This is a genomic window from Aquabacter cavernae, from assembly GCF_003993795.1.
GTDB lineage: Bacteria > Pseudomonadota > Alphaproteobacteria > Rhizobiales > Xanthobacteraceae > Aquabacter > Aquabacter cavernae.
Genome location: NZ_RWKV01000015.1, coordinates 461,374 through 518,158, shown reverse-complemented (window position 1 = coordinate 518,158; position 56,785 = coordinate 461,374). Strand labels below are relative to the sequence as shown.

Below are 56,785 nucleotides of genomic sequence, written 5' to 3'. Positions count from 1 at the left end.
ACTTCTCCTTGTCGGCAGGCCGACCGGGCCTCATCAGCGCCCGTGAAAAGACCCCGCGAGCCCCTCCCGCGGTGATCTGCCGGCCCCCTTTGAATTGGGGTACGCCGCTCAACGCGACGTTCGTGGCGGATATAGGGGGGGTGCTTTGCCGCCGCAAGGCGTGCAGGATGCTCCCGCGCCTGTTTTTCAAACCTTCGCGAGGTCTTGGCGGTGCCCTTCTCCCGGCCTTTCTCCCCGCGTGTGGGGGCGGATCCCGGCACGGCTCTCGTGATCGTCGATCTGCAAGCGGACTTCCTCCCCGGCGGGCGCCTCGCCGTGCCGGACGGGCACGCCATCGTGCCCCTGGCCAACCGTCTCGCGGCATCCTTCCGCAACGTCATCCTCTCCCAGGACTGGCATCCGCCCGGCCATGTCTCCTTCGCCTCCTCCCATGCGGGCCGTGCGCCGTTCGACAGGATCGAGCTGGCCTACGGGCCGCAGGTGCTCTGGCCGGACCATTGCGTGCAGGGGAGCGCGGGCGCCGATTTCGCGCCGGGACTCCATGTGCCGCACGCCCAGTTGATCGTGCGCAAGGGCATCCATGCGGGGCTCGACAGCTATTCCACCTTCTATGAAGCGGACCGGGTGACGCCCACGGGCCTTACCGGCTTCCTGCGGGACCGGGGCATCGGCACGGTCTATCTGCTGGGGCTGGCCACGGATTTCTGCGTCGCCTGGTCGGCGGTGGACGCCGCCGGGCACGGTTTCGCGACCCATGTGATTGATGATGCTTGCCGGGCCATCGATGTGGGCGGCTCCCTGGCCGCCGCCCGCGCGGACATGGCGAACGCGGGTGTGCGGTTCGTGTCCAGTGGGGATATCGCGGAAGACTGAGGGAGAGGCTTGGGGGGAGGCTTGGCCTCGCCCCTGCCGGTGTCGTGCCGGGTGCCGTCAGCACCTGGAGTGAAGATTACCGGATGATCTGGATCACCCGCCGCGAGCCGGGCTCCACCAGCACCGTTCCATAATCGGGCGTCACCACATAGCGGTAGGACGGGGCATCGAAGCCGCCATAGTCGGCGGCGGTGCCGAAGGTGTTCAGCTCCACCGTGCCCGGAACCACGGAGCCCACGGTGGGCGCGTAGCCGGAGGGCAGCGTCACGGTGGTGGTGGTGGGCTGGCCCACCACATAGCGTTGCACCAGCACTTCCTGCTCGGGATTGACCAGCACATAGCCGGAAGGCTTGGCCACGATCACGGAGGTGGTCTGGGCGGCCGCCACGGTGGCGGCGAGGGTGAGGGCGATGGCGCCGAGGGCGCCGGTTCTGATAACCGTCATTGTCTGGTCTCCGTCCCCGTCCCATCCGGCAAAAAAACGCCAGCGCCCCCGCTTGCGTTCCCATTTGCCGCGCCGGGCATTTCGGACATGCTGGGCACGGGCGAATCCGGCGCGGAGACAGGCATGCAGAGGGTGGAGCTGGCTCCCGGTCTCATCTGGTGGCCCGGCTATCTGGACCGGGCGGCCCAGGAGGCGCTGCTGGCCGAAATTGAGGCCGCATTGGCGCTCGCGCCTTTGTTCACGCCCCGCATGCCGCGCACCGGCCAGCCCTTTTCCGTGCGCATGAGCAATTTCGGGCCTTTGGGCTGGGTCTCCGACGCGGCCGGCTATCGCTACCAGGGCTTCCACCCGGAGACCCGCGCGCCCTGGCCGCCTTTGCCGGCCAGCCTCGCTGCCGCCTGGCGCGCCTTGTCCGGACAGGAGGCATTGCCCGAAGCGGGGCTGATCAACTGGTATGCCCCCGACGCCCATATGGGGCTCCACCAGGACCGGGACGAGCAGGATTTCACGGCGCCCGTTCTCTCGCTCTCTTTGGGCGACACCGCCCTGTTCCGCTATGGCGGGACGGAGCGGCGCGCGCCCACCCGCTCCATCCGCCTCGCCTCGGGCGATGCGCTCCTCCTTTCGGGGGAAAGCCGCCTCGCCTTTCACGGCGTGGACCGCATCCTGCCGGGCACATCCACCCTGCTTTCAGAGCCGGGACGCTTCAATCTTACGCTGCGACGGGTGACGCCCCCGTGAGAACGGACGTTACGTCACGCTTCCGCCCCAATGCCCCGCAAGAGCGGTTCCATACGATCCAGGAGATGTTCATGCGCCTCGCGCTCGTTCTTGCCGCCGTGCTGCTGTCAACGGGCCTAGCCCGGGCCGCCGACGACGCCGTCTTCCCGCGCGGCGCGTCCGTGGGGCTGGTTCCGCCCGACGGCATGACCGAGAGCACCGCCTTCTCCGGCTTCGCGGATGCGGCCAAGGGCTCCGCCATCCTCATCGTGGAAATGCCGCCCCAGGCCTATGACCAGGTGGTGGCGGGCTTCACCGACGCGGCGCTGGCCACCAAGGGCATCCTGGTGGAGGAGCGCACCAGCCTGCCGCTGGGCGATGTGAAGAACACGCTTGTCACCGGCCGCCAGCATGCGGGCACCGTGGTGGCGCGCAAGTGGATCCTGGTGGCGGGCGCGCCCACCGCCACCGCGCTCGTGACCGTGCAGGAGCCTTCGGACGGCAGCGCCCCCATGTCCGACGAGGCGGTGCGCAAGACGCTGGAGACGCTCACCTTCCGCCAGCCGCCCTCGCCGGACGAGCAGGCGGGCAACCTGCCCTTCAAGCTGGAGAACCGGGCGGGCTTCCGGCTGGTGAAGGTGGTGGGCAACACCGCCGCCATCCTCACGGACGGCCCGAAGGACATGATCGAGGGCGCCGAGCAGGCGGTGTTCGTGGTGGGCGTCGGCCCGGGCGCCCCGCGCGAGGACGAGCGCCAGCAATTCGCCCTGCGGGCCTTCTCCTCGGTTCCGGGCGTGAAGGACGTGCGCATCGAGCGGGCGGAGCCGCTGCGCATCGGCGGCCAGCCGGGCTTCGAGATCCTGGCCAACGGCAAGGACATCGCCACCGGCGGTGACGTGAAGGTGGTGCAGTGGATCCGCTTCGGCCAGACCGCCTATATCCGCATGCTGGGCGTGGTGAAGAGCGCCGGCTTCCCGGATTATTATCCCCGCTTCCGCTCCATCCGCGACGGCGTGGCGGGCCATTGAGCGTGGCTTCCGGCGGGGCCGCCTTGGTTCCGCCGGACTGGCGCGGCATGTCCGGGAGCGTTCAACGGTGAAATCCATGGCGTCACGATTCGCTGCCCGCCTGCTGCTCGCATTTCTCGCCTGGGGCGCCGCCGCCGGGGTGGCCATGGCCCATCCCCATGTGTGGGTCACCATGAAGACGCAGGTGCTTTACGGCCCGGACGGCATGGTGACCGGCCTGAAGCAGGACTGGACCTTCGACGACGCCTTCACCGCCTTCGCCCTGCAAGGCCTGGAGCGCAACAAGGACGGCTCCTATCCCGACTCCGTGCTGAAGCCGCTCGCGGAGGTGAACGTCACCTCCCTGAAGGAGTACGATTATTTCGTGCGCGCCAAGACCGCGAAGTCGCAGGTGAAATTCAAGGATCCCACCGACTATTCGCTGACCTTCGAGAATGACGCGCTGACCCTGCATTTCGTGCTGCCGCTCGAAAAGCCGGTTCCCGCCAAGGGGCTGATGACCTTCGAGATCTTCGACCCCACCATGTTCGTCTCCTTCTCCTTCGCCGAGAAGGAGCCGGTGAGCCTCGGGGGCACGCCGGGCGCGTGCAGCTTCCAGGTGCTCGCCGCCAAGGGACCGGAAGCGGGGACGCTCACGGAGGACTTCTTCTCCAGCCTCACCTCCTCGTCCTCCTACGGCGCCCAGTTCGCCGACCGTATCCAGGTGAAGTGTCCTTGAGGCGCGGCGCCTGGGTCGGCCTTGCGCTGGGCCTGCTGGTCGCCGTCGCCTGCGCGGATGGCGCGCTGGCCCAGATGGCGGGGCAGGCGGGCGCCAAGACCACGCCCTTCGGCATGGGGGCGCCCGGCGCGGCCAGCGGCGGCTTCGTGGGCTTCATCCTCGCCAAGCAGAGCGAATTCTACCGCGCCCTCATCCAGGCGGTGCGCGCCGCCAAGACGGACGGGGCGGCGCTGCCGCTGCTGGCCGGGCTCTCCTTCGCCTATGGGGTGTTCCATGCGGCGGGGCCGGGCCACGGCAAGGCGGTCATCTCCTCCTACCTGCTGGCGGACGGGGGCACGCTGAAGCGCGGCATCGGCCTCGCCTTCGCCTCAGCTCTCGTCCAGGCGCTGGCGGCGATCCTGTTCGTGGGGCTCCTGGCTCTGGTTCTGGGCGCCACGGCCCGCACCATGGCGGATGCCATGAACATGGTGGAACTGGCCGCCTACGGCACAATCGCTTTGTTCGGCGCGTGGCTGGCCTTCCGGAAGGCGCGCAGTTTCCTCGCGGTGCTCATGGGATGGCCGGTGCCCGGCGGCCATGTGCACGGGCCGGATTGCGGCTGCATCGACAAGCACGCCCCCAACCCGCATCTGCTGGACGGGCCGGGCGGCTGGCGCCGGGCGACGGTGGCGGTGGTCTCGGCCGGTGCGCGGCCCTGCTCGGGCGCCATCCTGGTGCTCACCTTCGCCTTGTCCCAGGGCGTCTTGTGGAGCGGCGTGGCGTCCACCTTCGCCATGGCGGGGGGCACGGCGCTCACCGTCTCGGCCATCGCCATCCTGGCGGTCTACGGCAAGAGGCTGGCGGTGCGGCTGGCGGCGGCGGCCTCCGGTCGCGGGACGCTGCTGGTGCTCGGCCTGGAATTCCTGGCCGCCCTTCTGGTGCTGGGCTTCGGCCTCGCCTTGCTCACCGGCTACATGGCCAGCGAGCGTCTTCTGCCGGGTTAGGGCGCGTGCATCGCGGAAGGATTTCGGGTGCGTTGCACCAAAATTCGTCATGCCTCCTTTGCCGGCAATTTCCTTTCAGAAACCTTCGAAACAACGAAATTGCCGGGTGCCTCCGGTCATGTCAGGCTGTCTGGAATTGATGTAAGCGCAAAGCGCAATCCGGGAGGCGTCCATGGGACTGAAACCGGTCTCCCTCGACGACAAATACGACCTCGGCACCGAGCAGGTCTTCGTGTCGGGCACGCAGGCCCTTGTCCGCCTCGCCTTGATGCAGAAGGAGCGCGACCGTCGCGCCGGCCTCAACACGGCGGGCTATGTGACGGGCTATCGCGGCTCGCCGCTGGGTGGGCTCGACCAGCAATTCCTGCGGGCCGAAACGACGCTGAAGGCCAACGACGTCCTGTTCCAGAGCGGCCTCAACGAGGATCTCGCCGCCACCGCTTTGTGGGGTTCCCAGCAGGCGGAACTGCGGGGCGAGGGCCGGTTCGACGGCGTGTTCGGCCTCTGGTACGGCAAGGGGCCGGGCGTGGACCGCTCCGGCGACGTGTTCCGCCACGCCAACAATGCGGGCACTTCGAAACATGGCGGCGTCATCGCCCTCATGGGCGACGACCATACCTGCGAAAGCTCCACCACCGCCCACCAGAGCGAGTTCCATTTCGTCGATGTGATGATCCCCGTGCTGAACCCCGCCGGGGTGCAGGAGATCATCGATTACGGCCTCCATGCCTGGGCCCTCTCGCGCTTTTCGGGCGCCTGGGTGGGCCTGAAGGCGGTGAAGGACACCATCGAATCCACCGGCATCATCGATGGACGGCTGGACCGGGTGTCCATCGTCCTGCCGGATGATTTCACCATGCCCCCGGACGGGCTGAACATCCGCCTCGGCGACACGCCGCTCGCCCAGGAGGAACGGCTCCAGGAATATAAGCGCGACGCCATCCTGGCCTATCTGCGGGCCAACCGGCTGAACCGCATCATCACCTCCGGCGGCACCCGCCCGCGCATCGGCATCGCCACCGTGGGCAAGAGCTATCTGGACGTGCGCCTTGCCTTGGACGAACTGGGCATCGACGAGGTGCGCGCCAATGACCTGGGCATCCGCCTGTGGAAGGTGGCGTGCCCCTGGCCGCTGGACACGCAGGGACTGAAGGCGTTCGCCGAGGGCCTCGACCTGATCATGGTGGTGGAGGAGAAGCGCTCCCTCATCGAGGTGCAGGTGCGCGAGGAGCTGTACGGCACCGCCAACCAGCCGGTCTGCATCGGCAAGAAGGACGAAGAGGGCCGCTGGCTGTTCCCCGTGAAGGGCGCGCTGGACCCCAACGACATCGCCATCGCGCTGGGCAAGCGCCTGCTCGCTTATGGCGACCAGCCGGACATCGCCGAGCGCGTGGCGCGGCTGGAGGAAGCCCAGCGCGTGCTGGCCGCCACCGGGGACGTGGCCACCCGCATTCCCTATTTCTGCTCCGGCTGCCCCCACAACACCTCCACCAAGGTGCCCGAGGGCATGCGCGCCTATGCGGGCATCGGCTGCCATTACATGGTCCAGTGGATGGATCGGCAGACCGTGGGCTTCACCCAGATGGGCGGCGAGGGCGCCAACTGGATCGGCGAGGCGCCGTTCTCCAAGCGCGGCCATGTCTTCCAGAATCTGGGCGACGGCACCTACAACCATTCCGGCTATCTCGCGCTGCGCGCGTCCGTCGCGGCCAAGGTGAACGTCACCTACAAGATCCTGTTCAATGACGCGGTGGCCATGACCGGCGGCCAGCGCCATGACGGCACCCTCACCGTCCCCGTCATCGCCCGTCAGGTGGCGGCCGAGGGCGTGGAGCGGGTGGTGGTGGTCACCGACGAGCCCGGCAAATATGCCGCGGACACCCTCTGGCCCCCCGGCCTCACCATCCATCACCGGGACGATCTCGACGCCGTGCAGCGGGAGCTTGCCACGGTCCCCCGCGTCACCGCGCTCATCTATGACCAGACCTGCGCCTCCGAGAAGCGCCGCCGCCGCAAGCGCGGCGCCTTCCCGGACCCGGACCAGCGCGTCATCATCAATGAGCGGGTGTGCGAGGGCTGCGGCGATTGCGGCGTGAAGTCCAATTGCGTGTCCGTCCAGCCGCTGGAGACCGAGTGGGGCCGCAAGCGGGAGATCGACCAGTCCTCCTGCAACAAGGATTTTTCCTGTGTGAACGGCTTCTGTCCGTCCTTCGTCACCGTGCATGGGGCGAAGCCGAGGAAGAGCGCCGGCGCGGCCAAGGGGGCCGATGACTGGGGCCATATCCCCGAGCCCGCTCTGCCCGGCATCGAGGGCACGTACGGCATCATCGCCACCGGGGTGGGCGGCACGGGCGTGGTCACCATCGGCGCCATCCTCGGCATGGCGGCCCATCTGGAGGGCAAGGCCTGCGGCATGATCGACATGGCCGGGCTCGCCCAGAAGGGCGGGGCGGTCTATTCGCACATCCGCATCGCCCAGACCCCCGAGGACATCACGGCCATCCGCATTCCCGCGCGCGGGGCGGACCTGATCCTGGGCGGCGACCTCGTGGTGGCGGGCACCAAGAAGGTGCTCACCGCCGTGAAGCCCGGCAAGAGCGTGTTCGTGGTGAACACCCACGAAGTGGCGCCGGGCGATTTCACCCGCAACGCGGACTATTCCCTGCCCGCCGCGCGGCTGAAGCGCGCCGTCATCGAGGCGGTGGGCGCCTCGAACGCCCATCTCATCGAGGCGAGCCGCCTTGCCACGGCTTTGTTCGGCAATTCGCTGGCGCAGAACATCTTCATGGTGGGCTATGCCTACCAGTTCGGCGCCCTGCCGCTCTCCGCCGAGGCCATCCTGAAGGCCATCGAGCTGAACGGCGAGGCGGTCGCCATGAACCAGGCCGCCTTCCTCTGGGGCCGCCGCGCCGCCCATGATCCGGCCCGCGTGGAAGCCCTGATCGGCCCCGCCACAGCGGCCACCGATGCTCGGCGCCTGTCGGAGGGCCTGGAGGAGATGATCGCCCGCCGCATCGCCTCCCTCACCGCCTATCAGAGCGCCCGCTATGCCCGGCGCTATGCGGTGCTCGTGGAGAAGGTGCGCGCCGCCGAGGCCGAGAAGGCCCCCGGCCGCACCGGCCTTACCGAGGCGGTGGCGCGCAATCTCTACAAGCTCATGGCCTATAAGGATGAGTATGAGGTGGCGCGGCTGTTCTCGGACGGCGAATTCCTGAAGCAGGTGGACGCCGCCTTCGAGGGCGATCTCTCCTTCGAGTTCCACCTCGCCCCGCCGTTTCTGGCGCGCGGCAAGGACGGGGCGGAGCCGAAGAAGCGCCGCTTCGGGCCGCGCATGATGAAGCTGTTCACCGCCCTTGCGAAGTTCAAGGCGCTGCGCGGCACCCCGCTGGACGTGTTCGGCTATACCGCCGAGCGGCGCACGGAGCGGGGGCTGATCACGGATTATGTGGCGCTGGTGAATGAGATAATCGGCGCGCTGACCCTCAGGAACCACGCCTATGGTGTCGCGCTCGCCTCCATCCCGGAGAAGATCCGCGGCTATGGCCCGGTGAAGGAGCGCCACCTGACGGCGGCCAAGGCGGAGGAGGCGGACCTCCTCGCCCGCTTCCGCAACCCGCCCACGGCTCCGGTGGAGGCGCAGGCGGCGGAATAAAGGGGGAGCAGGGCTCCCCCTCTGGCTCGGGATCGGCGCCTCAGCGCTCGGTCAGCTTCAGCTCGATGCGCCGGTTGCGGGAGAGGGCGTCTTCCGAGGTGCCCGTATCCATGGGCTGGTATTCGCCGAAGCCGGCGGCGATGAGGTGCTGGGGCTGGACGCCCTTGCTGATGAGATATTGCACCACGGCGATGGCGCGCGCGGCTGATAATTCCCAGTTGGAGGGGAATTGCGGCGTGGAGATGGGGCGCGAATCCGTGTGCCCGTCCACCCGGATGGCCCAGGAAATGTCCGGCGGAATCTGCTTCTCCAGCTCCAATATGGCGCTGGCGAGCTGGTCCAAAGCGGCCAGGGCCTCGGGGCGGGGGGTGGCCAAGCCCCGGTCGAAGAAGAGTTCCGACTGGAACACGAAGCGGTCGCCGACGATGCGGATGTCCGGCCGGTTGCCCAGGATATCGCGCAGGCGGCCGAAGAATTCGGAGCGGAAGCGGCTCAGTTCCTGAACCCGCTGAGCCAGCGCCACATTCAACCGCCGCCCGAGATCGGCGATCTTGGACTGGCTCTCCTGGTCGCGCTTTTCCGAGACGTTGAGCGCCTCCTCCAGCGCGGCCATCTGGCGCCGCAAGGCGAGGATCTGCTGGTTCAGGATCTCGATCTGGGCGATGGCGCGGGCGGCCGCGTCCTTCTGCATGTCCAGTTCGCGCGACAATCCCTGTTCGCGGGACGGATCCGGCGCTGCGGGCGCTGCGGCGCCCGCCTGCCCGCGCAGCCGGTCGCGCTCCACCTCCAGGGCCGCGAGCGAGGCGCGCAGCGCGCTCACCTCCCCTTCCGCATTCTGGCTGGAGGCGCGTTCTAGGGAGAGCAGCTCGGTCAATTGGCGGATCTGCGCCTGGAGACGCTGGAGCACATTGTCCTTGCCGGTCATTTCCTGCGTGAGGAAGAACTGCGTGATCATGAAGACCGACAGCAGGAAGATGAAGACCAGCAGCAGCGTGGAGAGCGCATCGACGAAGCCGGGCCAATAGTCGATGGTGCGTTCGCGCCCGCGCCGTCCCAGGGCCATGGGTCAGCTCCCGCGCGGGTCGGGGGCGCCGGTCTCCGCCTCCAGCCCGTCAATGCTGCGGTCGAGCCGGTCCACGATGCGGCGCAGCTCTTCCTGCTGGGCGGCCTGAACCTCCACCATCTGCTTCAAGAGCGCCTGCTCGGAGCGCATATGCGTGACGAGGCCCTGGAGGCTTTCGGCCAGATGCGCCATGGCGCTGGTGACGCGCTGGGTGCCCGCCTCCGCCATGGTCTTGTCCAGCCGGTTGATGGCCTCCACCAGGGGGCCGGTCTCCAGCGGGGGCGGCGGGGGCAAGGCGAGGGGGGCGGGAGCGGCTTCCACCGCGGCCACCGGCTCCGCATAGCGCATCTGCGGCGGGACGGGATGGGCGGTGTAGGTCTCGCCGATATCGCGCACGGTGGTGGAGAGCCAGTCCTCCAGGTCCGTATAGAAGCGGTTCTGCGCCTGCCCCGCCTGCAGGTCGAGGAAGCCCAGCACCAGCGAGCCGGCAAGGCCGAACAGCGAGGACGAGAACGAGATGCCCATGCCGCCCAGCGGCGCGGCGAGGCCCCTCTTGATCTCCTCGAACACCGAGCCGGAATCCGGCCGGATCTCCAGCGCGCCGATGACGTTGCCGATGGAGGAGACGGTCTCCAGAAGGCCCCAGAAGGTGCCGAGCAGGCCGAGGAAGACCAGCAGGCCCGTGAGATAGCGCGCCGTGTCGCGCGCCTCGTCCAGGCGCGTGCCGATGGAATCCAGGATGGACCGCATGGTCGTCTGGGAAATGGACATGCGCCCGGTCCGGTCGCCCAGCAGCGCCGCCATGGGCGCCAGCAAGGTGGGCGCCCGCGATACGGCGAGGCCCGGATCGGACAGGCGGAAGGAGTTCACCCATTCCACCTCGGGAAACAGCCGCGCCACCTGCCGCAGCGCCAGCACGATGCCAATGGCCAGCACGCCGAAGATCACGCCGTTGAGGCCGGGATTGTGCAGGAAGGCGTCCGCGATCTGTCGATAGAGCACCGAGGTGAGCGCGATGCACAGCCCCAGAAAGACGATCATCCGGACGAGAAAGATGCGCGGCGAGGAGACCTTGATGAATGGATCGACGATGCGCGCCATGTTCGCTCCCGCGGGTCCCTTCCCGGAGACGGACTATGGCATACACGCGGGCGAATGACACCCGCATGGGATCGGATGAGGCGGAACGCGCCGCCCCATCCCCTGGCTATCGCGTCTCTCAGGCGGTCACGCCGCTTCCATCTGCTCCAGTTCGGTGATCATGCTGTCGATGAGCGTGAGGCCGGTCTGCCAGAAGGCCGGGTCGCGGGCGTCGAGGCCGAAGGGGGCCAGAAGCTCCGCATGGTGCTTGGTGCCGCCCGCCGCCAGCATGTCCAGATAGCGCTCCGCGAACCCGTCCGACGCCTTCTGGTAGACCGCATAGAGCGAGTTCACGAGGCAGTCGCCGAAGGCATAGGCGTAGACATAGAAGGGCGAGTGGATGAAGTGGGGGATATAGGCCCAGAAGGTCTCATAGCCCGCGCTGAGATGGATGGCCGGTCCCAGGCTCTCGGTCTGCACCTGCATCCACAGGCCGTTCACCTGGTCGGCGGTCAGTTCGCCCTTGCGCCGCTCGGTGTGGACGAGGCGCTCGAAGGAATAGAAGGCGGTCTGGCGCACCACCGTGTTGATCATGTCCTCCACCTTCTGGGCGAGCATGATCTTGCGGGCCTGGGGCGTCTCGGCCTTGGCCAGCAGGCGGCGGAAGGTGAGCATTTCGCCGAACACGGAGGCGGTTTCCGCCAGCGTGAGCGGGGTCGGCGCCATGAGCGCGCCCTGGCGGCCGGCCAGCACCTGGTGCACGCCGTGGCCCAGTTCATGGGCCAGCGTCATCACGTCGCGCGGCTTGCCCTGGTAGTTCAGCAGCACATAAGGGTGCGCGGAGGGCACGGTGGGGTGCGCGAAGGCGCCGGGCGACTTGCCGGGGCGCACCGGCGCGTCGATCCAGTTCTTGTCGAAGAAGGTGCGGGCGATGTCCGCCATGCGGGGCGAGAAGGTGCCGTAGGCGCCGAGCACCGTGTCGCGCGCCTCGCCCCAGCCGATGTCGCGGCTTTCCACCTTGGGCAGCGGGGCGTTGCGGTCCCAGAATTCCAGCGCGTCCTTGCCGAACCAGCGGGCTTTCAGCGCGTAATAGCGGTGGGACAGGCGCGGGAAGGAGGCGCGGATGGCGCTCACCATGGCGTCCACCACTTCCGGCTCCACCCGGTTCGCCAGATGGCGCGAGGCGGCCACGTCCGTGAAGCCGCGCCAGCGGTCGGAGATTTCCTTGTCCTTCGCCAGCGTGTTGGTGATGAGGGTGAACAGGCGGATATTCTTGCCGAACACCTCCGCCAGCGCCTGCCCCGCCGCCTTGCGGACCTCTTCCTTGGGGTCCTGCATGAGGTTCAGGGTGGGCTCGATGGCCAGTTCCTGCCCGTTCACGGGGAAGCGCAGGCTCGACATGGTCTCGTCGAACAGGCGGCTCCAGGCCCCGCGCGAGGGGTTCGACTTCTCGTGGAACAGCTGCTCGATCTTGTCGTCCAACTGATAGGGCTTGTCCCTGCGCAGGTCTTCCACCCAGGGGCGGTAATGGCCGAGCGCGGGCGCCGCCAAGGCGGCTTCCAGCGCCGCATCGTCCAGCCGGTTCAGCTCCAGCGTGAAGAACAGGAGATGGGTGGAGACGTCGGTGAGGCGCTCCTGGATGTCGCCATAGAATTTGGCGCGGACCGGATCGGACGTGTCGCCCGCATAAACGAGGCTGCCATAGGAAGCGATGCGCCCCAGCAGGTCGTCGATCTCCTCATAGGCCCGCACGGCCACGCCCAGCGTCTCGCCCGCATCGGGGGCGGCCAGAAGCTCGGCGAGCTTGCCCTTATAGGTGTCCTCGAAGGACTTGCAGAGCGCGTCCGCCTTTTCGAGGTCGGCGGCGAGGGCGGGCGAATCCATCGCGGGATAGAGGTCCGCGAGATTCCATTCGGGCAGCAGGTCGGCCTTGGCGGGCGCGGTGGCAAGATCAGCTGCAAACGTCATGGAAACGGGCATGGGACCTCCGACGGGAGCGGTACGAACCGTATGGCTCCTTATCTAGAGTGCCGCAGGGCCGGAGGGAAGGCGCGCCGAGAGCGGGCCGCCCTCCCTCGGGACCATCAGGGGATAATCAGGAGGGTGCCGGTGACGCGCCGCTCCTCCGCCGCGCGGTGAACCTCCGCGATGTCGTCCAGCGCAAAGCGCGCGCCGATATCCACGCTCACATGCCCGCGCGCCACCGCGTCGAAGAGATCGGCCGCATTGGCGCGGAAGGTGGCGGGGTCGGCGTTGTGCGGGAAGACAGAGGGGCGGGTGAGGAACAGGCAGCCCTTCTTGTTCAACAGTTCGGGATCGATGGCGGGGGACTTGCCGGACGCCGCGCCATAGGAGACCACAAGGCCGAACGGGGCGGCGCAATCCAGCGAGCGTAGCAGCGTGTCCTTGCCCACCGCGTCATAGACCACCCGCGCCTTCTGCCCGGCCGCCGCGACGAAGTTTTCCGGCCAGGCCGGGTCGTTGAGGTCCAGCACCTCCCGGCAGCCCGTCGCCAAAGCGGCCGCGCGCTTTTCCGGCGAGCCGGTGGTGCCATAGACCTTCGCGCCGAGCGCGGTGGCCCAGCGGGAGAGAATCTGCCCGACGCCCCCCGCCGCCGAATGGACCAGCAGCACATCGCCCGGCACCACATGGTGGGTGCGGCGGACGAGATATTGCGCGGTCATGCCCTTGAACAGGAGGCTTGCCGCCATCTCGTCGCTGATGGCGTCGGGCAGCGTCACGAGCTTGTCGGCGGGCACGTTGCGGCGCTCCGCATAGGCGCCGACGCCCGCATGCATATAGGCGACGCGATCGCCCACCTTGGGCGACACGACGCTGGCGCCCACCGCCTCCACCACACCTGCCGCCTCGAAGCCGAGGCCGGTGGGCAAGGGCAGGGGATAGACCCCTTGTCGCTGGTAGATGTCGATGAAGTTGAAGCCGATGGCGGTCTGGCGCACCTGGGCCTTGCCGGGCCCGGGCGCCGGAACGTCCCGCGTCACCACCTTCAGAACCTCCGGGCCGCCGAAGCCCTCCAGCTCGACCACGCGGCTTGCCGTCATGCTGCTTCTCCCTTTATCGCTGGTGGAAGTGATAGTCAGGGAAAGGTACGATGTAAATCGTACCTAAGAGACAAGGCGTGACTGCAGAGCTGCCGCACCCCGAGATGGACACGCTGGAGATCGGCACTCTCTTTGCCGCTCTGGCCGATCCCACGCGGCTGCGGATCGTCCTGGCGCTCATGGCCGAGCGCAATTGCGTGCGCCTGTGCGGCACATTCGATCTGCCGGTGGCGAAGGCCACGCGCACCCATCATTTTCGCGTGCTGCGTGAGGCCGGGCTGATCCGGCAGGTGGATCTCGGCAACGGACGGACCAACGAATTGCGCTGGGACGATCTGGAGCGCCGTTTCCCCGATCTGGTGCGGCTGCTGGCTGCGGAAGCCGCGGCGCGCGCATAGAGCCTGATCCCCTCAGGGTGATCAACCCGAGGGGTGAATCAGCCTCCAACTCATCGGGGCGGGGCGATCACTCTTTAAGAAGCGGGAGGAACGAGGCTTTTGCCGGACCTCCTCAGACTCTCTTAACCATCACCGCACAAGCTTGGGGAATCAGCCGAGTGCGGAGTCCCATGAGCGCGCGTATTCTCGTTGTCGAAGACGATCCGCTGGAAGCGGACCGTCTCCTCTCCGCCCTGGCCTGCCTCGGCCATTCCTGCGTTTTGGCCGTGGATGGCGACGATGCCCTCCGGCGGCTGGAAGGCGAACCCTTCGACGCGGTTCTGCTGGACCTCGTCCTGCCGGGGCTCGACGGCATGGGCGTGCTGCGCGCCATGCAGGCGCGCGGCCTGTGCGTGCCGGTGGTGGCGGCCGTCACCCATTCCGGCGTGGACGCCGTCGATTCGGCGCTGAATGCCGGCGCGCGGGATTTCGTGGTGAAGCCCGCGGGCGCCCTGCGCCTGAAGGTCTCCATCGCCAATGCCCTCGCCTTCGGGCGCATCGCCCGCGAGGGCGTCGAGCCGTCCCGCGCGGACAATGTCATCGCCTTTCCCGCTGTGCCGGAACTGGCCCCCGAGCCGGAGGCGAACCTGCCTCTGCTCGACCGTAGCGGCCATGCCCGATCCCTGGCGCAGCTTGAGCGGGACGTGATCGCGGCGGCGGTCTCCCTTTATGGCGGGCGCATGAGCGAGGTGGCCCGGCGCCTGGGCATCGGCCGTTCCACTTTGTACCGCCGGCTCGGCGAACTCGGCCTGTCTTTCGGGGAACCTGTGGCTGAGCTTTCCGTTGCCGCAGAGTGACTGCGGCGAAAAAAGGCGTGCGCGCCTGCGCTTGTGAGTTGAAGCGTCCCGCCGCCGGTGCAAGCTCGGCCGGAAGGGGTGGGTGAGGAATCGGGCGGTGGACCCTGCAATCAGGGCGCCGCGGAGGGAGTGTCCATATGGCCGGTAATGGCAAGAAGGCTCTTTATGTCGTGGCCGCCCTCGCCTCCAGCGCCGTGCTGGCGGTGGCGCAGCCGAACACGGAGCCGGTGACCGGATATGCCGGTATGGGCACGGCCGATTCCGCTCAGCCCCGTGCGGGTGACAGTGCCCCGCGCCACCTGACCGGCGAAGCCCCGCACCCCGGCGACACGGCGGGCCAGCCGGGCGCATCCGGCGAGCGGGTCTCCAATAGCTCGGCGGAGCCTGCCGCCCCCACGTCCCAGGCCGCGCCTGTCGAAGCCGCCGCTCCGGCTACTGCCCCCGCTGCCGCCGCCGCTTCCGAGGCGGCCCCTGCCGCTCCGGTCACCGCCGAGCTTCCGCCCGAGCCCGCATCGCCCACCGGGCTAGATGCCGCGCCCGCGGCGCCCGTCGCCGTCACCGTGGAACTGCCGGCCGCTCCGGCTGCGCCCACGGGCCTCGATGCCGCGCCCAAGGTCGCCGAGCCCAAGCTCGCGGAACCCGCGCAGCCCAAGGCCGAGCCGTCCTCTGCGGCTGCTCCTGTTTCTCCCGCCCCCGCGCCGGTGCGCGCGGCGGAGCCGGCCGCTCCCGTCGCGCCCGCCGATCCGCTGGCGGGCATCTCCCAGGCGCTGGCGCGCCAGCTGGCGGTGCCCACCACCGGCAAGGACCAGGAGGCCATCGCCGCCTTCTACGGCGCCCGTGCCGATGCGCCCGTCTTCGTGGACCAGAAGGGCCTGACTGCGCGCGGCAAGGCGATCATCGCGCGCTTCTCGGCCGCCGGGGAGGACGGGCTCGAACCCTCCGACTACAAGCTGCCCAAGATCACCGGCACCGATCCCGACCAGCTCGCCCAGGCGGAGCTGCGGCTCGCCGCCAGCGCGCTGGTCTATGCCCGCCACGCCCAGGCGGGACGGTTCGATCCCTCGCGGGTCTCGTCCGGCGTGACGCCCACCCGCAGCTTCCCCGACCAGCTGAGCGTGCTGAACGCGCTGGCCACCGCGTCCGACGCCAGCGCCGCGCTCGCCGCCTACAATCCGCCCCATGCGGGCTATGCGGCGCTGAAGGCGAAGCTGGCGGAAGCGCAGACCCCGGCGAAGGCCGGCACCAAGCGCCTGCCCTTCATTCCCGACGGCATGCGCATCCGCCCCGGCGAGGTGGACGTGCGCGTGCCGCTGCTGCGCGAGCGCCTGGGCCTTGCGCCGAGCCAGGCCGAGAATGACCGCATCTATGACGCCCCGGTGGTGGAGGCGGTGCGCCTCTTCCAGATGACCGGCGGCCTGGAGGCGGACGGCGTGGTGGGCGCCGGCACGCTGGCCGCCCTCAACGCCATCGCCGCCCCGCGCGACCGCACGTCCCAGATCATCGCCAATATGGAGCGCTGGCGCTGGCTGCCGCGGGATCTCGGCCAGGCCCATGTGATGGTGAACATCCCCGAATACATGGTCCGCATCGTCGATAACGGCCGGGTCATCCATGACACGCGCGTGGTGGTGGGCAAGCCGGAGACGCCCACCCCGCTGCTCACCCACGACATGGAATATGTGGTGGTGAACCCCTCCTGGAACGTGCCGCCCAGCATCGCCCGCAAGGAGATGCTGCCGAACCTCCAGCGCGATCCCTATTATCTCGCCCGCCAGGGCATCACCATCGAGCGCGGCGGGCGCGCGGTGGATCCCGGCTCGGTGAACTGGGCGGCCGGGCTCGGCGGCTATTCCTTCCGCCAGCCGCCGGGCGAGCGCAACGCGCTCGGGCGCATCAAGTTCATGTTCCCGAACCAGCACTCGGTCTATCTGCACGACACGTCCTCGCGCAGCCTGTTCGCCAATGAGCGCCGCGCCTACAGCCATGGCTGCGTGCGCGTGCAGGACCCGCTGTCGTTCGGGGAGGTGGTGTTCTCCCTGGGCATGCCCAATGACGGTTGGACCGAGCAGAAGATCGGCGCCATGTTCGGCGGCAAGGAGCGCTACATCAACCTGAAGCGCCACATCCCGGTCCATCTGGTCTATTTCACCGCCTTCACGGACCCGACCGGCCGCTTCGTCAGCCGCCCGGACCTCTACGGCATCGACGCCAAGGTGGAGGAATTGCTGGGGCTCGACGGCCCGCAGCACGTCGCCTCCAGCAAGCCGCGCACCGCCACGCGCTGATCGCGGTTGGCGCGGCCGCGCCCGGTGAGGGGCGGCCGCGTGCCGCCTATTCCGCCCATTCCGGGTCGGCGGTGAAGGCGATGGTGAGCCAGCGGTCCGGCCCCTCATCGCCGATCTCGTCGCCGATCTGGTCCCGGAGGCGGTCCCAGAACTCCACGGGCTGCGCGGGCAGACCGGGCGGCACGATGAAATAGATCTCGATCTGCTTCGCCCGGCCCACCTTGGCGATATAGGTGCGGTAGGAGAGGAAGCCATGCCGCTTCACCGCCTCCGCCGCCACCGCCCGCACATGGTCGGTGAGATCGCGCGGGGCGATGAGCAGGATATCCGCCAGCGCCTGGCGCACCGTGCGGATGGGCAGCGGGATGATGACCAGCGAGACCAGCCCCAGCACCGCCGGGTCCAGATAGGGCCGGATCCAGGCGAACTGCGTGCCGTCCACCGCCGCGCCCAGGCTGAAGGCGATGAGCAGCGCCGCCGTGATGCCGCCCGACATCATCCAGGCCTTGGCGTCCAGCGCCAGGAAGTCCGAGCGCAGCGTGCGGTTGGCACGGGTGGCGTAGATGGCCATGGCGATGCAGGCGCAGAGCGTCACCACCGCATAGATGATGGCGAAGTCGAATTTCAGCTCGTGCCCGCCATGCATGATGGAGAGCGCCGCATTGATGAGGCCGTAGATGGACACCATCATCAGCAGCGTGCCGTTGAGCCCCAGCACGATGGGCTCCAGATGCCAGAAGCCGGTGGAGAAGCGCGCCCGCAGCCGCCCGCCAGCTTCCCGCGAATGGCCGTAGCCATCGATGAGCCGCGCCACGGTGAGCGCCAGGAGGCTCATGGAGGCATCCGCCAGCGCATAGACGCCGTCGAAGGTGATGGAGAAGGAGGAGGACAGGATTCCGAACCCGATGCCGAACATCGCGACGGCCACCGTCACCAGGATTGAGAGCCTCAGGACGCTCTGTTCCGTCATCTTCGCCTCGCCTCCTTGGTACGGCATGGGTCCGGTAGGTGGCCCATCCCCGCGTCGTCTCTGTGACATCCCGTCGCTTGTTATCGGGTTTTGCCGCCCGTGATTGTGGACAGCACGCGGCAAAACCCCGTCTGCCTGTTGGCAAGAGGCTGTGTTGCGTTCATGGTTAAGGCTCTGTTAAGGCTTGCCTGTGGCTTTCTTGACACGGTCGGTCAGCACGTTTTCGCCATACTCTGTTTCTAGTCACACAAGCGTGAGCGACGGACGGCCTCTTGGCCCGCCCGTTGGCGAAGGGGGAAGCAGGGCGTCAACACGCCCTTAACCGAACCCGGCAAGACTCTGTTGAGCTTCACGCCGCGCGCCGTCATCAGTGCGCGGCAGAATTAGACCTGAGCCCCGGGTTCGCGACATTGCCCCAGCTTCCCCGTGTACCCGCCTTCCTCCGCACGCTGGCCGCAAGCCGGCGGTGCCAGGCGGTTTTCGCAGCCCTTGCCGTGGTCCTCACCGGGACCTCCTCGCTTCAGAACGCGGTGGCCAACGGCGACACGCGCACCCTCACCATCGAATTCGTCCATACCGGCGAAAGCGGCTCCTTCACCTTCAAGCGTGACGGCCGCTACGACCAGGAGGTCATCAAGAAGCTGAGCTGGCTGCTGCGCGACTGGCGCAAGTCCGAGCCCACCGAGATGGCCCCCGAACTGTTCGATCTGGTTTGGGAGGTCTATCGCGACGTGGACGCGAAGGACGGCATCAAGGCGCTGTCCGGCTACCGCTCGCCCTCCACCAACGCCATGCTGAGGTCCCGGTCCAAGGCTGTGGCCGAGCAGAGCCAGCATACGCGCGGCCGGGCCATGGACTTCTACATGCCGGGCGTAAGCCTCTCCGCCGTCCGCGTGGCGGGCCTGCAGATGCAGCGCGGCGGCGTGGGTTTCTATCCGGGCAATAATTTCGTCCATCTGGACACCGGCTCCATCCGCCACTGGCCGCGCATGACCCACGACCAATTGGTCCGGGTCTTCCCCGACGAGAAGACCGTGCACGTTCCCTCCAACGGCAAGCCGCTGGCGCGCTATGAGGAGGCGCTGGCGGAGCTGGAAGGCAGCCGCCGCACCGTGGAGGTAGCGTCCAACGATGCGGGTGAAGGCATACGCAAGTTCTTCGCCAGCCTGTTCAGCTTCAAGAAGTCGGTGGACGAGGAAGAAGAGGGCGCGCCGGACGAGGAGGCCGCTCCCCAGGTGGCGTCCCGCTCCAAGCCTGCCACGGCCAAGCCCACCCAGGTTGCGGCGGCAGACATGCCGTCGTCCGCCTCCGTCCGTCAGGCATCCCTCGCGCCGTCCGTCACGAGCCTTGCCGCCGCGCCGCTGCCCACCGCCCGCCCGGCGGAGATCGCAGCGGCCATCGTGGCCACCCAGGCCGTGGTGGCGCCGCTCACCAACGTTCCGCTCCCGCTGCGCCGTCCGATGGACCCGGTGGTCACCGCCAGCCTCGGCCCCGTGCCGCTGCCCGCCGTCATCACCCGTGGCACCCAGGAACAGTCGCCCGAGGCGCTGCTCTCCTACGCTCCGGCGGTGGCGGATCTCGATCCCGGCCGCCCGCTCACCCAGTCCATGGTGGCCGCGCCCGCGCTCCAGCGCCAGAAGAGCAAGGACATTCCCTTCGGCCGCCTGTTCGTCGGTCCCGCTTTGGCGGGCGAGACCTTCATGCGCCTGCCGGAGCTTCGGGCCTTCGCCAGCTTCATGGCGCCGCCCAAGGTGGCGGTGGCCAACGGCTTCTCGGCGGATCCCACCGCCGGGCTCTCCACCACGCGCTTTTCCGGCGAGGCCATGGCCAATGTGCCGGTCTATGTGTTCGCCCCGTCCAATGTGCGGGTGACCCAGCGGGTGCGATAAAGGCGGCCGACGCACGCGGCTTTTGCGCCATCCCGCCCTTTTCTTCCCGGTTCTTCGGCCAAATTGACGGTTACGGCCATGGGCAGCCTGCGAGGCTGCCCATGGCCGTACGTGTCTTGATAACGGCCGTCCTTCGATCGGCGCCCGCAAGCCTGGGGTACCGGCGATCGGGGGGGCGGTCGGCGCTCAAGCAAAACCCACACATATCCTGCCCGTGCCGGGGGCAGGCGGGACGCTCTGCCTGCTCCTGTGCGGAATGTGGATTGGGCCGGGCCTGACCGCGTGCGGGGAGTAAGGAGGCGGCGCTGAATGTGCCGGGCCGCGGCCGGGCGCCCGCGCGCAACAAAAAAGGCCGCTGGGGGAGCGGCCTTGGAGGAAGTCTTCTGATGGTGCGTAGCAGTGGCCGGTTCGCTCATCACCCCGGGGGGCTGGGGGGCTGGGATAGACCGGAGCAAGTGCGAACCGGCCCTGCTACGGATATGAAGATGCCGCCGCCCATGGGCGAGGACTGGGCCGAAAAGCGACCATTCTGTGTTTTCCGTTGACGACCCCGTGAAGTCGCCCGAAGCCGGCTTTCCATTCCTCTTGCCAGAGGCATCCAGGGGGAGGATCATCGCCTTCGTGATTGCTTCGCTGGGAGGCCCGATGGGAGATATCGAACCCATAAGCCGTGGCGGATCGTGGGCGACGCCCGCGGCCCCGCAGGCTTCCGGCACTCCTTCACCTCCCTCCCGTGTGACGTTCGACCGGCGCGAATTGGACCGTATCCTCGACCTGTACGGGCGCATGGTCGCGGCAGGCGAATGGCGCGACTACGCCATCGACTTCCTGAAGGACAAGGCGGTCTTCTCCATCTTCCGCCGTGCCATGGATGTGCCGCTCTACCGGATCGAGAAGGATCCCCGCCTCGCCCGCAAGCAGGGCGCCTATTGCGTGGTGTCCCAGACCGGGCTCATCCTCAAGCGCGGCCACGAACTGCCCCGCGTGCTGGCGGTGCTGGAAAAGCCGCTGCGCACGGTTTGATCTCATTGGCGTTGTCCGCTCGCTTCCGGTGGCGGATGGGCGGGGGAGGGCGTCCGGGAGAGGGTTGTCCCGCAAGGTCCGCTCGGGCATCGTGCGCGCCGAAAAACGGGAACGTCCGATGTCCGCAGCCCCGCGCCCCATCCAGAAGGGAGACCATGTCTTCCTGGTGGATGGCTCTTCCTTCGTCTTCCGCGCCTATTTCCAGTCCATCAATCAGGACCGGAAATACAATTTCCGTTCGGACCGGCTGCCGACCGGGGCGGTGCGCCTGTTCTGCACCAAGCTGTTCCAGTTCATCCGCGACGGGGCCGTGGGCATCCGCCCCACCCATCTCGCCATCATCTTCGACAAGTCCGAGGATTCGTTCCGCAAGGAACTCTATCCCGAGTACAAGGCGAACCGATCCGCGCCGCCCGAGGAGCTGATCCCGCAATTCCCCCTCATGCGGGAGGCGGTGAAGGCGTTCGGCCTCATCCCCGTGGAGATGGCGCGCTACGAGGCGGACGACCTCATCGCCACCTATGCCCGCCAGGCCGCCGCCGCCGGTGCCGACGTGCTGGTGGTCTCCGCCGACAAGGATCTGATGCAGATCGTCGGCGATCGGGTGAGCATGTATGACCCGGCTTCCGGCGAGGCGGGCGGGCGCGGGGCGCGGCCGGAGCGGCGCATCGGCCTGCCCGAGGTGCTGGACTATTTCGGCGTGCCGCCGGAGCAGGTCACGGACGTGCAGGCGCTGGCCGGCGATTCCACCGACAATGTGCCCGGCGTGCCCGGCATCGGCATCAAGACCGCTTCCGCGCTCATCCAGGAATACGGCTCGCTGGAGGGCCTGCTGGCCCGCGCGTCCGAGATCAAGCAGCCCAAGCGCCGCGAGTCGCTGCTCGATCCGGAGAACCAGGAGAAGGCCCGCATCTCCAAGACGCTGGTGACACTGGTTGATGATGTCGCCGTGGAAGTGCCGCTGGAGGATCTCGTGCTGGAGGCGCCGGACGGGCGCCGCCTCGTGGCCTTCCTCAAGGCCATGGAATTCACCACCATCACCCGCCGCGCCGCCGAGGCGTTCAGCGTGGAGGCGGGCGAGATCGAGGCGGACCCCGCGCTTGCCCCAGGAGCACCGTCCAACTCGGCGCCCTCCGGCTTCGCGCCCGCTTTGGCGGAACCCGGCGACACGCCCGCGCCTGCCGCGCCCGCCGCTGTGCCCGGCCGCCCGGACGTGGCCGCGCCCGCGGACCTTGCCGCCAAGCGCCAGGAGGCGGCGCGCGCCGCCAAGGTGGACCGCAGCCTCTACCGCGCGGTGATGGACCTTGCCGAGCTGAAGCGCTGGTGCGCCAAGGCCGTGGACCAGGGCGTCGTCGCCTTCGACACCGAGACCACCGGGGTGGATGCCCAGCAGGCGGATCTGGTGGGCGTCTCCCTGGCGCTCGGGCCCAACGAGGCCTGCTACATCCCGCTCGCCCATGTGGGTGCGGGCGACGGCCTGTTCAGCGAGGGGCGGATCGAGGGCCAGATCCCGTTTGCCGAGGCCCTGGCCGCCCTGAAGGCGATGCTGGAGGACAAGGGCACGCTGAAGATCGGCCACAATGTGAAGTATGACGCGGCGATCCTCGCCCGCTACGGCATCACGGTCGCGCCCTTCGACTGCACCATGTGCATGTCCTATGCGCTCGATGCCGGGCGCGGGAACCACGGCATGGACGACCTCAGCGTGCGCCATCTCGGCCACCAGCCCATCGCCTTCACGGAAGTGGCGGGCAAGGGCAAGGCGCAGATCACCTTCGACAAGGTGGCGCTGGAGCCCGCCACCGCCTATGCGGCTGAGGATGCGGACGTGACGCTGCGCCTGTGGCAGGTGCTCAAGCCCCGCCTTCCGGCGGAGGCCATGACCACGGTCTATGAAACCCTGGAGCGCCCGCTCATCCCGGTGCTCGGCCGCATGGAGGCGCGGGGCGTCTCCATCGACCGCGCCATGCTCTCGCGCCTCTCGGTGGAGTTCGCGCAGGGGGCGGCCCGCATCGAGGACGAGATCGCGGAACTGGCGGGCGAGCGGCTCAATGTGGGTAGCCCCAAGCAGATCGGCGACATCCTGTTCGGCCGCATGGGCCTGCCCGGCGCCACCAAGACCCCCACGGGCGCCTGGTCCACCAAGGCCAACGTGCTGGAGGAACTGGCGGAGGCGGGCCATGAGCTGCCCCGCAAGATCCTGGACTGGCGCCAGCTTTCCAAACTGCGCTCCACCTATACGGACGCGCTGCCCTCTTACGTGAACCCGCGCACCAAGAGGGTGCACACGGCCTATGCACTGGCCGCCACCACCACGGGGCGGCTCTCCTCCTCCGAGCCGAACTTGCAGAACATCCCCATCCGCACCGAGGAGGGCCGCCGCATCCGCCGCGCCTTCGTGGCGGAGCCGGGCAATCTTCTGGTGTCCGCCGACTATTCGCAGATAGAGCTGCGGCTGCTGGCGGAGATCGCGGACATTCCGAGCCTCAAGCAGGCCTTCCAGGACGGGCTGGACATCCATGCCATGACCGCCTCGGAAATGTTCGGCGTGCCGGTGGAAGGCATGCCCAGCGAGGTGCGTCGGCGCGCCAAGGCTATCAATTTCGGCATCATCTACGGCATCTCCGCCTTCGGCCTCGCCAACCAGCTGGGCATTCCACGCGAAGAGGCCGGGCTCTATATCCGCCGCTATTTCGAGCGCTTCCCCGGCATCCGGGCCTATATGGACGAGACGAAAGCCTTCTGCCGGGAGCATGGCTATGTGACCACCCTGTTCGGGCGGCGCTGCCATTATCCCGACATCGCGGCCTCCAATCCCTCGGTGCGGGCCTTCAACGAGCGCGCGGCCATCAATGCCCGGCTGCAGGGCACGGCGGCGGATATCATCCGCCGCGCCATGATCCGCATGGAGCCGGCGCTGGAGAAGGCCAAGCTCTCCGCCCGCATGCTGCTGCAGGTGCATGACGAACTGGTGTTCGAGGTGCCCGAGGGCGAGGCGGAGGCGACATTGCCCGTGGTGCGCGCGGTGATGGAGGAGGCGAGCCTGCCCGCCGTCGCCCTCACCGTCCCGCTGAAGGTGGACGCGCGCGCGGCGGCCAACTGGGAAGAGGCGCACTGAGGGGCCGTCTTGCCGAAGCGGGCGCGTGCGCTCACAGTGAAGCTGAACAACCCGTCATGCCCGGATCGCGTCCGGGCATGACGGACTGACACTTACGGAACCGACCATGGCCCCTCCGGCCGACAAGCCGAACACCCCCCGCGCGCCGCGTGAGAAGCATGGCGGGCGCATGGAGCCGCTGGCGCGCCTGCCGGTCTTCTTCGCCCTCGCGGGCAAGAAGGTGGTGGTGGCGGGCGGCGATGCGCCTGCGGTCTGGAAGGCGGAGCTTCTTTCCGCCGCCGGCGCCCATGTGGATGTCCTCGCCGCCGCGCCCTGCGCCGAGATGACGGAGCTTGCGGCCGAGGCGCCCGGCGGGCCGGTGACACTGGTGCGGCGCGGCTGGGAGGCGGGCGACCTTGCGGGCGCAGCCCTCGCCATCTGCGACGCGCAGGATGACGCGGAGGCGGCGCGCTTTGCTGAGGCGGCCCGCGCGGCGGGCGTGCCGGTGAATGTGGTGGACCGACCCGCCTTCTGCGACTTCGCCTTCGGCGCCATCGTCAACCGCTCGCCCCTCGTGGTGGGCATCTCCACGGACGGGGCGGCGCCGGTCTTCGGGCAGGCCATCCGCGCCAAGATCGAGGCCATCCTGCCCAAGGGCTTCCGGCGCTGGGCGCAGGCGGCGCAGGACTGGCGCGCCTCCGTGACCGCCCTCGGCCTGTCCTTCCAGGCGCGGCGCGCCTTCTGGGAGGCGTTCGCCGTCCGCGCCATGGCCGAGCCGGAGCGGGAGCCGGGGGAAGGCGACCGCCGGGCCCTGTTCGATGCAATGGAGGCCGCCCGCGCCACGCCCGCCACGGGGTCCGTGGTGCTGGTGGGGGCCGGGCCGGGCGATCCCGAATTGCTGACGCTGAAGGCGGTGCGCGCGCTGCAATCGGCGGAAGTGGTGCTCTATGACGACCTCGTCTCCCCGCAGGTGCTGGACTTCGCCCGGCGCGAGGCGCGCAAGATGCTGGTGGGCAAGACCGGCTACGGCCCTTCCTGCAAGCAGGACGACATCAACGCGCTAATGGTCCGCTTCGCCAAGGAGGGCCGCCGCGTGGTGCGCCTGAAGGGCGGGGATCCCATGATCTTCGGCCGCGCGGGGGAAGAGATCACCGCCTGCCGGGCGGCGGGCATTCCGGTGGAGGTGGTGCCCGGCATCTCCTCGCCCCAGGGCGTCGCCGCCGGTCTCGTCACGTCGCTCACCCATCGCGACCATGCGCGGCGGCTGCAATTCGTCACCGCCCATGCGCGCGACGGCAAGCTGCCCAAGGACCTGGACTTCAAGGCGCTGGCGGACCCGGCGGCCACCACCGTGGTCTACATGCCCCGCCGCACGCTGGGGGAACTGGTGGGGCGGCTGGCGGGGGCAGGCATCGACCCGTCCGTGCCCGCGCTCGCGGTCTTCTCCGCCACGCGCCCCGATCAGGTGGTGGTGTCCGCCCCGCTGGGGCGGCTGGCGGAAGAGGTGGCGCGGGCCGTGGATGAGGGCGCCAAGGGGCCATGCCTCGTGCTCTATGGCCATGCTTTGTCGGAGGGCGCGGGCGCCATGGCCCTCGCTGAAGCGGTCAGCGCATCAGCAGGGTGACGGCGGACGAACCCAGGAGCGCGATGCCCGAGGCGGCCAGCAGGCCGAGGATGAGTTGGCGGAACCGCGCCTCGCTCATGACCGCATAGACCTTCGCGCCCACCAGCGTCGGCACCAGCAGCGCCGGGGCCACCACCGCGAAGAAGGGCAGCATCTCCGCCGTCACGATGCCCGCGACGAGATAGGAGATCATGGTCACCAGCAGCATGGACAGGTTGAAGCTCTGGATGATCGTGCGCTGGGTGTGCTTGGGATAGCCGCGCAGCGTGCACCACAAGGCGGGGACCACGCCGGTAAACCCGCCGAGCCCGCCCAGCACTCCGCCCGCCAGCCCCGTGAGGCCGTCGGCGATCCGCCCGCCCCCGGTGATGCGCGGAATGTGCCGCGCCAGCAGCATGGCGGGGCACCACACCGCCAGAAGGCCCCCCAGGAGCGCGCGGAACGTGACCATGTCCAGATGCGGCAGGGCCATGACGCCGAGCGGGACGCCCGCCAGTCCGCCCAGGAGATAGGGCGCCAGCAGCCGCGCGTCGAACCCGCGCCGCAGGGTGTGCGCGGTGAGGCATTGGCCGATCAGGGAGGCGAAGACGATGAGTGCGGCGGCCAGTTCCGGTTCGAGCATCCAGGCCCAGAGCGACATGGCCACGAGGCCGAAGCCGAAGCCCGACATGCCCTGGACGAACCCGGCCACCATGGCTCCGGCGGCCACCACCACGTAAAGGGAGAGCATGCCCGTCTCTTTGGCGTTTCTTGTTTATGGCCAGAGACATGCATCCGGCGTCGGGCAAACCTTAGCGCGCGCCGGATCGGATGGGCAATTCAATGTGCTGATGATCCCGCCAAGCAATGCTTATGAATGCGGGTAAGCCAGGAGGGCCGGAAGCGCGTGGCTTCCGGCCCCGCAGCGTTTGTCACTGGCAGGGATGGCGCAGGCCGTCATAGCCCAGATACGTGCCGGTGCGCGGGTCGAAGCTCCTATACTTCGCCGAGCAATAGGCGATCCAATTGGGATCGGCCGCCGGGCCCGGCGCGTAATAGACCGCCGGGGGCTGCTGGGCCTGCTGGGCGGCGCTCGCGGCGGCGGCGCCGAGGATCAGGCCACCCACGAGGCCGGCGGCGGCAGCCGCGCCCGCATTGTTGTTGTTGTTGCAGCCGCCCCAGCCGCAATTGTTGCGATAGTAGCCGGGCGGGGGGCCGTAGCCGGGGCCATAGCCCGGGCCCGGACCCCAGCCGGGTCGCCGGCCGGGTCCCCAGCCGGGGCCGGGGCCCCACTGGACCTGCGTGACGGAGCTGGCGCCGTCGAGGGCGGGCATGGCGGGCCGCAGGGCCTGCGCCTGGGCCGCCGGAGCGGCGACGCCCGCGAGCATCGCGGCGGCAGTGAGCAAGGACAGACTTCTGCGCATCAACCTTCTCCCAGAACCTTCTACCGAGTATCTTCCAAAACCGTCTTCGCGGCCCGCGTCGGAACATAAGCGGGCCATGACTGCAAATCTGAACCCCGCGCGCGGCGCCCGGTGGCTCTGCCTTCGTCCGGTGCCGGGGCCTCTTCCGAAGCCCCGAATCGGTCGGGCGATGTACCGGCCTGCGCGCCCAGGGGTGATATCACGTTCGGCTATCTGGCGGCGCCTTTGAGGGCACCGCTTCACATGCCGACCGGAAACCCGCCCGGGTCACGGGCAGGCATGACGGCGACCGTCATAGCCGAGATACGTGCCGGTGGCCGGGTTGTACGAGCGGAAGCGCTGCATGCAGTAGGCCACCGCGTTTCCGCCCGGCGGGCCGCCATAGATCATCACGGGCGGCGGCGCGGCAATGGCCGAGCCCACGATGACGCCGGTCGCGAACCCCGCGCCCGGACCCCATCCGCAGCCACCCCAGGCGCATCCGCCGCCACCCCAGCCCCAGCGCGGGCCACCACCCCAGCCACCGCCCCATCCGGGACCGGGTCCCCATCCTGAGCGCCAGCCCCAACCAGGGCCGGGACCACCCCAACCGGGGCCACCCCATCCCGGGCCTGGCCCCCATCCGCCCCGCCATCCGCCGCCCCACCCGGGCCCGCGCCATCCGCCGCCGCCCCAGCCGGGACCACCGCCCCAGCCACCACGCCACTGCACCTGTTCCACAGGGCCGGGGAGGGCCTTGGCGCTGTCGGCCATGGCGCCGAGGGGAAGGGCTGAGGCGGGCGTGGCGGCGGCGAGACCCGCCAAAAGGCCGCCAAGGAGCCCTGCCGCGAGGAAAGACGATGTTCTGCCCGATGTTGTACCCATGGGTCCGCTCCCGTCCCCGAATGAGATGCCCCCTGATACGACTCTGGGCCGGCGTTGGGGTTCCTTTGAGGAAGCCTGATCACAAGGGATTGAAGGGGCGGAGTTAAGGCATTGACGCGGCGTCAGCGTGGCCGCATCACGCCCCCTTCGCGCAGGGGCCGCGCGGGGCTCTTCCCGGCCGGGATGATCCCGGCCGCGCGGGTTTTCGCGCCCGCCCTTGCGTTTCGCGCCCGCCTCCTGTAACGAGTGCGGCCTCCGAACCAGCCGGCTCATAAGGGCTGCCGCGCCGGTTCATATCGCTCACAGCAACAAAGGCTGAGCAAGTCGCCCGCGCTTCGCGCGGGATGTCCTGCCGCCGTGGAGAGCCAAAATGCCCAAGATGAAGACGAAGTCGGGAGCGAAAAAGCGCTTCCGTCTGACGGGTACGGGAAAAGTCATCGCCGCCCAGGCCGGCAAGCGCCACGGCATGATCAAGCGGACCAACAACCAGATCCGTAATCTGCGCGGCACCACCATCCTGTGCGAGAGCGATGCGCGGATTATCCGCAAGTCGTTCCTGCCCAACGGCTGACGGCTAGCGAAGGAGATTTCCCATGTCCCGTGTCAAACGCGGCGTCACTTCGCACGCCAAGCATAAGAAGGTCTTCAAAGCCGCCAAGGGCTTTTACGGCCGTCGCAAGAACACCATCCGCGCTGCCAAGTCCGCCGTCGAGCGGTCGATGCAGTATGCGTACCGCGATCGCAAGGTGAAGAAGCGCAACTTCCGCGCTCTCTGGATCCAGCGTATCAATGCGGGCGTGCGCGAGCTGGACCTCGGCCTGACCTATTCGCGATTTATCGATGGTCTCGGCAAGGCCGGGATTGAGGTGGATCGCAAGGTGCTCTCGGATATCGCCATCCATGAGCCCGCGGCGTTCAAGGCCCTCGTGGAGAAGGCGCAGGCGGCTCTCGCCGCCTGATCTTTCCGCGTCCTTAGCCTTTCCGAGACCTGAAGAGCCCCGGCGGTGACCCGCACGGGGCTTTTCGTCTTGGTGCAGTCCGGTGTGGAAGGGCTTTCCGACCGGGCCGCGCGGTGGTTATAAGCGCCGCGAATTTCCCTTAAAGCAGCCGTCATGGCCGGGCTTGTCCCGGCCATCCACGGGGCTCCGCCAGGTGGGCGCTTAAGGGACGGCCGTGGATGCCCGGGACAAGCCCGGGCATGACGGTTTCTCTCGCGGCTAGAACCCAAGGGACCATTTCATGTCCGAACTCGTTCTGACCGACCATCCCGGCCTCGACGCGCTGGAGCGCGAGATCGCCACCGCCATCCTCGCGGCGGATGACGAGGCCGCGCTCGAACAGGTGCGCATCGGCGCGCTGGGCAAGAAGGGGTCCGTCTCCGAACTGCTGAAGTCTCTGGGCGGCATGAGCCCGGAGGAGCGCAAGACGCTCGGCCCCGCCATCAACGGCCTGCGCGACCGCGTCCAGGGCCTGCTGGGCGTCCGCAAGGAGACGCTGAAGGCGGCCGCCCTCACCGCGCGCCTCGCCAGCGAGCGCGTGGACGTGACCTTGCCGGTGCGCGAGGCGCCCGCCGAGATCGGCCGCATCCACCCCATCGCCCAGGTGACTGAAGAGCTGACCGCCATCTTCGCGGACATGGGCTTCTCGGTGGCGGAAGGGCCGGACATCGAGACCGACTTCCACAATTTCACCGCGCTGAATTTCCCGGAAGGCCATCCCGCCCGCGAGATGCACGACACCTTCTTCCTGCCGCCGGGTCCGGACGGGCAGCGCAAGGTGCTGCGCACCCACACCTCGCCGGTGCAGGTGCGCACCATGCTGGCTAACAAGCCGCCCATCCGCGTCATCTGCCCGGGCCGCACCTATCGCTGCGACAGCGACCAGACGCACACCCCCATGTTCCATCAGGTGGAAGGCCTCGTCATCGACAAGGGCTCCCATATGGGACACCTGAAATGGATCCTGGAGGAGTTCTGCAAGGCCTTCTTCGAGGTGGAGCGCGTGACCATGCGCTTCCGCCCGTCCTTCTTCCCCTTCACCGAGCCGAGCATGGAAGTGGACATCCAGTGCGACCGCTCGCGCCCCGGCGAGATCCGGTTCGGCGAGGGCAATGACTGGCTGGAGATCCTGGGCTGTGGGATGGTGCATCCCAACGTGCTGCGCAATTGCGGCATCGACCCGGACGTCTATCAGGGCTTCGCCTGGGGCATGGGGATCGACCGCATCGCCATGCTGAAATACGGCATGAACGACCTGCGCGCCTTCTTCGAGGCGGATGTGCGCTGGCTCTCGCACTACGGCTTCCGGCCGCTGGACTTCCCGACACTGGCGGGTGGCTTGAGCGCGTAAGGCGCGGCCCGAGCCCCCTCCCAACCCTCCCCCGCAAGCGGGAGAGGGCTTTTCCGTTGCGCCGCCCGCAAGCTCCCTCTCCCGCTTGCGGGGGAGGGTTGGGGAGGGGGAAGCCGGCGCCACGGGCGCGGCAGCAAAGATCACGGACGGCGACCCATGAAGTTCACCCTCTCCTGGCTGAAAGAGCACCTCGACACCCCCGCCTCGCTCGACGAGATCCTTGAGCGTCTCACCCTGGTCGGCCTGGAGGTCGAGGGTGTGGAGGACAAGGGCAAGGCGCTCGCCCCCTTCGTGGTGGGCGAGGTGCTGACCGCCGAAAAGCATCCCAATGCGGACAAGCTGCGGGTCTGCACCGTCTCCATCGGCGCGGGCGATCCCATCCAGGTGGTGTGCGGCGCCCCCAATGCGCGCGCGGGCCTGAAGACCGTGTTCGCCGCGCCGGGCACCGTCATTCCCGCCACCGGCACGGAACTGAAGATCGGCAAGATCCGCGACGTGGAAAGCCGGGGCATGCTGTGCTCCGCCCGCGAGATGGGCCTTTCCGAGGAGCATGACGGCATCCTGGAACTGCCCGCCGATGCCCCGGTGGGCGCGCCCTTCGCGGACGTGCTGGGCCTGGGCGATCCGGTGATCGAGATCGCCGTGACGCCGAACCGGGCCGATTGCCTGGGCATTTCCGGCATCGCGCGGGATCTCGCCGCCGCCGGTCTCGGCACGCTGAAGACGCGGGATGTGACGCCCGTCGCCGGGGTCTTCCCCGCGCCCCTCGGCGTGCGCCTCGACTTCGGCGACACGCCCTCTCTGTGCCCGGCCTTCGGGCTGCGGGTGGTGCGGGGCGTGAAGAACGGCCCCTCGCCGGACTGGCTCCAGGCGAAGCTGCGGGCGGTGGGCCTGCGGCCCATCAATGCCCTGGTGGATATCACCAATCTGCTGACCCTCGACCGGGACCGCCCGCTGCACGTCTTCGACCTGAAGAAGGTGTCGGGCGACCTCGTGGTGCGGCGGGCCAAGGCGGGCGAGAGCCTGCTGGCGCTGGACGGGCGCACCTACACGCTCGACGAGACCATGTGCGTCATCGCCGACGACAAGGGCGTCGAGAGCCTCGCGGGCATCATGGGCGGCGAGGAATCCGGCTGCGACGAGGCCACCACCGACGTGGTGATCGAATCCGCGCTCTGGGAGCCCATCAACATCGCTCAGACGGGCCGCAAGCTCTCCATCAATTCCGATGCCCGCTTCCGCTTCGAGCGCGGCATCGACCCCGCCTTCATGCTGCCGGGCCTGGAGCTGGCCACGCATCTGGTCATGGACCTGTGCGGAGGCGAGCCCTCCGAACTGGTGGTGGCGGGAAGCGTGCCGGACACGACCCGCACCATCGACTTCCCGTTCGCGGAGGTGAAGCGCCTCTCCGGCCTTGAGGCCAGCGAGGAGGAGATGCGCGGCGTGCTCACCCGCCTCGGCTTCGCGGTGAGCGGAGCCGCGCCGGTGGTGCAGGTGGTGCCGCCCTCCTGGCGTGGCGATGTGGACGGCAAGGCGGACCTCGTGGAAGAGGTGGTGCGCATCCTGGGCCTCGCCCGCGTGCCGCTCACCGAATTCCCCCGCGATGGCGGCGGCCGCAAGCCGGTGCTGACCGCGCTCCAACTGCGCACCCGCAAGGCGCGCCGGGCGTTGGCCGCGCGCGGCCTCGTGGAGGCGGTCACCTGGTCCTTCGTGCCGTCCGACGAGGCGAAGCTGTTCGGCGGCGGCGCGCCGGAACTGGCGCTGGCCAATCCCATCGCCGCTGACCTCTCCGACATGCGCCCGAGCCTGCTGCCGGGCCTGCTGCGCGCGGCGCAGGCCAATGCGGACAGGGGCTACGGGGACGCGGCCCTGTTCGAGGTGGGCCAGGTGTTCGCCGGCGACAAGCCGGAGGACCAGCGCATGGCCGCCTCGGGCGTGCGGCGCGGCACCGCCAAGCCGAACGGTTCCGGCCGGTTCTGGCAGGGCGCGGCGGGCGCGGTGGATGCGTTCGACGCCAAGGCGGACGCGCTGGCTCTGCTGGCGGCGGCGGGTGCGCCTGTGGCGAACCTGCAGGTCTCGGCGGATGCGCCCGGCTGGTATCATCCCGGCCGGTCCGGCTCCTTCCGCCTCGGTCCCAATGTGATCGGCGTGTTCGGCGAACTGCACCCCTCCGTGCTGGAGGCGCTGGACGTGTCCGGCCCGGTGGCGGCGTTCGAGATCATCCTCGACAAGGTGCCCGAGCCCAAGGCCAAGGCCACCAAGGTGAAGCCGCCTCTGGACCTGTCGCCGTTCCAGCCGGTGAAGCGCGACTTCGCCTTCGTGGTGGACCGCGCGGTTCCCGCCGCCGACATCCTGCGCACCGCTTTGGGCGTGGACAAGAAGCTGGTGACGGGCGCCTCGGTGTTCGACGTCTATCAGGGGCCGGGCATCGCCGACGACAAGAAGTCGGTGGCGGTGGAAGTGGTTCTCCAGCCGCGCGAGCGGACGCTGACAGATGCGGAGATCGAAGCGGTCGCCGGGCGCATCGTGGCGGATGTGGCGAAGAAGACGGGCGCGACCCTGCGCGGGTAAGCGCTTGGCGGCTTCGACGCGCGCGCCGCGCCGAAGCCGCTCGCCGGCCTGATTTCGTGAGCGGGAGGCACGAATGGATAATCTGATCTACATCAGTGTTGCGGGCGTTGCGGTAGTATGTTGTTCTGGTCTGATCTGGATCGCCTTTTTCGGGTGATGACTGGTTTCATTAAGTAAAAAATATTTCGCCAAGTGCGGATAGGGAGGAGCCCTGCGGGCGGTTTAGTCCTGGGTATTGCATATAAAGGATTGTGCAAATGCTGGTTTCTCAACTTGCAATTGTGCCTCTTGCAATTGTCCTGGCTCAGATCTCCGACGAGTCTCTCGCGGAACAAGTGATGCTGGCGCGGGTCCTGGCTTCTGCTTCGGAGGCCCAGGAGAGATGCAATCTCTCCGGCGAGGCGCAGGCCGCCTTCACCTATATGCGCGGCATCCAGCCGGCCTTCGACGTGGTCAGTGATCCCGACGATGCCAAGGCCGTGTTCACCGCTCTGGGCAATGTCCGCGCCATGATCCGCAAGATCGGCGGCAAGGCGTGGTGCGAACTCTATCTTCACGACCGCCCCGAACTCCCGCCCGCCAAGGAGCGTTCCGACTGTGCCGCCGAGCCGGGCGTCTGCGGCATGTCCATCGACCTGCAGGCCGGCCCTACCTCGCGGCCGCGTCCCTATTGGCTGTCCGTGACGCTCTGAAGCGGGGCGAGGGGTGCGTTATCGGCGGGGATGGGCCAATCTGATCCGATTTTGCTCCAGGCCCTGTCGGAATGCCGGGAGCGGGAACGTCCTTGAGGCATGGAGCGGTGCCGTCCCGGCAGCGTCTCCTCCCAACGGATCAAAGAGGAAGCCCATGCCCGGTACCGTTCAGCTGCATCGCGTCCTGGCCGCCAAGCCGGACAAGGTCTATCGCGCCTTCATCGAGGCGGACGCCCTCGCCAAATGGATCCCGCCGAACGGCTTCACCTGCACGGTCCACCATCTGGAGGCGACGGTGGGCGGCACGTTCCGCATGTCCTTCCGCAACTTCACCACGGGCGACAGCCACTCCTTCGGCGGTGAATATCTGGAACTCGTTCCCGGCGAGCGCCTGCGCTACACGGATCGCTTCGACGATCCGAACCTGCCCGGCGAGATCCAGGTGAGCGTGACGCTGAAGGCGGTGTCCGTGGGCACGGACGTCTCCATCGTCCAGTCCGGCATCCCGGACATGATCCCGACGGAAGCCTGCTATCTGGGCTGGCAGGAGAGCCTGGCCGGCCTCGCCCGGCTGGTGGAGCCCGAGATCCCCTAAGCGACCCGGTCCCCAGACATGAAAAAGGCCCCGTTCCGTCGCCGGAGCGGGGCCTTATTCTTTCGTGGGCGTCAGTGAGCGTCAGCCGCCTTGTGCGGGGCCGCCGCGGGCACGCCCGGTGCCACATGGGTGCCGTGCTGCACCAGCGGCCGGTTGCCGGAGAGCTGGCGCAGCAGCACGTAGAAGACCGGCGTCAGGAAGATGCCGAACACGGTCACGCCGATCATGCCCGCGAACACCGCCACGCCCATGGCATGGCGCATCTCCGCGCCCGCGCCTGCCGAGGTCACCAGGGGCACCACGCCCATGATGAAGGCCAGCGAGGTCATGAGGATGGGCCGCAGCCGCAGCCGGCTCGCCTCCACCGCTGCCTCGCGGGGCGTGCGCCCGGCGAATTCCAGCTCGCGGGCGAACTCCACGATGAGGATGGCGTTCTTCGCCGACAGGCCCACCAGAACCACGAGGCCGATCTGGGTGAAGACGTTGTTGTCCCCGTTGGAGAGCCACACGCCGGTCATGGCCGCCAGCAGGCCCATGGGCACGATCATGATGATGGAGAGCGGCAGGACGAGGCTCTCATACTGGGCCGCCAGCACCAGGAAGACGAGGAAGATGGCGAGCGGGAACACCCACATGGCCGAATTGCCCGCCAGGATGTCCTGATAGGTCAATTCGGTCCATTCGAAGCCGATGCCCTTGGGCAGCGTCTCCGCCGCCACCCGCTCCACCGCCTGCTGTGCCTCGCCGGAGGAGAAGCCGGGCGCGGCCCCGCCATTCACGTCGGCGGTGAGGAAGCCGTTATAGCGCATGGCCCGTTCCGGCCCCGCCACGGACTGCACCTTCAGCAGCGCGGAGAGCGGCACCATCTCGCCGTTCTTCGCGCGCACCTTCAGGTGCCCCACATCCTCGGCGCGGGCGCGATAGGGCGCGTCGGCCTGGACGCGCACCGTGTAGGTGCGGCCGAACTTGTTGAAGTCGTTCACATAGACCGACCCCAGATAGATCTGCATGGTGTCGAACACGTCGGTCACCGCCACGCCCAGCTGGCGCGCCTTGGTGCGGTCGATGTCTGCATAAAGCTGGGGCACGTTCACCTGATAGGAGGAGAACAGGCCCGCCAGTTCCGGCGCCTGCCGCGCCTTGGCGAGGAAGGCCTGGGTGGCCTCGTTCAGCGCCTCGTAGCCGAAGCCCGCGCGGTCCTCGATCTGCATCTTGAAGCCGCCGATGGTGCCCAGCCCCTGGACCGGGGGCGGCGGGAACATGGCCACCATGGCATCCTCAAGCCCCGCGAATTTCTGGTTCAGCGCCATGGCGATGGCGCCGCCCGAAAGGGCCGGGGACTTGCGCTCCTCGAACGGCTTCAGCCCGACGAAAACGATGCCCGCATTGGAGGAGTTGGTGAAGCCGTTGATGGACAGGCCCGGGAAGGCGATGGCGCTCGCCACGCCCTCCTGCTTCAGGGTGATGTCGCTCATCTTGCGGATCACCTCTTCCGTGCGGTCCAGGGTGGCGCCATCCGGCAATTGGGCGAAGCCCACCAGATATTGCTTGTCCTGGGCGGGCACGAAGCCCGGAGGCACGGTGCGGAACAGGAGCGCGGTGAGGCCCAGCAAGACCACATAGACGCCCATCATGAGCGCCTTGCGGCTGATCACCGCCTTTACGCCCACCCCATAGGCCGCCGAGCCCCGCCCGAAGGCGGTGTTGAAGCCACGGAACAGCCAGCCGAGCCCGGCATCCATGATGCGGGTGAGCCGGTCCTTGGGCGCGTCATGGCCCTTCAGCAGAAGGGCCGCGAGGGCCGGGGAGAGGGTGAGGGAGTTGATCGCCGAGATCACCGTGGAGATGGCGATGGTGAGCGCGAACTGCTTGTAGAACTGGCCGGTGAGGCCGGTGATGAAGGCCAGCGGCACGAACACCGCCACCAGCACGAGGGCGATGGCGATGATGGGGCCGGACACTTCCTGCATGGCCTTGTAGGTGGCCTCGCGGGCGGACAGCCCCTCCTCGATATTGCGCTCCACATTCTCCACCACCACGATGGCGTCATCCACCACGATGCCGATGGCGAGCACCAGGCCGAACAGGGTCAGGGCGTTGATGGAGAAGCCGAACACATACATGACGGCGAAGGTGCCGACGATGGAGACCGGCACCGCCAGAAGCGGGATGATGGAGGCGCGCCAGGTCTGGAGGAACAGGATGACCACCAGCACCACCAGGATGATGGCTTCCAGCAGGGTGTGGATCACCGCGTCAATGGAGGCGCGCACGAACTGGGTGGTGTCGTAGACGATCTCGTAGTCCACGCCCTCGGGCATGTTCAGCTTGATCTCCTCCATCACCGTGCGCACGTCGTCGGCGATGCGGATGGCGTTGGAGCCGGGTGCCTGGAACAGGGGCACCGCCACCGCCGACTTGTTGTTGAGCAGGGAACGCAGGGCATAGTCCGCCGCGCCCAGTTCGATGCGCGCCACATCCTTCAGCCGCACCACTTCGCCATTGGCGCCGCTCTTCACGACGATGTCGCCGAACTCCTCCTCGGTCTGGAGGCGGCCCTGGGCGTTGACGGACAATTGCAGGTCCACGCCCGGCAAACCGGGGGAGGCGCCCACCACGCCCGCCGCCGCCTGCACGTTCTGGGCGCGGATCTCGCTCACCACGTCGGCGGCGGAGAGGCCATGCTCGGCCACCTTCTGCGGGTCCAGCCACACGCGCATGGAGTAGTCGCCGGAGCCGAACAGCTGCACCTGCCCCACGCCGTCGATGCGCGCGAGGCGGTCCTTCACGTTCAGCACCGCGTAATTGCGCAGATAGGTCATGTCGTATCGCCCGTTGGGCGAAAGCAGATGCACCACCAGCGTCAGATCGGGGGAGGACTTCACCGTGGTGATGCCCAGTTGGCGCGTGGCCTCGGGCAGGCGGGGTTCTGCCTGGGAGACGCGGTTCTGCACCAGTTGCTGGGCCTTGTCCGGGTCGGTGCCCAAGCGGAAGGTCACGGTCAGCGTCATGACACCATCCGTGGTGGCCTGGCTGGACATGTAGAGCATGCCCTCGACGCCGTTGATCTGCTCCTCGATGGGCGTCGCCACGGTCTCGGCGATCACCTTGGGGTTGGCGCCGGGATATTGGGCGCGCACCACCACTTGGGGCGGCACCACTTCGGGATATTCCGAAATGGGCATGACCCGCATGGCGATGAGCCCCGCGAGGAAGATGAGGGTGGACAGGACGCCCGCGAAGATGGGGCGATCGATGAAGAACTTCGAAAGGTTCATGGCATCCTCCCCAGAGGGGGCGTTGCGTCGGCGGTTTCCGGTGCCCTTGCGGGCAATGAGGGACAAAGCGCCCCCGGCCCGGCGCGCGAACGCCAAGCTCCCTCTTCCGCGTGCGGGAGAGGGTCGGGGAGGGGGCAGCTACAACAGGGAACGCCGGGAGGGGGGACGCGGAACCTTTCCCCCTCCCGAGAGCGCTTCACTGCCTCATGCGCAGTGAAGTGCTCTATCTCTTTGTTTTTACGCGGCTCTTCTACGCAGGCTCGTCACGTTCCGTTCCGAGCCGTTTCGGGGATGGCGGCTTTACGTGCCATCCATCCGGCCAAGCTTTGTCGATGACCGGGACACGCCCGGCCGTGACGCCACAGGAGGGAGCCGGGGCCGATGCGTCCCGGTCCTCGCCCCATGCGGGAGAGGGACTGCGTCCTTCCCGACCTCAGCGCTGGGCGAGGTCGCCGGAACCGGCGGCCGTGCGGGTGGGCTCCATGGAGACCGCCTGCGGGGCCACGATGGCGCCGGGCTTGATGCGGTGGAGGCCGTTCACCACGATCTTCTCGCCCGCCGTGAGGCCGGACGTGACGATGCGCAGCCCGTTCACGGACGCGCCCAGGGACACTTCGCGATAGGCGACCTTGTTGTCTTCGCCCACCACCATCACGAACTTCTTGTCCTGGTCGGTGCCCACCGCCCGCTCGGTGATGAGCAGGGCCGTGCCGGTGTCCGGGCGGCCCATGCGCAGGCGCACGAACTGGCCGGGGATGAGGCGCCCGTCCACATTGTCGAACACCGCGCGCACCCGCACCGTGCCGGTGGCCGGGTCCACCTGATTGTCGATGAGCTGGAGGCGGCCCTGATAGGCCTTGCCTGCGCTGCGGTCCTCGTCGATGGCGGTGGTCATCTGCACGGGGATGCGCTCCACGGGAAGGGTCTTGCCGGGCTGGGCGGCGAGGCTGCGCAGCGCACGGGTCACCACCTGCTCGTCGGCACTGAAGGCGGCATAGACCGGATCCACCGACACGAGCGTGGTGAGCGGCAGGGAGGCGGGACCGGCCAGGATGAGGTTGCCGGTGGTGATTTCCAGCTTGCCCACCCGGCCCGCCACCGGGGCGCGCACCTGCGTATAGGACAGGTTCAGCTCTGCGGTCTGTAGGGCCGCCTGGGCGGCCTTGAGGTTGGCGAGCGTCTCCTTGGAGCCGTTCACCCGCTCGTCCAGATCCCGCTGGGAGACGGTGCGGCTGTCGAACAGGCGCTGGCCGCGTTCGAGGTCGGCCTTCGCAAGGGCGACGCGGGCTTCGGCGGCGGCCACCTGGGCCTGCGCTCGGTCCACCTCGGCCTGATAGGGCGCGGGGTCCACGGTGATCAGCAGTTCACCCGCCTGGACGAGGTCACCCTCGCGGAAATGGACCTTCTGGATGGCCCCGGCGACGCGGGAGCGCACCTGGACCCGCTCCACCGCTTCCAGGCGGCCGGAGAATTCATCGAAGACCGGCGCCTCGCGGGCTTCCACGGTCGCCACCGACACCGGCACAGCACCGGGGGCGGTGGCGCTGGCCGGGTCGGCGGCACGTGCGCCGGCAAGCGGCAACACGTAGGGGGTGGCCAACCCCGCCCCGAGAACCAGGGCGGCGAGGGCCGGAACGAGAAGACGCCGGTGCCTGCGGGGCGTCGCGGCGGCGGAGGTGGGGGTGTCGGAGCCGATGTCGGACATGGCGGTGGTCCTGGGATCAGGGATTGGGGGATTTGGCCTGGGGCCTTGTCTGGGATCTGGCCGGGCGCTTGGCGGGCCCGGCTCGTGTTTCGTCGAGAAAGGCGCGGATCACCGGCACCAGAGCGGTGACGCAGTCACACTGGCTGTCCCCGTCGATGGTGCAGGGCCAGCCGGTGGGGGCGGGCACCACATGGGTGCGCACGCTCACCCCCGCCTCGCCGAGGCGGCGGCCATAAGAGAGCGCCTCGTCGCGCAGCGGGTCGTCGTCCGCGGTGATGATCAGGGCCGGGGCGAGGCCGGCGAGCCGGGTCGCGGAGAGGGGGGCGGCATAGGGGTGGCCCGCCTTGTCGGCGGAGCCCAGATAGGCATGCCAGCCGTCCGCCCATTTGCAGCCCACGGGGCCGGCATCGGCCATGCGCAGGGAGCAGGTGGCGAGATTGGCATCCAGCATTGGCGAGATGAGAATTTGGCCGAACAAAGCGGGGAATTGCTGATCACGGGCCATCATGGCGAGAGCAGCAGCCAAGTTCCCCCCCGCTTCCGCGCCCGCCACATAGAGCTTCGCGGTCTTGCCCGAGAGCCGTGCCCTGGCCTCGTGGGTCCACACCATGGCCTCGTAGACCGCCTTCAGCGGATCGGGAAACGGATGGTCGGAGCCGACCGGATAATCGGCGGACACCACCACGGCGCCAGCCGCCGCAAGCATTTCCGCCACTTCCGCGCCGCTCTCCAGCGAGCCGCCGGTGAAGGCGCCGCCATGGAGCTGGAGCACGACCGGGGCCGAGCGGCCGGCGCTTGACGCGCCATAGACCCGCACCGGCATCGCGCCGGCGACTGTGGTCTCCACTCTCTCCTCGGTCCAGGCGGGGGTCATCGGACATCCTGTCGGCAACGGCCCGACCATCGGGCCTTGTGCGATGCGGGAAACCTATCTTCGTCGGGATGGCGCAAAAAGACGCCAAACGTGACTTCATTATTCACATATGGAAATAATCGACGATCAAATGGGGTGGAGAGGTGGCCGGACATGGACCAGCTTGCTGCAATGCGGGCTTTCGTGCGGGTGGTGGAGGCCGGAACCTTCACCCGCGCGGCGGACCTGCTGGGCATCCCCAAGCCGACATTAACCAAGCAGGTTCAGTCCCTTGAGGGCCACCTGCGCACCAAGCTCCTCAACCGCACCACCCGCCGGGTCACCGTAACCCCGGACGGCGCGGCCTATTATGAGCGGGCGCTGGCGCTGCTGAACGATTTGGAGGAGCTGGACGGCTCCATGACCCTCTCCCAGGCCACCCCGCGCGGTCGCCTGCGGGTGGACATCAGCGCCTCCCTGGCCTTGCTGGTGCTCATTCCCGCGTTGCCGGATTTCTTCGCCCGCTATCCGGACATCCAGGTGGATCTGGGCGTCACCGATCGCTCGGTGGATCTGGTGGGAGAGAATGTGGATTGCGTGGTGCGCGGCGGCGACCTCATGGACCCTTCGCTTATCGCGCGGCGCATCGGCGAGATCCAAATGACCACATGCGCCGCCCCCGCCTATCTCGCCCGTTACGGCGAGCCGTCCCATCCCTTTGATCTTGAGACGGATTTTCCGGCGGTTCGCTATTTCAACGCGGGCACAGGGCGGTTCCTGCCGCTGGAATTCATCCGCGACGGCGAGACCCTGGAGCCCGCCGCCCGCCATCTGATCGCGGTGAACGAGGGCAATTCCTATGTGGCGGCGGGGCTTGCCGGGCTCGGCATCCTCCAGGCGCCCAGCTTCATGGTGCAGGCGCACCTGGGCACGGGGGCATTGGTGCCGGTGCTCACCCGCTGGACCACGGACCCGTTTCCGGTCTTCGTGGTGTTTCCGCCCAACCGTCATCTCTCCGCGCGGCTGCGCGTGTTCGTGGACTGGGTGGCGGACCTGTTCGCCACCCATGATCTGATCCAGCGCCGCACCACCCTGTCGGGGCGGGGGTGACGCTCACGCCGCCGCGAACCAGGGCAGGAGGCCGGTGCTCGGGTGACAATTGGCATATTCGGAGAAAGTCCCCGGAAGGAGCGCGAACACCTCGTGCCAGGTGAAAACTTCCCGCTTTTCCTTGTGCAGCCGGTTCATGGCGATGGCGTGCCGGTAGATGTCCAGATGGGTCTCGTGGCGCTTGGACCATTCCTCCAGCAGCGTCATGGAGAGGAAATAGCCGTGCACCGAGGTCTCGGATCGCGGGCTGCCGTCCGGGTTCAGGTTGGTCATGACCCGGAGCGTGAGCGTGCCGGTCTCGTCCGGGTGGGTGGCGAGATGGGACATGCCGCGCATGAGCTTGGGCTGGAGATTGTCCAGATAGTCGGCGGTCTGCTCGTTGCCCGCTCCTTCCCAATACTGGCCGGACCGGATGGAGACCATGTTGAGGGGGGAAGCCACCTTCACGCGGCGGCCGAGGCTCGCCGGGATGCCCCGCGCGGGCATGGCGGCGAAGGGGCTGTCCAGGCTGTCGATGGCCGAGAGCGGGATCCGGTCGCGCATGGCGCCGAAATAGCCGTTGATGGTGATGGCGACGCGCTCGGAGCCGGGCGTGCGCGCGAGGCCGATGGGATAATTGGGCGTCGAATAGATGGTCTCGTGCCGGTCATAGGGCACATGCAGCGTCTCGCGCCACACGCCGCGCTCGCCGGAGAGCCGGGCATCGTCCCGGAACCAGTCCATGAAGGGTGAGGTGCGCTCCCAGCGGCCGTGGCGGGTGCCGTCCAGCCAATAGGCGACAAGCACCGCATTCTGCGCCCCGGCTTCGTCCGTGAAGCGCATGCGCTCGAAGGCGTCGGGCCCGCCCGTGCCGAAGCTGCTTTCCAGGCGCGCGAAGAAGTCCGCCTGCTCGTCCCACGTCAGGTCCTGGCCCTGCAGGGCGAAATAGTCGCTGATGAGGAGGCCCACCGGCTGCTTCCAGCGCAGGGAGAAGCGCGGCGCGGCGGGCTGGTGGCCGGGTGGGCGCCGTTCCGGAATGGTGCGCGGATATTCGATGTGAAAGACCATGGTCGTTCCCCGGAAGCGGGACCGGCACCCCTTCGGGAGGCGCCGGTCCGCTTATTGTTGCTATCAGTTCAGGGCGGTCAGTTCAGGGTCTTGCCGGCCCAGATGGCCGGGCCCTTGGCCGCATTCTTCGGGTAGACGGTGACGAGGTCGTCGCCGCGCCACTGGACGAAGATGGGATAGGCGGTGGAGGAGAGGCCGGTGGCGTCGAAGGCGGTGCAGCCGCCCGGGATGCCGGCGGCAAAGCCGGTTCCGCAGATCTTCAACGCCGCCACCGCATCGCGGATCTTCTCCGGATCGCGTGACTTGGCCTCTTCGATGGCCATGGCCAGATGGTGAAGCGCGGCGCCGTACATGATGACCTCGTGGGTCATGAAGCTTCCGTACTTGGCCTTGTACTGGGCCGCCATCTCCGGGATGAAATCGTAATTGGCCGGAGCAATGGAGAAGACCCCTTCGGCATAGGGGCCGAGGCCCTTCTTGAAGTCGGGGATGATGTAGCCCGCCGCCCCGCCGACGGTGGGGATGTCGATCTGCTGCTGGCGCATGGCGCGGATGATCTGCAGGGCGTCGTTGAAGTAGGAGACCGGGAAGACGATGTCCGACTTCGAGGCGCGCAGCTTGTTGATGAGCGGGGCGACGTCGGTGATGCCCAGCGGATAGGCCTCGTCGATGGCCGGGGTGATGGACTTGGCCTTCGCCGCTTCGCGCAGGCCCTTGCCCTGGGCGGTGCCATAGGCGGTGTCCTCGTAGAAGATGGCCACCGTCTCGGACGGCGCGCCCGCCTGCTTGGCGAGGTCGATGGCGTAGTCGAACTGCGCCTTGCCGTAAGTGGTGGCCTTTGCCGAGACCTGGAAGATGTATTTGTAGCCGCGCGACGTGATCTGGTCCGCGAAGGAGTGGGTGATCATGGGCACGCCGGCGCGCTCGGTGACTTCCGATGCGGCCAGCGTGATGGACGAGACGAAGGCGCCGACCACGCCCACCACCTGATCCTGGCTGATGAGGCGCTGGGTGGTGGAGGCGGCGGTGTTGGGGCTCGGTACGTCCGCCACCACCAGCTCGATCTTGGCTCCGCCCAGCGACTTGAGTCCGCCCGCCGCATTGATGGCGTCGGCCGCCATCTCGATGCCGGTGCGGCTGGCGATGCCGAACTGGGCATTGGGGCCGGAGAGCGGAAGGACGACGCCGATCTTCACCGGCGCCTGGGCCTGGGCGGCAGTGAGGGAGCCCAGCAGGGACGCGGTGAGGGCGGCGAGGGCCGTTCCCCTCAAGGCCGCCCGCTTCATGGTTTTTGTCATGCGCAAGTTCCCGTCATTTTTTTGGAAGGCGCTTAAGGATGGGAATGCGGATGGTTTCTTGTCAATCATCTTCGACATGCGAAATTCAGATTAAAGCCATTCATCTGATTGAGTCTTGCTGCGAAATCGGGGGTAAGACGCTGATTTATGTCGGAAAAAACCGACTAGAAACGTCTGAAACTATTCCTTCTCCGCGTCCCCGAGGCCATAGGGGTGAAGCTTGTCGATATTTTCGACACTGAAAATCGGCCGCTGGTTGAGGATTAAAATATCCGATATGAGCAAATTTTGAGCGATAAAAATCATTAAAAATCAATAGTTTGTTGTTTTTAATGCAGAGCATGGGTCGTTAAGATGAAAATTTGGATACGGCGCTTATTGACGAAAATATCCGACACGACCTAGCGTGTCCCCAGTCCAGCCGATCAGAAGGTGACCTCAATGACGTCAGCTCCTCTCGACCGGCGCCGGGCCGCGGGCGTTATGCTCGCGGCGGGCGCGGTCGCCTTTTCGCTTTTCGCCGAGCCCGTCCGGGCGGCCGAGGATGTCGTCGTCGGCGTCATCCAGCCTTTGTCCGGCCCGAATGCGCAGTTCGGCATCGGCGCGCAGCGCGGCACGGAGCTGGCCGCTGAGATGATCAATGCGGCGGGTGGTATCAAGTCGCTGGGCGGCGCCAAGATCAAGCTGGTGGCGGCCGACGTGCCCACGCCCAACACCGCCGCCTCCACCACCCAGCGCCTCATCTCCCAGAACGGGGTGAGCGCGGTGGTGGGTGCCTTCGTTTCCTCCACCACGCTGGCCGCCTCGGAAGTGACCGAGCGCGCGCAGATCCCGCTGGTGACCTTCGCCTTCGCCGACCAGATCACCGGGCGCGGCTACGACTACATCTTCCAGGTCTCGCCCAAGGGCACCGTGTTCGGCGAGGCGCAGTTCGACTATGCCACCGCCATCGCCAAGAAGGCGGGCGAGAAGATCGACAAGGTGGCCATCCTCTATGAGGACACCGCCTATGGCACCGCCCAGGCCAAGGGCCTGCGGGACGCGGCCAAGAAGGCCGGTGTCGAGGTGGTTCTGGACGAGGCCTATCCGCTGGGCATCACCGACGTGTCGCCCCTGGTGAACAAGCTGCGTGCCTCCGGCGCCCAGATCGCCTTCCCGGTCTCCTATCTCAATGACAGCCTGCTCATCATCCGGGCGCTGCGCCAGCAGCAGATCGACATTCCGGTGATCGGCGGCGCGGCGGGCTACATCATTCCCGACTTCAAGAAGGGCCTCGGCGACTATGCCGAAGGCGTGCTCTCGGTGGCCGCGGCCAGCGGCGACCTGATCCCGGAGCTGGCCGCCAAATACAAGGAGAAATACGGCTCCTTCATCACCCATGAGGCCATCATCCATGCGGCGGCGCTGGATGCGGTGGCCCAGGCCATGGAGAAGGCCAAGTCCTCCGACCCGCAGAAGGTGCGCGACGCCCTCGCGACCCTCGACACCTGCACGGGCCTTGCCAAGGGCGTGCCCGGCGGCTGCATCAAGTTCGACAAGACGGGCCTCAACACCTCCGCCTTCCCGGTCTTCGTGCAGTGGCGCGGCGAGGAGCCCGTCACCGTCTATCCCCCGCAGGCCGCCAAGGCCGATCCCATCTGGCGCGGCCAGACGGTGAAGTGACGGGCTACGCCCCGTGATCACAGGCGTTCCGCGGGTCCCCCTCTCTCCACGGAACGCCGCCCGCGGCCGGTCTCCGGCCGCGGACATCCCTCCACCCTCCACCCGTGCAGGACACCGATGCTCCAGGCCCTGATCGATGGAATACTTCTTGGCGGCGTCTATGGCGTCATCGCCACGGGCTTGTCGCTCGTCTTCGGCGTCCTCGGCGTCGTCAATTTCGCCCATGCCGAGTTCCTGATGCTGGGCATGTATGTGGCCTGGTTCGCCTGGCGCTGGCTGGGGCTCGATCCGCTGCTGGGATCGGTCCTGTCCTTCGTCATCGTGTTCGCGGTGGGCTATGTGGTCCAGCGCACGCTGATCGAACGGGTGCTGAAGGCGCCGCCCGCCGCCCAGGTCTTCCTCACCGTGGGCCTGCTCATCGCCATCGAGAATGCGGCGCTCATGGTGTTCGGGTCCGAGTTCAGGTCCGTGAGCGTGCCCTATCAGGTGCAGGGCTATCGCCTCGGCGACATCTTCATCGGCGCTCCCTATCTCTACGCCTTCGCCGCCGCCGTGATCCTGGCCGCCGCGCTCTGGCTGTTCCTGGAGCGCTCCTGGACCGGCCGTGCCATCCGCGCGGTGGCGCAGGATGCCATGGCCGCCACCCTCGTGGGCGTGGACACCAAGCGCACCTATGGCCTCGCCTTCGGCCTCGGCGTCGCGCTCACCGCCTTCGGCGGGGCGGTCATCCTGCCCTACATCACGGTGAGCCCCACGGTGGGCGGGCAGTTCGTCGTGCTCATGTTCACGGTGGTGGTGCTGGGCGGCCTCGGCTCGGTGGCCGGGGCGCTGGCGGGCGGAATCATGGTGGGGGTGGTGCAGTCCATGTCCACGCTCATCTTCCCCATCCAGCTCCAGAATCTCTGCCTGTTCGTGATCTTCATCGCCGTTCTCGCCCTGCGCCCGCAGGGCCTCATCAAGGGCGCCTGAGCCATGCGAACCCTCTTCACTCCGTCCCGCGCGGCGCTCCTCATCTTCTTCGTGGCGGCGGCCCTGCTGCCCTTCTTCGTGGACCCGCGCGGCCACCTGCTGCGCGTGGCCGCCATGGTGCTCCTGTTCGCCGCCATGGCGCAGTCGTGGAACATCGTCGGCGGCCTCGCGAACCAGATCTCGCTCGGCCATGCGGGGTTCTTCGGGCTGGGCGCCTATACCTCCACACTGTTGTTCCTGAAGCTCGGCATCTCGCCCTGGATCGGCATGTTCGCCGGCGCTGTGGTGGCGGGCGGGGCGGCGGTGCTCCTGTCCATCCCCACCTTCCGGCTGAAAGGGCACTATTTTGCCCTCGCCACGCTTGCCTTCGCCGAGGTGCTGCGGGTGATCGCCAATAGCTGGGCGGACTTCACCGGCGGCCCGGTGGGCCTCTCCATTCCCTTCATGGGCAGCCAGCCGGCCTATTTCGCCTTCCGGGCCGTGTCCTCCTATTACTGGGTCATCCTCGGCCTGCTGGCGGCGGTCTGTCTCGCCTTCCACCTGCTGGCTTCCGGGGCCCTGGGCTACCGGCTGCGGGCGGTGCGGGAAAACGAGAATGCGGCGGAGGTGGCGGGGGTCAATACGTTCCGCGTAAAGCTCATCGCCAGCGTCATCTCGGCGGCGCTCACCGCCATCTGCGGCACGGTGTTCGCCCAGTTCACCTTCTTCTTCGACCCGGATTCCATCTTTTCCCTGGCGGGCCTCTCGGTGCGCATGGCCATGATCGCCATTGTCGGCGGCCTGGGCACCCTGGGCGGGCCGATCCTGGGCGCGCTGTTCCTGATCCCGCTTGAGGAGACGGCCAACGCCTTCCTCTCTTCCAAGGCGGCGGGCCTCTCCCAGTTCGTGTTCGGCGTCATCCTCATCGCCGCCATCCTCATCCAGCCGCGCGGCCTCATGGCCTGGTGGCCGAAACCCCGGCGTCGGCGGGCCGAGGCCTCGCGCCCGGCCGTTGCCGCCCCTGCCGCGAAGGGAGCCTGACCATGACGGCGGTTCTTCAGGCCGAAGGCGTCAGCGTCACCTTCGGTGGTCTCAAGGCGGTGGACGGGGTGTCCTTCACCCTGAATGCCGGCGAGATCGTCGGCCTCATCGGCCCCAACGGGGCGGGCAAGACGACTTTGTTCAATGCCCTCGTGGGCCTCCAGCCTCTCACCTCCGGCGCCGTGCGCCTCGGCGGAGAGACCATTTCCGGCCTCAAGCCCCACAAGGTGGCGGCCAAGGGCATGACCAAGACCTTCCAGAATGCCGCGCTCTTCCCCGACATGAGCGTGCTGGAGAACGTCACCACCGCCGCCCTGTTGCGCCACGATCTGAAGGGCGCGCGCATCAAGGCGGAGCGGGTGCTGGACACGCTCGGCCTCGGCCCCATCGCAGATGCGGACGTGCAGGACCTGACCTTTCCCCAGAAGGCGCTGGTGGAGATGGCGCGCGCGCTCGCCACGGAGCCGCGCGTGCTGCTGCTCGACGAGGTGATGGCGGCCCTCACCCCCAGCGAGATGGACGAGGTGATGAAGGTGATCCGCACGCTGCGGGACGAGGGGCTCGCGCTTCTGGTGGTGGAGCATCACATGCGGGCCATCATGGCCCTGTGCGACCGGCTTCTGGCGGTGAATTTCGGTCGCCTGCTGGCGCAGGGCCGGCCGTCCGAGGTGGCCGCGGATCCGCAGGTCATCGAAGCCTATCTCGGCCATGGCGCCGCCGGACAGGAGGGTGCCCATGCCTGAGACCGCATTGTCTTCCGCGACCCCCGATGCCGCCGCGAGCGCGGTCCTGGAGGTCCGCGACCTCAGCGCCGCCTATGGCGGGCCGGACGTGCTCAGCGCCGTCACCCTGGGGGTGCGGACGGGTGAGACGGTTGCCGTGCTCGGCGCCAATACGGCGGGCAAGACGACCTTGCTGCGGGCCATATCGGGCCTCATCCCCAAGGCGCGCGGCCACATCGCCTTCGAGGGGCTGGCGCTGCTCGGGCGTCCCGCCCACACCATTCCCGGCCTCGGCATCGGCCATGTGCCGGAGGGCCGTCACGTCTTCCCGCGCATGACCACGCTGGACAACCTGATGATGGGCGCCTTCTTCCATCGCGGCGCCAAGGACATCGCCGAGCGGCTGGAGCGGGTCTTCACCCTGTTCCCGCGCCTGCAGGAGCGGCAGGCGCAGCTTGCGGGCTCCATGTCGGGCGGCGAGCAGCAGATGGTGTCCATCGGCCGCGCGCTCATGGGCAAGCCCAAGCTGCTTCTGCTGGACGAGCCGAGCCACGGCCTCGCGCCCATCGTGGTGGACGAGCTTCACGGGGCCATCGGCGCCATCAACCGGCAGGGCGTCTCGGTGCTGCTGGTGGAACAGAACGCCATGCTGGCCCTTTCCGTCGCCCATCGCGGCTACGTGCTGGAGGCGGGCCATGTGGTGCTTTCCGGCAGTTCCCAATCCCTTTCGGCCGATCCGGGCGTGCGCCGGGCCTATCTCGGCGTGTGAATTCCCACGGAGTGACAGCAATGAAGATCAAAGCCGGCGTCGCCCAGGTGGGCGCGGTTCCGTTCGATGTGGAGGCCTCCGTCGCCAAGGCGGAAGCCTGGATCGAGAAGGCGGGGGAGCAAGGGTGCCAGATCGTCGTGTTCCCGGAAGCCTTCCTCTCGGTCTATCCCAAGGGGTCGGACTTCGACATTTCCATCGGCGTGCGCACCACGCGCGGGCGTGACGAGTTCCGCCGCTATTTCGACGCCGCCATCCCCGTTCCCGGTCCGCAGACCGTGCGCATCGGCGAGGCGGCGGCCAAGGCGAAGACCTATGTGGTGATCGGGGTGATGGAGCGGGAGCTGGGCACGCTCTATTGCACCGTCCTCTATTTCGGGCCGGACGGCACGCTGCTGGGCAAGCACCGCAAGCTCATGCCCACGGCGGGCGAGCGCCTCGCCTGGGGCTATGGCGACGGGTCCACGCTACCGGTATTCGACACGCCCATCGGCAAGATCGGCGCGGTCATCTGCTGGGAGAACTACATGCCCATGCTGCGCATGACCATGTACGCCAAGGGCGTCTCGCTCTATTGCGCGCCCACGGCTGATGACCGCGAGACGTGGCTTCCCACCGTGCGGCATATCGCGCTGGAAGGACGCTGCTTCGTCCTCTCCACCTGCCAGGTGCTCAAGCGCGGCGACTTCCCGGAAGATTATCGCTGCAGCCTGCCGGATGATCCCGACGCCTATGTGATGCATGGCGGCGCGGTGATCCTGGATCCGCTCGGCAAGGTGCTGGCCGGTCCCGTCTTCGACGAGGAAACCTTGCTCACGGCGGAGCTGGACACGGACGACCTCGCCCGCGCCAAGTTCGATTTCGACGTGGCGGGACACTATGCCCGGCCGGACGTTTTCACCCTCACGGTGAACGAGGCGCCGCAGCAGGCGGTGAACCTGAAGGGTTGATGTCCGCGGTGCCGCGGTTCCGGCCGAAAGCCGGGGCCGCGGAAACGGGGCTGGTCATCCCCCGCGCGTGGCTGTAGGCGCGTACGGCGCGGGGCATGCATTGTCCCGCGTTTTCCTCCATTCTCGCGGCGCGGATCACCGCTCGCGAGAGAGCGTGCAATGGACATGGAAGACAAGCTCGCCAAGATCGGCATCACCGGAAAGCTCTTCAAGCTCTACCTCGCGGCGGTGGAACTGGGAGAAGCGCCGGTCCAGGAAGTGGCGGCCCGCGCGGGGCTCGCCCGCACCACGGCCTATGACGTGCTGGAGCGCCTGGAGCAGGAGGAGCTGATCCGCATCGAGGAGCGGGGCGGGCGCCGCTTCGTGGTGGCCGAGGACCCGGTGGGCATGCTCCAGCGCCTGGAGCTGAAGAAGCAGGTGATCGGCGATCTGATGCCCCAGATCCGCTCCCTCTATAACCGCGCCAAGGGCAAGCCGCAGATCCGCTTCTATGAGGGCGAGGAAGGCATCCAGACGGTGCTGTGGGATACGCTCACCTGCCAGGGCGGCACGCTGTTGGGCATCCTCTCCATGAACGAACTGGTGGAGACGCCGGGCCTCGACGAGATGGACGCCTATATCGCCGAGCGGGTGAAGCGCGACATCAAGCTGAAGGTGCTGCGCTCGCGCGACAAGGAAGTGGAGGAGATCTGGCCCGACGGCCGCGAGCAGCTTCGCGAGCTGCGCTATGCGCCGGAGGGCATCTCGCTGGGCGTCACCCAATATGTCTATGACGACAAGGTGGCCATCCTGTCGTCCAAGCGCGAGAATTACGGCCTCATCATCGAGAGCGAGGATTTCGCGCGCCTCCAGTCCATCCTGTTCGAGACGCTGTGGGCCATCTCCATGCCCGCCATCGCCCCTCTTCCGGCCCGTGCGGCCGGACGCCCGGCGGCGGACGCGGAGACGGGGATTTCGCCGCGCCCCCGCGCCGCTGCGAAGCGCAAGAGCAAGGCGTGATCAGCGCGGAGCGAAGCCCAGTGCGGGCTTGAGGATGGAATTGCGGATGCGTGCCACGAGGGGGCCATCGGTCTCGCTGCGTCGGCGCGCCTCCTGCCAGCGTGGGTCGGTGGCGAATCTGGCCCAGAGGGTCTCGCGCTCCGCAAGGCTCTCCCAGGCCAGCATGTAGTGGAGCGACTGGTCATTTTCGCCGACGAGTGTGGTCCAGAAGCCCAGGGGCCGGATGCCCATCTCCCGCCAGAGCGGCAGGGCGTCCTGCTCGAAGCGCAGCAGCACCTGGGGCAGGCGCCCCGGCAGGCAGTCATAGCATCTCAGCTCGTGGATCATGCGCAGCCCTCCACGGCCATATGGAGCGCGGGCTTCGGTGTGCTCGGGCCCGCCTGCGCGGCACCCGGCCGGCGCCCGCCCATGAGGTCCAGCAGCGCACGCACCGAAGGCAGGACGCCGCGACTTGAGGGCAGGAGCGCGCTGACCTCCAGGGGCGTTCCGCTCCAGCGTGGCAGAACGCGCACCATGTCGCCCTCAGTCACCGCACGGGCACAGCAGGACGCGGGCAGGAGGCCGATGCCGGCACCCGCACGGATCGCGGAGAGGATGGCGCCGCTGTCGCTGCTCACCAGCCGGGGCTCGGCATCCAGCTTCAGTTCGCTCCTGTCGGTCGAATCCACGAGCACCGGCCGCGCGGGCGTCTCGGCCAGGATGAAGAGGTTGTGGCGCGCGAGATGTGCGGCGCTCTTCAGGTCGTCCGCAAGCTCCGGGGCGGCGAACAGGTGGCGCGGTTCTACCGTGAGGCGGCGCCGGATCATGCTGGAATCCTCCAGCGGGCCGTCATGGGCGACCACATAGACATCCGCCGCGCGCGCGCCGGTCTCGTCCAGGCGCGCCAGCATGCGCTGCTCGATGCGCACATCGGGATGGCCGGCGAGAAAGCCGGGGAGGGCAGGGCCGAGGCAGAGCGCGGCCGCCAGGGGCGAGCAGGCCACTTTCAGGGTGCCGCTGGGCTTCGCCAGCCGGTTGCGCACCGCGCTTTCGGCGGCCTGCGCCTCCTCCAGCATGTTGCGGGCATGGCGATAGAATTCGCTTCCCAACTCGGTCACCAGGAAGGTGCGGGACGACCGATGAATGAGACGGACGCCCAGGCGTGTCTCAAGATCCGTGATCCTGCGGCTCAAGGTGGATTTGGGAAGGTTGAGGCTTCTGCTTGCCGCCGTGATCCCGTTGCTGTCAACGACATGGGCGAAATAATAGTAATCGTTGAGATTGATCATTCGCAGTCCCGTCTGGTCGTTGGCTGGTCGAGACCCGCCCCGTCCATCGGTGCCCCCTCGGGCGCCAAAGCACGGTATCGCCCGCCGCAGACAAAGATTTGCACGAGAATTTCTCATCTGCAAATTTTTTAGAAATTTTGCAAAATCAGAATTTAAAAACGAATGTTTCTTTTTTGGGAACGATATGTTCCAGTTTTGCGGGCTTCTGCGAGGTGCCGGTCGGTGCAAGCCTGACTGGGCCGAAGCGGTTCCGGGAGGCGAAAGCCCTGGGCCGCAGGCGAGGGGCGGCCCCAGCCGTCCCGCAACCAGACGGAACGAGAGATGTCGAGCACGCATCCCGACCAGACCATAGAGCACGTACGCTTCTTCAGGGCACCGGACGACCACCGCACGGTCGCCATCTATATCGGCGGGAAGTTCGATGCGTTCGACAAGTTCCCGCCCTTCATGGAGACCGAGGCGGAGATCCGCCACGTCCAGGAAGCCTACAAAGTGGCCGATCCCACCCTGGAGCGCACCACCAAGGCGCATGTGACGGAGGATGGCTGGCCGCTCCAACTCATCATGCTTGAGCGCCATCCGGGCGCGACCACGCTCGCCCACTACCATGTGCCCAACGAGCCCCTGGCCCCACTGCCCACACGCCATCAGGTGCTGATCTGCCAGAGCGGCAAGGCGCGCGTGGGCATCTTCACCACCACGGGTGACTCGCTGGGCGACGTCTATCTGGAGCCCAACGATCTCGTGCTCATGGCCGAGGGGCACGAGGTGGAATTCCTGGAGCCGCGCACCCGGCTCATCGAGATCAAGCAGGGGCCGTTCCCCGGCACCGACGCCGACGACAAGGTCGATCTTCCGAGGACTGCACGATGAAACTCGCCACCTTCCGCATTGACACCCCTGTCGGCCCCATCGACCGCTTCGGTACTGTGTTCGCCGACACCGCCATCGGCGCCGCCCGCACAGGCGAGGGCTGGGTGCTGGACGCCAACGCCGCCTTCGCCGCCCTTTCGGCGGCCACCGGGAAGCCCAGCCCGACGCTGCGCGCGGATGCCTTCCTGCCGTCCGACCTCCAGGCCCTGGCCCAGCTCTATGGCCCGTCCCTGGACCCCGTGGTGGAGGTGGAAGCCTTCGCCGCCGCCAATTGGGGCGCCATCATCGGCGGTGACCTGCGCGGGCCGCGCGGCGAGCGGCTGGCCCATCGCCTGTCGGACGTGAAGCTGCGCCCGCCCATCAAGGTGCCGGTGCTGCGCGACTTCGCGGCGTTCGAGGATCATCTGCTCGCCACCTTCGGCAAGATGGGCCTGAAGCTGCCCACGGAATGGTATGAGCGCCCGTTCGCGTTCAAGGGCAATTCCACCTCTCTCGTCGGGCATGACGAGGACGTGCAGTGGCCGAGCTACACCCAGAAGCTGGACTTCGAGCTGGAGATCGCGGCGGTGGTGGGCCGCGCCGCCCGGAATGTGGATGCTGACGAGGCGGGCGCCCACATTCTCGGCTTCACCCTGCTGAACGACTTCTCCGCCCGCGACACCCAGCGCGGCGAGATGGCCAACAATACCGGGCCCTATAAGGGCAAGGACTTCGCTTGGGGCCTCGGCCCCTGGATCGTGACGCCGGACGAGCTTCCCGACGTGCTCAACACCCCCATGCGGGTGCTGGTGAACGGCGAGGTGTGGGCCCAGTCCACGCCGGGCGAGATGCAGTGGAGCTTCGAGGAGATGATCTCCTACACCTCGCAGGACGAGACGCTGAACGTGGGCGATGTGCTGGGCTCCGGCACGGTCAATCACGGCTGCGGCTTCGAGCTGGATAAGTGGATCAAGGCGGGCGACGTGGTGGAGCTGGAGGCCTCCGGTCTTGGCGTGCTGCGCAACCGCATCCTGCCGCCGCGTCCCGAGAAGGTGAACTGGCGCGCCGCCCGCAAAGCCGCCTGAGCAAAGGCCGCCTGAGCAATCGCGGGGCGGCGGGCCGGGACCCTCACTGGTCGCCTGTCCTCGTCGGCCGCACCGAGGTCAAGGTGGTCAGCGGCCTGTTGAAGGGCGTGAAGCCGGATCCCAAGATCATCAATATTCCGCTGATCGGGGTGACCCCGCAGACGCTGGACGGCGTGGACAGGAGCAAGATCCAGCCGCCCAAGGGCTGGCGTCCGTGATGGGCAGGGTAAGACCGCGCCCGTAAAAGGGCGCGCGTGACGGGGCGGAAGCCGCCGCCCCGTCGCAAATACTTCCAGAGGTGGCGCAGAGCCGTTAAAGGGTCAGTGTTCCCAGCGGCGTGATTCCGGGAACGCTGCCGAGGTCTTTGATGAGTACGACGAGCGGACCGAAGGTGAAGGGAAAGCGGACGGCGGCCACGGGCGCCGCCGGGCGTCGCCCGGCCGCCAAGCGCCCCGCGCCCGCCGAGCCGCGCGTAGCCGCCCCCGCGCCGTCTGCCGTCGTCGAGCCGGGCCTGGAAGCGGCGCGGATCGGGCGACGGCTCCAGACCATGCGGCGGGCCCAGGGCCTGACGCTGACCGAGCTGGCGGCCCGCGCCGATTGCTCGGCGAGCCTCGTCTCCCGCATCGAGAACGGGCGCCTCCTGCCCTCCCTGTCCGTGCTGCACAAGCTGGTGGCGGGCCTCGGCACCTCCATGGCATCGTTCCTGACGGGCTCGGAAACCGAGAGCTGCATGGTGGTGCGCGCGGGTGACCGCAGGGAGGTGGCGCTCGATTATCTCGGGCTTCCCCAGCAAGGGGTGCGGATCGAGCAGATCATTCCCTATACGCGCGAGCGCATGCTGCAGGGCAGCCTGCTCACCATCACCGCCGGGCACGGCTCGGCGGGCGATTATTCCCATGCGGGCGAGGAAGCCGGGTTCATCATCGAGGGCTTCATCGAGCTGACCATCAACAATCAGACCCATGTGCTCGGCAAGGGCGATTCCTTCTGCTTCCGCTCCGAAAGCCCCCATTCCTTCCTCAATCCCGGCCCCAGCGACGCCGTGGTCATCTGGATCAACACGCCGCCCACGTTCTGAGCGGCCGTTCCGGGGATCGGTCCTGCGCGGCGGTTCCGTTTTCGGGGAAGGACCGCATTTATCGGTGGCCCACAACCGAAACGCCGATAGAGTGCCGCCTGAACAACCAGTCATGACGCCGAGCGTTGAGGCGTCTTCGTCGGAACCGCAGGCGGCATGCAATCTAATCAGTTGACGATCCAGGAGGCGTTGCAGCGGGCCAGCGCCCATTGGCAGGCGGGCCAAGCGGAACCGGCGGAGCAGCTCTGCCAGCGCGTGCTCGCGGTCTGGCCCGGCCAGCCGGATGCGCTGCACATTCTGGGGCTCATGGCCCACGCCTATGGAAACCTGGACCTCGCCGTTCAGCATCTGCGGCAGGCGGCTCTGTCTCCCCGCGTTCCGGCGCTCTATCTGAGCAACCTTGCCGAAATGCTGCGCCAGAAGGGCATCCTGGCGGAAGCCGAGGACATGGCGCGGCGGGCGGTGGCCATCGACCCCTCCCTGGTCTCGGCCTGGAACAATCTGGGCATCATCCTCCAGGAGGCAGGCAAGCTGTCGGAAAGCGTGTCGTGCCTGGAGCGCGTGATTGCGGTTCGGCCCAGCCCGGAAGTGCACAACAATCTCGGCAACACCTTTATCCGCATGGGCGAGCTGGAGAAGGCGCGCGCCCAGTTCACCAGCGCGCTGGCGCTGCGTCCGGCCTATGCGGAAGCGCTCAGCAATATGGCCTATCTGCTGAACGAGCTGGGCGAGCCGGAAGAGGCTTGCGCATCCGCGCGGGAAGCCATCGACCTCAATCCCAAGCTCTCCGATGCCTATGTGAATCTTGCCGCCGCCGAGATCAGCCGCCATCGCCGGATCGAGGCGCTGCACTGGCTGGACTCGCTGCTGGCCTTCGCCCCCAACCATGGCGGCGCGCATATGGCGCGGGCCAAGATCCTGATGCGGATCGACCGGGCCGAAGCGGGGCTGGAGGCGGCGGAGCGCGCGCTTGCCCTCGCCCCGCAGAGCGCGGAGGCGCATGCCACCCATGGCGAGCTGCTCCAGGCCATGGGGCGTCACGACGAGTCGCTCGCCGCCTTCGTGCGTGCCGCCGAGCTTCCGGGCATTTCGCGGGACAATGCACTCGCGAGCCGCGCGGCCCTGCTGATGGAACTGGGCCGCAAGCAGGAAGCGATCGAGGGATATGAAGCCCTACTGGCGGAAAGCCCGCGCAACGTTGCCGCCTGGTCGAGCCGCACGGAGCTGAAGACCTTCACGCCCGGCGATCCCGAGATCGCGCAGATGGAGCAGCTTCTCGCGCCGGGCCGGACCATATCCTACAAGGACCGCATGGCCCTGCACTTCGCGCTGGGCAAGGCGCTGCTGGATGCTGGCGACGCGCCCCGCGCCTTCGCCCATTACGGCGAGGGCAATCGCCTGAAGCGCTCCACGCTGACCTTCGACGTCGCTGCCTCCGGCCGCTGGATGGACGACATCGCCGCCGCCATGCCGGCCGAGGTCATCGCGCGGCAGGCGGCAAGCGGCGATCCCTCCGCCATGCCCATCTTCATCGTCGGCATGCCCCGCTCCGGCACCACCTTGCTGGAACAGATCCTCGCCTCTCACCCGCAGGTGCACGGGGCGGGCGAGCTTTCCACCCTGGAGCGCCTGGTGTCCGGTATTCCCGGCTATCCGGCCACGGCGGGCGGGCTCTCGCCCCAGGACATCGCGGCGCTTGGCCAAGCCTATCTCACCCATGTGGCGCAGCGAGCGAACGGGCGCGCCCATGTGGTGGACAAGATGCCCGCCAATTTCCTGCATGTGGGCCTGATCGGCATGATCCTGCCCGGTGCCCGGATCATCCACAGCCGCCGCAACGCCGTGGATACCTGCCTGTCCTGCTACACGAAGCTGTTCCAGGGCGAGCAGGTCTTCACCTACG

48 protein-coding genes (1 of these 48 cut by a window edge) are annotated in these 56,785 nt (G+C 68.0%); 32 read left to right on the top strand and 16 right to left on the bottom strand.

The genetic code is table 11. The features are described from left to right. Positions 1-210 precede the first annotated feature (210 nt). A complete protein-coding gene (pncA, locus tag EJJ38_RS15600) occupies positions 211-873 on the top strand; it encodes a bifunctional nicotinamidase/pyrazinamidase (RefSeq protein WP_245454272.1) in 663 nt (220 codons plus the stop codon). 76 nt (positions 874-949) lie between these two features. Here the strand turns inward: pncA and EJJ38_RS15595 are convergent, their stop codons facing one another. Next, positions 950-1,318: a DUF1236 domain-containing protein gene (locus tag EJJ38_RS15595; RefSeq protein WP_127091032.1), complete on the bottom strand. Its 369-nt coding sequence runs from the start codon at positions 1,316-1,318 to the stop codon at positions 950-952. 123 nt (positions 1,319-1,441) lie between these two features. Between EJJ38_RS15595 and EJJ38_RS15590 the strand changes: the two genes are divergently transcribed. The 5 genes from EJJ38_RS15590 to EJJ38_RS15570 all read left to right on the top strand — a co-directional run bounded on the left by EJJ38_RS15590 (position 1,442) and on the right by EJJ38_RS15570 (position 8,419). Continuing rightward, a complete protein-coding gene (locus EJJ38_RS15590) occupies positions 1,442-2,059 on the top strand; it encodes an alpha-ketoglutarate-dependent dioxygenase AlkB (RefSeq protein WP_127091031.1) in 618 nt (205 codons plus the stop codon). Between the two features lie 71 nt (positions 2,060-2,130). Then, positions 2,131-3,066 carry a hypothetical protein gene (locus EJJ38_RS15585; RefSeq protein WP_127091030.1) on the top strand — a complete coding sequence of 312 codons (936 nt, stop codon included), beginning with the start codon at positions 2,131-2,133 and terminating at the stop codon, positions 3,064-3,066. Between the two features lie 76 nt (positions 3,067-3,142). Next, entirely contained in the window at positions 3,143-3,784 is a 642-nt protein-coding gene (locus EJJ38_RS15580) for a DUF1007 family protein (RefSeq protein WP_127091029.1), read from the top strand. Next, positions 3,775-4,767, top strand: coding sequence for a nickel/cobalt transporter (locus tag EJJ38_RS15575; protein WP_245454271.1), 993 nt, complete (start codon positions 3,775-3,777; stop codon positions 4,765-4,767). The genes EJJ38_RS15580 and EJJ38_RS15575 overlap by 10 nt, the downstream gene beginning before the upstream one ends. Positions 4,768-4,939: 172 nt before the next feature. After that, complete coding sequence (locus EJJ38_RS15570) at positions 4,940-8,419, top strand: indolepyruvate ferredoxin oxidoreductase family protein (RefSeq protein ID WP_127091028.1); 3,480 nt, start codon at positions 4,940-4,942, stop codon at positions 8,417-8,419. Positions 8,420-8,459: 40 nt separating this feature from the next. On the opposite strand, the gene EJJ38_RS15565 is transcribed toward EJJ38_RS15570, so the two are convergent. From EJJ38_RS15565 to EJJ38_RS15550, 4 genes are all read right to left on the bottom strand, one after another. Next, complete coding sequence (locus EJJ38_RS15565) at positions 8,460-9,482, bottom strand: peptidoglycan -binding protein (protein WP_127091027.1); 1,023 nt, start codon at positions 9,480-9,482, stop codon at positions 8,460-8,462. Positions 9,483-9,485: 3 nt separating this feature from the next. Further along, positions 9,486-10,583 carry a flagellar motor protein MotA gene (locus tag EJJ38_RS15560; protein ID WP_127091026.1) on the bottom strand — a complete coding sequence of 366 codons (1,098 nt, stop codon included), beginning with the start codon at positions 10,581-10,583 and terminating at the stop codon, positions 9,486-9,488. Between the two features lie 126 nt (positions 10,584-10,709). Then, entirely contained in the window at positions 10,710-12,542 is a 1,833-nt protein-coding gene (locus EJJ38_RS15555; RefSeq protein WP_127091025.1) for a M3 family oligoendopeptidase, read from the bottom strand. Between the two features lie 104 nt (positions 12,543-12,646). Beyond that, on the bottom strand, positions 12,647-13,624 hold the full coding sequence (locus EJJ38_RS15550) for a quinone oxidoreductase family protein (RefSeq protein ID WP_127091024.1): 978 nt from the start codon (positions 13,622-13,624) through the stop codon (positions 12,647-12,649). Positions 13,625-13,701: 77 nt separating this feature from the next. On the opposite strand from EJJ38_RS15550, the gene EJJ38_RS15545 reads away from it, so the two are divergent. The 3 genes from EJJ38_RS15545 to EJJ38_RS15535 all read left to right on the top strand — a co-directional run bounded on the left by EJJ38_RS15545 (position 13,702) and on the right by EJJ38_RS15535 (position 17,143). After that, complete coding sequence (locus tag EJJ38_RS15545) at positions 13,702-14,022, top strand: ArsR/SmtB family transcription factor (protein WP_245454270.1); 321 nt, start codon at positions 13,702-13,704, stop codon at positions 14,020-14,022. A 170-nt stretch (positions 14,023-14,192) separates the two neighbouring features. Continuing rightward, positions 14,193-14,858, top strand: a complete 666-nt coding sequence (locus tag EJJ38_RS15540) for a response regulator (RefSeq protein WP_127091023.1) — start codon at positions 14,193-14,195, stop codon at positions 14,856-14,858. Between the two features lie 137 nt (positions 14,859-14,995). Next, on the top strand, positions 14,996-17,143 hold the full coding sequence (locus tag EJJ38_RS15535) for a L,D-transpeptidase family protein (RefSeq protein ID WP_127091022.1): 2,148 nt from the start codon (positions 14,996-14,998) through the stop codon (positions 17,141-17,143). A gap of 46 nt (positions 17,144-17,189) precedes the next feature. Here the strand turns inward: EJJ38_RS15535 and EJJ38_RS15530 are convergent, their stop codons facing one another. After that, on the bottom strand, positions 17,190-18,113 hold the full coding sequence (locus EJJ38_RS15530) for a cation diffusion facilitator family transporter (protein WP_164738529.1): 924 nt from the start codon (positions 18,111-18,113) through the stop codon (positions 17,190-17,192). Between the two features lie 494 nt (positions 18,114-18,607). On the opposite strand from EJJ38_RS15530, the gene EJJ38_RS15525 reads away from it, so the two are divergent. From EJJ38_RS15525 to cysG, 4 genes are all read left to right on the top strand, one after another. Next, positions 18,608-20,002, top strand: a complete 1,395-nt coding sequence (locus tag EJJ38_RS15525; RefSeq protein WP_245454269.1) for a peptidoglycan L,D-endopeptidase MepK — start codon at positions 18,608-18,610, stop codon at positions 20,000-20,002. A 645-nt stretch (positions 20,003-20,647) separates the two neighbouring features. Continuing rightward, entirely contained in the window at positions 20,648-21,025 is a 378-nt protein-coding gene (locus EJJ38_RS15520; protein ID WP_127091020.1) for a DUF2794 domain-containing protein, read from the top strand. Positions 21,026-21,143: 118 nt separating this feature from the next. Continuing rightward, entirely contained in the window at positions 21,144-24,143 is a 3,000-nt protein-coding gene (polA, locus tag EJJ38_RS15515; protein WP_127091019.1) for a DNA polymerase I, read from the top strand. Between the two features lie 106 nt (positions 24,144-24,249). Beyond that, positions 24,250-25,746, top strand: a complete 1,497-nt coding sequence (gene cysG / locus EJJ38_RS15510) for a siroheme synthase CysG (RefSeq protein WP_245454268.1) — start codon at positions 24,250-24,252, stop codon at positions 25,744-25,746. On the opposite strand, the gene EJJ38_RS15505 is transcribed toward cysG, so the two are convergent. From EJJ38_RS15505 to EJJ38_RS20690, 3 genes are all read right to left on the bottom strand, one after another. Continuing rightward, positions 25,727-26,476: a sulfite exporter TauE/SafE family protein gene (locus EJJ38_RS15505; RefSeq protein WP_127091018.1), complete on the bottom strand. Its 750-nt coding sequence runs from the start codon at positions 26,474-26,476 to the stop codon at positions 25,727-25,729. The genes cysG and EJJ38_RS15505 overlap by 20 nt on opposite strands. Before the next feature lie 181 nt (positions 26,477-26,657). Next, a complete protein-coding gene (locus tag EJJ38_RS15500) occupies positions 26,658-27,149 on the bottom strand; it encodes a BA14K family protein (RefSeq protein WP_245454267.1) in 492 nt (163 codons plus the stop codon). Between the two features lie 267 nt (positions 27,150-27,416). Continuing rightward, positions 27,417-27,572, bottom strand: coding sequence for a BA14K family protein (locus EJJ38_RS20690; protein WP_245454266.1), 156 nt, complete (start codon positions 27,570-27,572; stop codon positions 27,417-27,419). 811 nt (positions 27,573-28,383) lie between these two features. Between EJJ38_RS20690 and rpmI the strand changes: the two genes are divergently transcribed. From rpmI to EJJ38_RS15465, 6 genes are all read left to right on the top strand, one after another. Further along, positions 28,384-28,584 (top strand): 50S ribosomal protein L35, encoded by a 201-nt coding sequence (gene rpmI / locus EJJ38_RS15490; protein WP_127091015.1) that lies wholly within the window; start codon positions 28,384-28,386, stop codon positions 28,582-28,584. Positions 28,585-28,606: 22 nt separating this feature from the next. Then, the gene (gene rplT / locus EJJ38_RS15485; protein ID WP_127091014.1) at positions 28,607-28,972 is read left to right on the top strand and encodes a 50S ribosomal protein L20; all 366 of its coding nucleotides are present in this window, start codon (positions 28,607-28,609) and stop codon (positions 28,970-28,972) included. A 280-nt stretch (positions 28,973-29,252) separates the two neighbouring features. Continuing rightward, positions 29,253-30,362 (top strand): phenylalanine--tRNA ligase subunit alpha, encoded by a 1,110-nt coding sequence (gene pheS, locus EJJ38_RS15480; protein ID WP_127091013.1) that lies wholly within the window; start codon positions 29,253-29,255, stop codon positions 30,360-30,362. Between the two features lie 156 nt (positions 30,363-30,518). Further along, positions 30,519-32,933, top strand: coding sequence for a phenylalanine--tRNA ligase subunit beta (gene pheT, locus EJJ38_RS15475; RefSeq protein ID WP_127091012.1), 2,415 nt, complete (start codon positions 30,519-30,521; stop codon positions 32,931-32,933). Positions 32,934-33,271: 338 nt separating this feature from the next. Next, a complete protein-coding gene (locus EJJ38_RS15470; RefSeq protein ID WP_127091011.1) occupies positions 33,272-33,625 on the top strand; it encodes a hypothetical protein in 354 nt (117 codons plus the stop codon). Between the two features lie 154 nt (positions 33,626-33,779). Then, a complete protein-coding gene (locus EJJ38_RS15465; protein WP_127091010.1) occupies positions 33,780-34,220 on the top strand; it encodes an SRPBCC family protein in 441 nt (146 codons plus the stop codon). Between the two features lie 71 nt (positions 34,221-34,291). Here the strand turns inward: EJJ38_RS15465 and EJJ38_RS15460 are convergent, their stop codons facing one another. The 3 genes from EJJ38_RS15460 to EJJ38_RS15450 form a co-directional block, all read right to left on the bottom strand. Beyond that, positions 34,292-37,498, bottom strand: coding sequence for an efflux RND transporter permease subunit (locus tag EJJ38_RS15460; protein WP_127091009.1), 3,207 nt, complete (start codon positions 37,496-37,498; stop codon positions 34,292-34,294). Between the two features lie 433 nt (positions 37,499-37,931). Continuing rightward, entirely contained in the window at positions 37,932-39,203 is a 1,272-nt protein-coding gene (locus EJJ38_RS15455; protein WP_127091008.1) for an efflux RND transporter periplasmic adaptor subunit, read from the bottom strand. A 16-nt stretch (positions 39,204-39,219) separates the two neighbouring features. Beyond that, on the bottom strand, positions 39,220-40,077 hold the full coding sequence (locus EJJ38_RS15450) for an alpha/beta hydrolase fold domain-containing protein (protein ID WP_205666183.1): 858 nt from the start codon (positions 40,075-40,077) through the stop codon (positions 39,220-39,222). Positions 40,078-40,230: 153 nt separating this feature from the next. Between EJJ38_RS15450 and EJJ38_RS15445 the strand changes: the two genes are divergently transcribed. Continuing rightward, complete coding sequence (locus EJJ38_RS15445) at positions 40,231-41,166, top strand: LysR family transcriptional regulator (protein WP_127091006.1); 936 nt, start codon at positions 40,231-40,233, stop codon at positions 41,164-41,166. Between the two features lie 3 nt (positions 41,167-41,169). Here the strand turns inward: EJJ38_RS15445 and EJJ38_RS15440 are convergent, their stop codons facing one another. Beyond that, positions 41,170-42,213 carry a phenylacetaldoxime dehydratase family protein gene (locus EJJ38_RS15440; protein WP_127091005.1) on the bottom strand — a complete coding sequence of 348 codons (1,044 nt, stop codon included), beginning with the start codon at positions 42,211-42,213 and terminating at the stop codon, positions 41,170-41,172. 77 nt (positions 42,214-42,290) lie between these two features. Further along, on the bottom strand, positions 42,291-43,511 hold the full coding sequence (locus EJJ38_RS15435) for an ABC transporter substrate-binding protein (RefSeq protein WP_245454265.1): 1,221 nt from the start codon (positions 43,509-43,511) through the stop codon (positions 42,291-42,293). A gap of 441 nt (positions 43,512-43,952) precedes the next feature. Here EJJ38_RS15435 and EJJ38_RS15430 point away from each other — a divergent pair, with 441 nt between their 5' ends. The 7 genes from EJJ38_RS15430 (at position 43,953) to EJJ38_RS15400 (ending at position 50,599) form a co-directional block, all read left to right on the top strand. Next, positions 43,953-45,173, top strand: coding sequence for an ABC transporter substrate-binding protein (locus EJJ38_RS15430; RefSeq protein WP_127091004.1), 1,221 nt, complete (start codon positions 43,953-43,955; stop codon positions 45,171-45,173). Between the two features lie 117 nt (positions 45,174-45,290). Further along, positions 45,291-46,142, top strand: a complete 852-nt coding sequence (locus tag EJJ38_RS15425) for a branched-chain amino acid ABC transporter permease (RefSeq protein WP_127091003.1) — start codon at positions 45,291-45,293, stop codon at positions 46,140-46,142. Positions 46,143-46,145: 3 nt separating this feature from the next. Next, positions 46,146-47,162 carry a branched-chain amino acid ABC transporter permease gene (locus EJJ38_RS15420; protein WP_127091002.1) on the top strand — a complete coding sequence of 339 codons (1,017 nt, stop codon included), beginning with the start codon at positions 46,146-46,148 and terminating at the stop codon, positions 47,160-47,162. A gap of 2 nt (positions 47,163-47,164) precedes the next feature. Continuing rightward, positions 47,165-47,905, top strand: coding sequence for an ABC transporter ATP-binding protein (locus tag EJJ38_RS15415; RefSeq protein WP_127091001.1), 741 nt, complete (start codon positions 47,165-47,167; stop codon positions 47,903-47,905). Further along, entirely contained in the window at positions 47,898-48,653 is a 756-nt protein-coding gene (locus EJJ38_RS15410; RefSeq protein WP_127091000.1) for an ABC transporter ATP-binding protein, read from the top strand. The genes EJJ38_RS15415 and EJJ38_RS15410 overlap by 8 nt, the downstream gene beginning before the upstream one ends. Positions 48,654-48,673: 20 nt before the next feature. Beyond that, entirely contained in the window at positions 48,674-49,600 is a 927-nt protein-coding gene (locus EJJ38_RS15405; protein ID WP_127090999.1) for a carbon-nitrogen hydrolase family protein, read from the top strand. A 159-nt stretch (positions 49,601-49,759) separates the two neighbouring features. Beyond that, positions 49,760-50,599, top strand: a complete 840-nt coding sequence (locus tag EJJ38_RS15400; RefSeq protein WP_127090998.1) for a TrmB family transcriptional regulator — start codon at positions 49,760-49,762, stop codon at positions 50,597-50,599. On the opposite strand, the gene EJJ38_RS15395 is transcribed toward EJJ38_RS15400, so the two are convergent. Further along, the gene (locus EJJ38_RS15395) at positions 50,600-50,926 is read right to left on the bottom strand and encodes an NIPSNAP family protein (RefSeq protein ID WP_127090997.1); all 327 of its coding nucleotides are present in this window, start codon (positions 50,924-50,926) and stop codon (positions 50,600-50,602) included. After that, positions 50,923-51,867, bottom strand: a complete 945-nt coding sequence (locus EJJ38_RS20350) for a LysR substrate-binding domain-containing protein (RefSeq protein ID WP_164738528.1) — start codon at positions 51,865-51,867, stop codon at positions 50,923-50,925. Before EJJ38_RS20350 ends, EJJ38_RS15395 begins: the two co-directional genes overlap by 4 nt. Before the next feature lie 321 nt (positions 51,868-52,188). On the opposite strand from EJJ38_RS20350, the gene EJJ38_RS20345 reads away from it, so the two are divergent. The 5 genes from EJJ38_RS20345 to EJJ38_RS15370 form a co-directional block, all read left to right on the top strand. Next, complete coding sequence (locus EJJ38_RS20345) at positions 52,189-52,740, top strand: cupin domain-containing protein (RefSeq protein ID WP_164738527.1); 552 nt, start codon at positions 52,189-52,191, stop codon at positions 52,738-52,740. Further along, positions 52,737-53,804, top strand: coding sequence for a fumarylacetoacetate hydrolase family protein (locus EJJ38_RS15380; protein WP_127090994.1), 1,068 nt, complete (start codon positions 52,737-52,739; stop codon positions 53,802-53,804). Before EJJ38_RS20345 ends, EJJ38_RS15380 begins: the two co-directional genes overlap by 4 nt. 83 nt (positions 53,805-53,887) lie before the next feature. Then, positions 53,888-54,022, top strand: a complete 135-nt coding sequence (locus tag EJJ38_RS20815) for a hypothetical protein (protein WP_274704738.1) — start codon at positions 53,888-53,890, stop codon at positions 54,020-54,022. Between the two features lie 149 nt (positions 54,023-54,171). Beyond that, entirely contained in the window at positions 54,172-54,882 is a 711-nt protein-coding gene (locus tag EJJ38_RS15375) for a cupin domain-containing protein (RefSeq protein ID WP_127090993.1), read from the top strand. A gap of 156 nt (positions 54,883-55,038) precedes the next feature. Next, positions 55,039-56,785: the 5' portion of a tetratricopeptide repeat-containing sulfotransferase family protein gene (locus EJJ38_RS15370; RefSeq protein WP_127090992.1), read on the top strand. Its footprint extends 326 nt past the window's final position; 1,747 of the gene's 2,073 nt are visible here — the first part of the coding sequence; the start codon lies at positions 55,039-55,041; the stop codon falls past the right edge of the window.

What these genes read in the sequence shown, in the direction of transcription:
- EJJ38_RS15595 (WP_127091032.1), bottom strand. Translation starts at nt 1,318, where the DNA reads ATGACGGTTATCAGAACCGGCGCCCTCGGCGCCATCGCCCTCACCCTC.
- EJJ38_RS15590 (WP_127091031.1), top strand. Translation starts at nt 1,442, where the DNA reads ATGCAGAGGGTGGAGCTGGCTCCCGGTCTCATCTGGTGGCCCGGCTAT.
- EJJ38_RS15585 (WP_127091030.1), top strand. Translation starts at nt 2,131, where the DNA reads ATGCGCCTCGCGCTCGTTCTTGCCGCCGTGCTGCTGTCAACGGGCCTA.
- EJJ38_RS15580 (WP_127091029.1), top strand. Translation starts at nt 3,143, where the DNA reads ATGGCGTCACGATTCGCTGCCCGCCTGCTGCTCGCATTTCTCGCCTGG.
- EJJ38_RS15570 (WP_127091028.1), top strand. Translation starts at nt 4,940, where the DNA reads ATGGGACTGAAACCGGTCTCCCTCGACGACAAATACGACCTCGGCACC.
- EJJ38_RS15565 (WP_127091027.1), bottom strand. Translation starts at nt 9,482, where the DNA reads ATGGCCCTGGGACGGCGCGGGCGCGAACGCACCATCGACTATTGGCCC.
- EJJ38_RS15560 (WP_127091026.1), bottom strand. Translation starts at nt 10,583, where the DNA reads ATGGCGCGCATCGTCGATCCATTCATCAAGGTCTCCTCGCCGCGCATC.
- EJJ38_RS15555 (WP_127091025.1), bottom strand. Translation starts at nt 12,542, where the DNA reads ATGCCCGTTTCCATGACGTTTGCAGCTGATCTTGCCACCGCGCCCGCC.
- EJJ38_RS15550 (WP_127091024.1), bottom strand. Translation starts at nt 13,624, where the DNA reads ATGACGGCAAGCCGCGTGGTCGAGCTGGAGGGCTTCGGCGGCCCGGAG.
- EJJ38_RS15540 (WP_127091023.1), top strand. Translation starts at nt 14,193, where the DNA reads ATGAGCGCGCGTATTCTCGTTGTCGAAGACGATCCGCTGGAAGCGGAC.
- EJJ38_RS15535 (WP_127091022.1), top strand. Translation starts at nt 14,996, where the DNA reads ATGGCCGGTAATGGCAAGAAGGCTCTTTATGTCGTGGCCGCCCTCGCC.
- EJJ38_RS15530 (WP_164738529.1), bottom strand. Translation starts at nt 18,113, where the DNA reads ATGACGGAACAGAGCGTCCTGAGGCTCTCAATCCTGGTGACGGTGGCC.
- EJJ38_RS15520 (WP_127091020.1), top strand. Translation starts at nt 20,648, where the DNA reads ATGGGAGATATCGAACCCATAAGCCGTGGCGGATCGTGGGCGACGCCC.
- polA (WP_127091019.1), top strand. Translation starts at nt 21,144, where the DNA reads ATGTCCGCAGCCCCGCGCCCCATCCAGAAGGGAGACCATGTCTTCCTG.
- cysG (WP_245454268.1), top strand. Translation starts at nt 24,250, where the DNA reads ATGGCCCCTCCGGCCGACAAGCCGAACACCCCCCGCGCGCCGCGTGAG.
- EJJ38_RS15505 (WP_127091018.1), bottom strand. Translation starts at nt 26,476, where the DNA reads ATGCTCTCCCTTTACGTGGTGGTGGCCGCCGGAGCCATGGTGGCCGGG.
- EJJ38_RS15500 (WP_245454267.1), bottom strand. Translation starts at nt 27,149, where the DNA reads ATGCGCAGAAGTCTGTCCTTGCTCACTGCCGCCGCGATGCTCGCGGGC.
- rpmI (WP_127091015.1), top strand. Translation starts at nt 28,384, where the DNA reads ATGCCCAAGATGAAGACGAAGTCGGGAGCGAAAAAGCGCTTCCGTCTG.
- rplT (WP_127091014.1), top strand. Translation starts at nt 28,607, where the DNA reads ATGTCCCGTGTCAAACGCGGCGTCACTTCGCACGCCAAGCATAAGAAG.
- pheS (WP_127091013.1), top strand. Translation starts at nt 29,253, where the DNA reads ATGTCCGAACTCGTTCTGACCGACCATCCCGGCCTCGACGCGCTGGAG.
- pheT (WP_127091012.1), top strand. Translation starts at nt 30,519, where the DNA reads ATGAAGTTCACCCTCTCCTGGCTGAAAGAGCACCTCGACACCCCCGCC.
- EJJ38_RS15470 (WP_127091011.1), top strand. Translation starts at nt 33,272, where the DNA reads ATGCTGGCGCGGGTCCTGGCTTCTGCTTCGGAGGCCCAGGAGAGATGC.
- EJJ38_RS15465 (WP_127091010.1), top strand. Translation starts at nt 33,780, where the DNA reads ATGCCCGGTACCGTTCAGCTGCATCGCGTCCTGGCCGCCAAGCCGGAC.
- EJJ38_RS15460 (WP_127091009.1), bottom strand. Translation starts at nt 37,498, where the DNA reads ATGAACCTTTCGAAGTTCTTCATCGATCGCCCCATCTTCGCGGGCGTC.
- EJJ38_RS15455 (WP_127091008.1), bottom strand. Translation starts at nt 39,203, where the DNA reads ATGTCCGACATCGGCTCCGACACCCCCACCTCCGCCGCCGCGACGCCC.
- EJJ38_RS15450 (WP_205666183.1), bottom strand. Translation starts at nt 40,077, where the DNA reads ATGACCCCCGCCTGGACCGAGGAGAGAGTGGAGACCACAGTCGCCGGC.
- EJJ38_RS15445 (WP_127091006.1), top strand. Translation starts at nt 40,231, where the DNA reads ATGGACCAGCTTGCTGCAATGCGGGCTTTCGTGCGGGTGGTGGAGGCC.
- EJJ38_RS15440 (WP_127091005.1), bottom strand. Translation starts at nt 42,213, where the DNA reads ATGGTCTTTCACATCGAATATCCGCGCACCATTCCGGAACGGCGCCCA.
- EJJ38_RS15435 (WP_245454265.1), bottom strand. Translation starts at nt 43,511, where the DNA reads ATGACAAAAACCATGAAGCGGGCGGCCTTGAGGGGAACGGCCCTCGCC.
- EJJ38_RS15430 (WP_127091004.1), top strand. Translation starts at nt 43,953, where the DNA reads ATGACGTCAGCTCCTCTCGACCGGCGCCGGGCCGCGGGCGTTATGCTC.
- EJJ38_RS15425 (WP_127091003.1), top strand. Translation starts at nt 45,291, where the DNA reads ATGCTCCAGGCCCTGATCGATGGAATACTTCTTGGCGGCGTCTATGGC.
- EJJ38_RS15420 (WP_127091002.1), top strand. Translation starts at nt 46,146, where the DNA reads ATGCGAACCCTCTTCACTCCGTCCCGCGCGGCGCTCCTCATCTTCTTC.
- EJJ38_RS15415 (WP_127091001.1), top strand. Translation starts at nt 47,165, where the DNA reads ATGACGGCGGTTCTTCAGGCCGAAGGCGTCAGCGTCACCTTCGGTGGT.
- EJJ38_RS15410 (WP_127091000.1), top strand. Translation starts at nt 47,898, where the DNA reads ATGCCTGAGACCGCATTGTCTTCCGCGACCCCCGATGCCGCCGCGAGC.
- EJJ38_RS15405 (WP_127090999.1), top strand. Translation starts at nt 48,674, where the DNA reads ATGAAGATCAAAGCCGGCGTCGCCCAGGTGGGCGCGGTTCCGTTCGAT.
- EJJ38_RS15400 (WP_127090998.1), top strand. Translation starts at nt 49,760, where the DNA reads ATGGACATGGAAGACAAGCTCGCCAAGATCGGCATCACCGGAAAGCTC.
- EJJ38_RS15395 (WP_127090997.1), bottom strand. Translation starts at nt 50,926, where the DNA reads ATGATCCACGAGCTGAGATGCTATGACTGCCTGCCGGGGCGCCTGCCC.
- EJJ38_RS20350 (WP_164738528.1), bottom strand. Translation starts at nt 51,867, where the DNA reads ATGATCAATCTCAACGATTACTATTATTTCGCCCATGTCGTTGACAGC.
- EJJ38_RS20345 (WP_164738527.1), top strand. Translation starts at nt 52,189, where the DNA reads ATGTCGAGCACGCATCCCGACCAGACCATAGAGCACGTACGCTTCTTC.
- EJJ38_RS15380 (WP_127090994.1), top strand. Translation starts at nt 52,737, where the DNA reads ATGAAACTCGCCACCTTCCGCATTGACACCCCTGTCGGCCCCATCGAC.
- EJJ38_RS15375 (WP_127090993.1), top strand. Translation starts at nt 54,172, where the DNA reads ATGAGTACGACGAGCGGACCGAAGGTGAAGGGAAAGCGGACGGCGGCC.